A 55,752-nucleotide genomic window follows, 5' to 3' on the forward strand; every position below is an offset into this window, starting at 1 on the left:
TGGCAGCTAAATGCTAAGTTTACTGATAATTTCATCAAAGGCATGGACATGCCACTAAGCATCCTTATAGGTTCGAAGTGTTCCATTAACACGTTCGCCGCATCGGAAAGGACACGTCACATGGACAAGCAGGACGCCACACCGGAAGAGGAAGTAGGAGGCTACGGCACTCCTACCGCAGAGCAGGAATCAGGCGGAGGCCAGGCACAGCCGCGCGTCGAGGAGGACATCGACGAAGCCGCGCTGGGAGAAGGAAGCGGCGCGCCGAACCTCAGCCACCTCGATCCCGAAGATTCGGACAGCTCTGGAGAGCCGGGCGCCGGCCGCTTTGGCGGGATCGACGAACAGTCCCACGCGGAGCAGTCATCGCAGCCGACGGATGCCGAGGAACTGCCGGATGGCAGTGGCAACGACCTCCCACAGGAAGAATCGCCCAACGACGATGACGAAGAGAATTTCGACGCCGGCTAAATAGCTTTGGCTGGCGCGCTTAGACTGGCGCGCCACTGGTTAAGCAGCCAGCCGGCTGGTGCGCCGCCGGGAATCCCGAATCTGGAAACAGAGACTAGATCGAAGGAGCAAAACCCATGGCAACGGTTAACAAGTCAATTGACGTAGATGTGCCCGTATCTGTGGCCTATAACCAATGGACGCAGTTCGAGTCCTTCCCGCAGTTCATGAATGGCGTGGAGGCTGTGGAGCAGATCGATGACACGGCACTGCACTTCTCCACCAACGTGGGAGGGGTCAAGCGGGAGTACAACGCCCAGATCATTGAGCAGGTCCCTGACGCTTTGGTGAGTTGGGCCAGCGTTGACGGCCCACGGAACTCGGGCACGGTCAGCTTTGTGCCACTGGAGGACGGCCGGACCCGCGTTAACGTGGCCATCGACTGGGAGCCGGAAGGCCTTGCCGAGAAGGCGGGCTCGGCTCTTGGCGTGGACGAGCTGCGGGTCGGTGCCGACCTGGACAAGTTCAAGAAATTCATTGAAGCCCAAGGACATGAAACCGGCGCGTGGCGCGGAACGGTGTCCGGTGGCGATGTGGATGACTCAGGCGGAGCTCGTTTGTAAGTTTCAGCCCCACGCGAGGGTCGGCCATTTCAACGGGCCGGCCCTCGCGGCATACTTGGAGCAAGCCGTAAAGAGGGAGCAATGAGGGCCATGGCAACGTCCACCAGCGTGGAAGCAGAGCAGAAATTCGACGCCGTGGAGTCCACTCCACTTCCGACGCTGGAGGCCATCGATGGCGTGGGAAAAGTCGGCGAACCGGTCAGCCATACGCTGGAAGCCACCTACTTCGACACGAGGCAGCTCGCCCTTGCCAAGCACGGGATCACCCTGCGGCGCCGTACTGGAGGGCACGATGCCGGCTGGCACCTCAAACTTCCGCTTGGCCCGGGCAAACGGACGGAAATCCATGCTCCTTTGGGCAGCGAGGATGTTGTGCCTGTGGAGCTCATGGACCGGGTGCTCGCATACACGCGGGCCCGCGCGGTCTCGGCCGTGGCTACCCTGCACACAGAGCGAACGAGCTACGCCTTGTACGGAGGCCACGGAGAACGTGTGGCCGACTTCGTGGATGACCACGTCCGGGCCAACGTCACCATGGGGGAGGCCCACGAGCTGCAATGGCGGGAGTGGGAGGTGGAACTGGCAGCCTCCGATGGCACAGGTGATGCCCTGCTGGCAAGTCTGACCCACCAGCTTTCCGCGGCGGGCGCCACTCCCAGCAAGCGGACGTCCAAGCTGGCCACGGCTTTGGGCGGGCAATGGCCGTCGGCTGGGAAATCGGAAGAGAAGAAGGACAAGAAAACTGCCAAGACCGCCGTATCCGTTCCAGTGCTCAGCTATCTGCGCACGCAGCTGGCTGGTCTGCTCCTCCAGGACGCCCACGTGAGATTGGGCCGCGACGATTCCGTTCACCAGATGCGGGCCTACACGCGCCGTATCCGCTCAGTGCTGCACAGCTACCGCGAGCTGTTTGAGCCCGAACCCGTTGCCGGACTCGAGCAGGGGTTGAAGTCGCTGGCGGAAACGCTGGGCCGGTACCGCGACGCGGAAGTCCTGCACGAACGACTCCGCACGTCCCTGGATGAGCTACCCGGGGAACTTGTCCTGGGTCCACTCCACGACGAGCTCGAACAGCGGATGGAAGTCAGGGCCGACACCGCGAAGGCAGCCATTCAAACGCGCTTGACCAGCCCGCACTACTTCCGGCTTCTTGATGAACTCGAGGCCTTCATTGACACCCCGCCCCTGACGGCAAAAGCGAAGGCGCCAGCCCGCAAAGCCACCGCGAAGCTCGTCAACAAGGCGGTCAAACGGCTCCGCAAACGCCATGACGCGGCGGTGGCGGCCGCCGTCGGACATCCACGCGACGAAGCCTTCCACGATGTGCGGAAGTCCGCCAAAAAGCTGCGTTTCGCGGCTGCTGCAGCCGAAAGCGTCCATGGCAAACGGGCTGCAAAGCTGGGCAAGGCCGCACACAACGTGCAGTCGATCCTTGGTACCCACCAGGACAGCGTGATGGCGCGCCGGGAGCTGGTGGAGCTGGGATCGGCGGCCGGCGTCGGCAGCGCAGCTTTCACCTACGGGGTGTTGTATGCCGTGGAAGGCACAGTTTCGGATGCTGCGCAGCGGAAGTACCTGAAGAAGAGCGCCAAGGTGTTGGAGCTGCGGCTCAAGAAGTAGGCTGCCGGGCCTGGCTCGCGGCGAGCTCCGCATCATGTCGCTGGCGTGAGGAAGCCACGGCGTCCATGTTGTCCTCCGCCCATTCCTTCAGGCCAAAAATGACCGGCAGCAAGGACCGGCCCCGCGCAGTGAGCCAGTAATCGGTCCGGACAGGGACTGACGGCGTAACCTCGCGCTGGATCAGTCCGTCCCGCTCCAAAGAACGCAGTGTAGACGTCAGCATCTTCTGGCTGGCTCCCGGAATCTGCCGACGCAACCCGCTGTGGCGTTGGGGCCCATCTTCCAGTGCCAACATCACCAAGGTCACCCACTTGCTGCTGATGGCTTCCAGCAACTGCCGTGCGGGGCAGTCCGCCAGGGAGGCGTTGTACTCGTGCCGCGTCTTTTGCCGGATCTGGTCAGCCGTGAGGGTCATCCCCCAATCATCGCAGGCACTTTGAGGTGCCCTGGGCACAATAAAGTGCTTTCTTCCGCGGGGCCGCGGGGGCCGGGCAGGATCAATGAGGGGTCAGAAAGCCCCCTGTTTGAAAGGAAGCCACATGCCCTCCATCCTCCACATCAACGCCTCCCCCCGCTACGGCAACAGCGATTCGCTGGGTCTCGCACATCACTTCATTGAGGCGGTCCAGGCTGCGGCTTCGGAGACTTATGAACTGGAGACGCTGAACCTGTTCGACGACGGCGCTCTGCCGACATTCGGGCGAGTCGCCGCCTCCGCGAAAATGGCGATCTTCACCGGGCAGGAGCAAACCCCCGAAGAGATCGCGGCGTGGGATGCCGCCCGTAATGTGTTCGAGCAGTTCGCCGCGGCAGATGCCTACGTGTTCAACATACCCATGTGGAACTCCGGAGTTCCTTACGCCCTGAAGCAATGGATCGACATCGTCACCCAGCCCGGGTGGACTTTCGGGTTCCACCCGGAGCAAGGTTACAGCGGCCTCATGCAAGGTAAGCAGGCTGTCGCTATCCATACCAGCGGCGTCTACGCTCCCGGGGTCCCAGCAGTGTTTGGCTCCGACTTCAGCAGCACCTACTTTGCCGATTGGCTGAACTTCGTGGGGATCCAGGACGCCATGCACGTCCGCTTTGCGCCCACGGTCCTCAATGCTGACATCGATGGCACCCGCCGGCTCGTTGAAGGGGAGCTGAGCGACGCAGCGCTCCTGTTCGCCGGAAAGCTCAACGCCGGCAGGGGCCTCGAATTGGTCAGCGATTGAGCTGACATTAGTGGGTGATGTCGGGCTGCGAGCCTTACGCCCTGATTGCCTCTAGTTGCCCACGGCAACCAGACGTAAACTGGCCTTCGGTTCTCATCGAGGCTCGGAGACAGCATGCTCTGGAAGGTACTGGTTCGCTTCCTGCGGCCGCATCAGCGGCTGCTGGTCGCCGTCGTCGTTTTTCAATTGGCGCAGTCGATCGCGTCCCTGTACCTGCCAACCCTGAACGCCGACATCATCGATAACGGCGTCGCCGTGGGGGACACGGATTACATCCTGCGGATGGGCGGGTTGATGCTGCTGATCACGTTGCTTCAGATCGCCTGCGCCGTGGTTGCCGTGTACTTCGGAGCTAAGGCCGCCATGGGGATGGGCCGCGACGTCCGTGAAGCGATCTTCAGCAGGGTGGGCGAGTTTTCGGAGCAGGAAGTCACCAGATTCGGTGCGCCGTCGCTGATCACACGCTCCACTAACGACGTCCAGCAGGTGCAGCAGCTGGTGCTGATGTCGTGCACGCTCATGGTCACGGCGCCGATGCTCAGTATCGGCGGCGTGATCATGGCTGTGCGGCAGGACGGCCAGTTGTCGTGGCTGATCGCCGTGTGCGTGCCCGTGTTGCTGGTTGCCGTGGGCCTGATCGTCTCGCGTATGGTGCCGCTGTTCCGCAAAATGCAGGTCCGGATCGACGCCGTCAACCGGGTTTTGCGCGAGCAGCTCACCGGCATCCGGGTGGTGCGGGCATTCGTGCGGGAGGACATGGAAGTCTCCCGGTTCGGCAAGGCGAACGACGACGTCACGGACGTTGCGCTGAGGGCTGGCCGGTTGATGGCTCTCATGTTCCCTGTGGTCATGTTGGTGATGAACGTATCCAGTGTGGCGGTGATCTGGTTCGGCTCCTTCCGGATCGAGGACGGATCCATGCAGGTGGGGACCCTGATTGCATTCCTGAGCTACCTCATGCAGATCCTCATGTCGGTCATGATGGCAACCTTCATGGCAGTCATGATCCCGCGTGCTTCCGTCTCCGCCGACCGCATCGGCGAGGTGCTGGAGACCGACTCCAGTGTCCGGCCGCCGTCGAACCCTGTTACCGGCGGCCTTCGCCGCGGTGAGCTTGAAATGCGCGACGTCGGGTTCTCTTACCCGGGTGCCGAGCGGCCCGTGCTGAGCGGGGTTTCATTCACTGCGTTGGCAGGCCAAACGACGGCGATCATCGGCAGCACGGGAGCCGGCAAGACCACATTGGTCAACCTCATGCCACGGCTGTTCGATGCCACCGCCGGCTCGGTCCGGATGGACGGGGTGGATGTCCGTGACCTCCACCCGGACCTGCTGTGGGGGCATATCGGCCTGGTGCCGCAGCGGCCGTATCTGTTCTCCGGCACTGTCCGCAGCAACCTTCAATACGGCAAACCGGACGCTACGGAAGAGGAACTGTGGCAGGCGCTGCGTGTGGCTCAGGCGGATGATTTTGTCCGCGGGATGGAGGGCGGGCTGGATGCCGCCATCTCGCAAGGCGGCACCAACGTCTCGGGCGGGCAGAGGCAGCGGCTCGCGATAGCCCGGGCGCTGGTGAAGCAGCCTGAGCTCTACATCTTCGACGATTCCTTCTCTTCCCTGGACACCGCCACCGATGCCCGGCTGCGGCAAGCGCTCAAACGGCACACGAACGGCGCCACCTTGGTGATCATCGCCCAGCGGGTGTCCAGCATTGCCGACGCGGACCGGATCCTGGTGCTCGACGACGGCAAAATCGTTGGGCAGGGAACGCACGAAGAGTTGCTGGAGACATCCGAAACGTACCGGGAAATCGTGTCTTCCCAGCTGGCAGCGGAGGAGGCAGCATGAGTGCTGTATCAGCCGGCCCGCGTGGTCCTCAGCGGCCGGCGATGGGACCTGGTCGTGGTGGTCCGTTTGCCGGGATGAATATCCCGGCCGAGAAAGCCTCCAACTTTGGTGCATCGGCGCGGCGGTTGCTGGGAACTTTGCGACCCGAACGGCTGTGGTTGACCCTGGTGCTGGTCTTTGCAGTAGCCAGTGTTGCCCTGTCCGTGATTGGTCCGCGGCTCCTGGGGGAGGGGACCAACCTGATCTTCGCTGGCATCGTGTCCAAGCAACTGCCTGCAGGGGTCTCCAAAGAACAGATCATCGCAGGGCTTCGGGCCTCAGGTGAGAACAGCAAAGCGGACATACTGGGCGCCATGACCCTGACGCCCGGCGTCGGAATCGACTTTGGTGCGCTGTCTTCCATACTGCTGTGGGCACTGGCTTTGTATGTCCTGGCCTCAGCGTTCGGCTGGATGCAGGCCTACGTGCTCAACGGCGTCGTGCAGCGGACCGTTTACCGCCTCCGCCAGCGCATCGAAGCGAAAATCCACCGGCTGCCCTTGCGCTATTTCGACTCCATCCAGCGCGGTGAGCTGCTCAGCCGGGTCACGAATGACGTCGACAACATCTCCCAAAGCCTCCAGCAATCCATCAGCCAGGTGGTGTCCTCCCTGCTGACGGTGCTGGGTGTGCTGGTGATGATGTTCATCCTCTCGCCACTGTTGGCACTGATCGCCCTGGTCACCATCCCGCTGACGCTGGGTATCACCATGCTGATTGCCAAGCGTTCGCAGAAGCTCTTCGTGGCGCAATGGAAGAACACCGGAGAGCTCAACGGGCAGATCGAGGAAACCTACACCGGGCACGCCTTGGTGAAGGTGTTCGGGCGGCAGAACGAGGTGCAGGAGAAGTTCCGGGCCAAGAACGCCGAGCTCTACCAGGCGAGTTTCGGCGCGCAGTTCGTTAGCGGTCTGATCATGCCGGCCATGACGTTCATCGGGAACCTCGTCTACGTGGGGATTGCCGTGGTTGGCGGCCTGCAGGTGGCTTCCGGGGCCATGCAGCTGGGCGATGTGCAGGCGTTCATTCAATACTCCCGGCAGTTCACCATGCCCTTGGCGCAGCTCGGATCCATGGCGAACATGCTGCAATCCGGTGTCGCCTCGGCCGAGCGCGTGTTCGATCTGCTCGATGAGGAGGAAGAGTCGGCTGAACCTCCCGCTTCTGCCACCGGTCCTGGCCGCGGCCGGCTCGTGTTCGAGAAGGTCTCCTTCAGCTACTCGCCGGACAAGCCGCTGATTACGGATCTCAGTTTGGTGGCAGAGCATCGCCATTGTTGGGCCCACCGGTGCGGGCAAGACCACGCTGGTGAACCTCATGATGCGGTTCTACGAGCTCGACGGCGGCCGGATCACCTTGGACGGCGTGGACATTGCCACCATGTCCCGGCAGGAACTGCGCTCGCGGATGGGCATGGTCCTCCAGGACACGTGGCTGTTCGGTGGGACCATCCGCGACAACATTGCCTATGGCCGGCCTGATGCTTCGGAGTCTGCCATTGTGGAGGCGGCTCAAGCGACCTACGTCGACCGCTTCGTGCGTTCGCTTCCGGAGGGCTACGACACCGTGCTCGACGACGAGGGCAGCAACGTGTCCGCCGGCGAAAAGCAGCTGCTCACCATTGCCCGGGCTTTCCTGTCCCGGCCGTCGGTGTTGATCCTGGATGAGGCCACGAGTTCCGTCGATACCCGGACCGAGGTGTTGGTGCAGAAGGCCATGAATGCCCTGCGTTCGGACCGGACCAGCTTTGTCATTGCCCACCGGCTCTCCACTATCCGCGACGCCGACCTCATCCTGGTGATGGAGGCCGGGCAGATCGTGGAGCAGGGGACCCACTCCGAGCTGCTTGCTGCCGGTGGGGCGTACTCGCGGCTGTATGAGGCCCAGTTCGCGGCACCGGTGGCGGAGGTCTGAGGGTTCCTCTGCGCGGGGCCGTACCTTCACGACCCACTTTCAACTCCTGGGCTGTCTCAATCAACCGACTTCGGTTGTATTTGCCTTAGCGGGCGCTGAAAGTGGGTCGTGGCGGTACACGCTTGGTGGAGGCAGGATCTACTTTCGACGCCGGGCGGTTGCGTAGGAAGGTTCCCGCAGCCGCCTGGTCCAGCCGTAGGTCCCGGCCGTGGGCAGGGGGTTCAGGACCGGGTCGAAGCGTTCAATGGTGTCTTCGGCGTCATCGGCGACCCTGAGCGTCAAAGTTCCGAACCTGGCCCAGCGCCCCAGCGGGCTTGCGTGCTGGAGTTCCAGCGTCCAAGGCTTTTCTTCGAGGAGAGAGCGGAAGGCGCCCGGGTCCATGGGCAGCTTCTCCGGTCCTCCAATGGTCCTGGCGGCGATGAGGACTGGGCCCTTATTCGACTTGTAGGGCATCATGCTGGAGAAAACAGCGCGCGCCGCATCGCGTCGGAGCCGGAGGATGAAGCGGCCCAGTCCCGTCGGGCCGGTGGTGGCCAGCAACATGTCCGAACGTTTGCCCTGCTCCGTGAAGCGCACTGCGAGGCCAATGATGTCCGGGAAGGCATCCGGCAGCCCGATGGATCGGGAAATTCGGGCTTCAACTTGCGTGCTTCCTGAGGCATCCAGCCAGGGAATTCCCGCTCGTCCCGTGCCACCGTCCCGGTCAAGGGTGCCAACCAGCCGGATGCCCTTGAGATGGATTGGCCTGTGGGGGCGTACCACCTTGATGGCTTGGAAGATTCCAGCAAACGCGCTGCCTGCAAGGGCTTGTAGTCTGCTGCTTATTGTCTTCCTGCTGCTTACTGTCTTCCTGCTGCTCAAGGTCTCCACCCGATCACCCTATGTGGCCCACGCGGAGAAAGACAGGCTCCTGATTAATACTGGGCCGTGCCTTCACGACCTTCTTTAGGACCAAGCCGCTCCAAAACCAACCTTTTCGAGTTGTTTTTGGACTTCCCGGGCCTCAAAGTAGGTCGTGGCGGCACGCGGCACACGCCGCACGGCCCACGGCCTCCAGCTAGGGCAGCCGCGATGGCCGCAGCACGTTGGCCTCGCCGGCCTTGGCGGGATCCAGTGGCACCGGGCTGAGCAGAAGGGCCGGCCCACGGTGCAGCAAGCCGCCGGAAATGACCTGGCAGCGGACACCACCCCGCCCGCGCATCGCCTTGTGCGCACCCGGTGCCAGCATCTGGTCCATCCAGGCGCAGGGGTGGGCGGGGCGGCCGGCTTTCAAGCGCACCACATCTCCACCGGACTCAAGGGTGAACTCGTGGCCAAGCAGGGGAGCGAGCTCCACTCCGCGCAGCACAATGTTCCGGCGGGTCAGCAGGGGGCCCAAAGGTCCGGTTCCGAGCTCGGCGGCGATGGCGTCGAGTGCCTCCGCGGCGAAGACCGTCACTGCGGCGTCCATGTGGGCGGCCTTGCCAAAGAACCTGTCCCCGACGATGCCTTTGCCGGCAACCAACTCAGCCTGATCGGCGTCGGTGGTCGGAACGTCGGCCGCCCCTTCGCGGGCGCGACCAAAGTAGGCGTGTCCCGGTGACACCAAAAGGTGCAGCACGTCGACGTCGTACTTGTACTCAGCTGTCATCCCTCAACGCTAGCCCCAGCTGGCGCGCAGCGCAGGACCCATTGCCCAGCCATGTAAAGCATGCTTTACTTTGATCATGAGTAAAGCTTCCTTTACATCACGTCGCGCCCCGGCCCGGCACTACGTCTTGGCCGTCGTGCTGGGGGCAGTGCTGACGGCCGCTGTTGCCGCGGTGGTCGGAGCCACCAACCCGGCGGACTTCTGGCCCGCTGCGGGAATCGGTGCCCTGTGCTCCGCGTACCCGGCACTCTCGCTTGGGGTGCGGATCTTCGTCTCCAACAACACCATCACCCGGGATGCGCACGGGGAGCAAAGCGTCGAGCTGCAATGGATGCGCGTGGCAGGTGCGGGGACATTCCTGGACGTTCTGGTGGCCACGATCATTGCTGTGCTGGTCTTGGTTATCGGCCGTTTCCAGATCGACGCGCTCCCGGTACTTGCAGGACTTGTTGCCCTGAGCGTCGTGGATGCCGGCCTCCGGTACGTGACCATCCGCCGTCGAGCACTGAAGTGAAGAACAACCTCGCCGAGCGTCGGGCCGGCCGCAACTGGACCCAAGCGGACCTTGCCGCCGCGCTCGGAGTGTCCCGCCAGACCGTCATCTCCATCGAGCGGGAGAAATTCGACCCCTCCCTGCCTTTGGCGTTCCTCATCGCACGGACCTTTGGGTGCGCCATCGAGGACATCTTCACTGCAGAGTGAACCGCACGCCCGGATACAGTGGCACGGTGAACTTTGCTGAAGCGGCCGACGGCGCGCAACTCGCCTGGACGGCCGAGGGCCAGGGCGAGCCGATGCTGCTCATCGCCGGACAGGCGACAACCATGGACGGTTGGGGCCCGACGGCGGAACTTCTGTCCCGCTATTACCGCGTCATCCGCTTTGATCACCGGGGGATTGGCCAGAGTGGGAAGGGTGAAGCTGAGCGTTACGCGACGCGCCTTCTGGCACAGGATGCAGTGGCCGTCCTCAACGCAGCAGATGCGGATTTAGCACACGTGTACGGTCACTCGATGGGTGGACGGATCGGGCAGTGGCTGGCCATCGATGAGCCTCGCAAAGTCCGGACCTTGATCCTCGCAGCCACCAGCGGTGGGAAATGGCCCGACGCCGGGACCATGCCGGACAAGGCAGCCTTGGAAGCCCTGGTGAGCGGCGACATCTCGCGCCTCGAACCGCTCTTCTTTGACGCAGGCTGGGCCCGGAGCAACCGCGAAGCGACCCACACCTTCTTCAATTCACGCGCTTCGGCGTGGGCCAAAGCGCGTCACTTCAAGGCTAGCCGCGAGCACGATGCGTGGAGCGAACTGGGCGCCATCCGGTCTCCTACGCTGATCCTGCACGGCACAGAGGACAGGCTGACTCCTTTGCTTAACGCCCAGCTTCTCCGCGAGCACATCCCCGGCTCCGTGCTGGTCAGGGTTCCCGGCGCGGGGCACGGGCTCCACTTGGATCATCCGGAAACCGTCGAGTGGATCCGTCAGTTCGTAGCGCGGAAGAGCTAGCTCCGAAGAGCTTCTTGCCGATTTTCGCGAAGACGCCGGGTTCTTTGGAGGGGTCGATGATTTCCGGTTCGGCGGAGAAGTCGGTGCCTGTGGCGGTGACGGGGAGTCGTTTGTTGGCCCAGTCGACTGTTCCGAGTTGGGGGTTATAGACCGGTGGGGTTACGCCTTCGGCGCGGAACACCGTCCACATCCACTGCGGGATGTTGTCCACTGTGCGAGGGAAGGCTTTGAGGTCTTGAAACAGTGTCAGTGCGTCCGCGGGGTGATCCGTTAGGTTGCCTTGGTTGTCTCGCTCGATAAGCTCGATATCAAAGGTCTCCAATTTTCCTTCCCTGTCCGGGTAGAGGTAGACCTTGCAGCTCGTCCAGGTTCCGGTTCCCCGCTCGTAGGACTCGCGTTGTACATCTTGAAGCCAGTAGTCCATGGATTGAACGGAAAAATTGAGAAACCCTTCTGCGTAGCCCCAGATGCCATTCCGAAGGATGTCTTCAGACCGGCTTGAGCAGGCTTGATGGACGACAGAAGTGCTTATTACTTCTTGGGCATTGAAGCCCAGGGCACCTTCGGCGAAGGCTTCAGCCCGCAGCCGTTTAAGACCACTAGCAACTTCATCCCCGGAAATCATTGTTCCTGTCACTTTTCAATACCCTCCTTCATGTGATTTTCGTAGTCGCGGGTTTTGGTGTGGGTGGAAGCTATTTCCGAATACGCTCATTTTTCGCGCTGGCGGTGTCGCTGCGGAGGATGCCAGTGTTGACGGCCTTGAACGATTCGCCGTACTTAAGGACGGCTTCCAAGGACCACTCCTTTGCGAAGACTCCCGGCTCTTTGGAGGGGTCGATGATTTCCGGTTCAACAGAGAAATCGGTGCAGCCGTTTGACCAGTTTGAGCTGAAGTCACCCGCAACCATTGCATCATCTTTTTCGGCAGTCATCTATGTCGTCGTCTGAGCGCTGGTTCCGTGTTGTCGTTGTCGTGCGGGCGCTAGGTTAGCGGTTGGAAGGGGGAGTCTTCCTGCAGATTCATGGCCTTCCACAGGTCGTATGGCCGCATATGGGCGTAATAGGAAAATTCAACGAGGGTGATCATCCTACCCGTCCGTTCCGGGGCGCCGGCCGTTGACTGCAGCAGCCATGTGCCGTCCGGTGAATGCGAAACGGTAAAGCCTGGCGCTGCCTTGCGCGGACTAATGGGTACAGGTGTGGCAACGAGGAACGGCTGGTGCTCACGACGGCGGAAGAGATTAGTGAAGCAATGGAGGAGTGCCAGCTCGATATCGACGATGGACTGAGACGCGAAGAATACTTCTTCTTCCCCTGATCGTTCTGCTCGGCTCACGACGAATCGGTCCTCCGCCTGCAGAAGGTACATCTTGACTTCCCCGCCGAGGTTGTACAGGCACCATGAGCCATCTTGTGAGGTAACGATCGAATAGCCGGCCGCGTTGATCGTTTCCAGCAGTCGATCAATCATGGGCTTTAATTCATTGCTCATACGTCAAGACTCCTGACTTAATGAGTTCTTCCACGGTCAGGAGGGAACGACTGACATCGAAGAAAAGTACTTGGAGCGCGCCCCCGCTTCGTCCGAAATGAGGTGCCACGACGGAGGTTTCTACTATCCAACCATCCGCGCCTTCGGGCCAGGCGTCGGCTAGCCGGTATCGGGAGTAGGGCAATTCGAGGTCACTGACCGGGAGTGAACGGGCTTCGAAGCTGTATGGCTCACCGCCGTTGAGTGCATAGAGGTGTGAACCGTCCTCGAATCCAACTCGGTCGAGAACGTGGCCGAATTCGTACCTGAATTGCGATAGGTCTCTTGTCTCGCGACGGCTGGTGCTGACGGCGCCGTCATTAGGGGGATAGCGGTTCCACATGTGGGCAAGGATCCTTTTGTAAATGGGACTCTGAAGATACGAGTTTGCGGCAAATGGGGCCTTCCATCCGGTGGCAGTCTCAACAGTCCATGGATTCGGCAGACGCTTGAGGCCTACCTGGTTGCCTGTAGTTTTGCGGTAGGCATGATCTCCGTTGGTATGAGCTCAACCCCACGCGTGCCTGGTCCCGGTCGATTTCAGCCGCCGAAGAGCTTCTTGCCGATTTTTGCGAAGACGCCGGGTTCTTTGGAGGGGTCGATGATTTCCGGTTCGACGGAGAAGTCGGTGCCGGTGTCGGTGACGGGTAGACGCTTGTTGTCCCAGTCCACAGATTTTAGTTGCTCGTTGTAGACCGGGGGTGACAAGGCTTCCTTACGGAGAGCATCCCACATCCAATCCTGAATATTGCTGAATGTACGGGGGAACGCTAGAAGATCTGCTTTGACGGCCTGTCCAGACGCTGGGCTAGAGGAACTGGCTGGATCGCCGAAAATGCCTCGTGTGAGAATTTCACGATCAAATGCTTCTAGGCGCCCCTCTTGAGACGGGAAGAGGAACACTCTAAATGTCTTCCATGCGCCTACACCGGGGGAATACAGTTCTCGCCTTACTTCCATCAGCCAGTACTCAAGGAGCTCGGCAGGGAAATCAATGTCCCAATCCCGGCCTCCCCATTGGCCTCGGCGGCAAACATCGGTGAACCGCTTCGACGTATCGTAAGACATCAAGGATGTGCTTATAACCTCCTCGGCTCCAGAACCTAGGCCAATATCGGAAAACGTGTGTTCTTGAAGCCGGGCTAGCCCTTTCCGTATTAGCGGGCTTTCAACAACTGAGTCTTGCATTTAGAGGCCTCTTTACTTGGGGAGTTCAAGATTGGGAAAGAAGTCATCTTGGGGCAAGTCTCTGTCAAATGAGTGGGAAACTTTGAGCCCGCTTGGCAGCCCGGGTTTTGGTCCGGCGACGGCTTCTACTTTTAGGTGTAAGTCTAGGGGTTGGCCGGTGTCGATGCGGTGGAGGGCTTTTGTCATGAGTTCTCTTTCGAGTTGGAAAAAGGCCTGGGTGTTGGCGGGCACGTTGGGGGTTCCGTGGCCTCTGTTTTGGAACATGAGTTGGGCGAGGAGGTTGGCTCCTTCGCCGGGGCCGGCGAAGAGGGAGGCGATGAGGTGGCCGCCTTCGTAGCCGGGTCCGCCTACACGTAGGCCGGCGAGTATTTGCTGCCATGTGTTGCGGTTGATGTCGCCTTTGAGGAGCCCGGTGATGTGCGCCTCGACGCTCTTGGGCTTGGCGAAGTCATCGGTGATGATCGTGAAGTGGTTCTTGAGACCACCGTCGGCTGTTGCCACCACGTTGTAGGTGACGTTGGGCATGCGCTTGTTGAGTTCGGTGGACCAGGCACCCTTGATGCCGGCGAAGGTGTCTACGCGTTCGACCCGTCCTGTGGCGTCGGTGTAGAACCTCTCCAGTGTGTCTGCAGTGAGCCCACCGGTGTCGTCCCGCATTTTTGTGCGGTGCTCGACGATGTACTCGGTGTGGGGTTGCAGCCCGGTTTTAGCGGCAAAGTTGTCTGCCCGGCTCACTGGGAAGAGATCGTGACCATGTTGTAGCAGCACGGTGTTCGCGATGTTTGGGTGCGGCGGGAACGGGTCGGGTGTAACCGCACGTAGCGCCGTGGATGTGGTGCTGTCGATGCGTGCGCCGGTGCCGGTCGCCGGGTGCGTGGTATTCTCGCGGATTCCGGCCGTGACGTTGTCCAGCCGGTTCGGCACCCCTGCCGGTTCCGGATGCAAGGCGGTAGGAAGGTGCGCTTCGGCGTTTCGCAGGCCCTGACCGATGTTGGTTAGGGTATCGGCCGTGGTTCGCTTCAGATCTTGGGCCAGTTCGATGGTGCCCGCCTTGGCAAGGCTGAGCCCGGCCCATCCCGCGGCCCGTGTTTGGGTGAGCCGGTCAAGTACTTTCATGGTGGTCTCTGGCATGACGAGGTCTGCTACCTTCAGTGCCAGCGACCCTGGTTTGTCCAAGAACATGCTCGTCCGGTGCAACCCATTGGCAGCGTTACCGAGCGCCGATGAGATCCGGCTGAGCCTGGCGCTGTCCATCGTGGCGATGCTCAGCCGTTCTGCTGCCAGGCCGAACTTTGCGGCGGCTGATCCGGCGACCAGGCCCGCGCCGGTGCCGCCCGCGAGGAGTGAGGCGACGTCGAAGGTCGTGGCGCCCGCGGCGTGCCACGGGTCGGTGCCCCATTCGTCGTAGTGGATGGTTTCTTTGGCCAGTCCGGCGGTGGTTTGCAGGGCTTGGGCGTCCTGGGCGGTCATGTCTTTGCCGCCGCTGGCGATGACGTTTTTGGTGGTCAGGACGGCACCGCCGAGGGCGAACAGGCTGTGCCAGGCGAGGGCTTGTTTGATGTGGTCGTTGGTGCCCAGGAGTGTGTGCAGGCCTTGGCCGGCGCCGATGAGGGCGCTGATGAATCCTTGGCCCGCGGATCCGAGGCCTCCCAGGCGCAGGGACACGTTCGGTGGGCCCCAGGGCAGGTCGGGGAGTTTCTCGTCGGTTCCGAAGAAGTGCTGGACGTGGTTGAACGCGTTCGAGAGCAGGTCGGTGGAGTTGTTGAGGTTGGACCGTGGGATGGTAGCGGCGGTGTAGCTTTGTCCGCAGGTCAGGGCGCTGAGTTCGGTGGCGCAGGTCGCGTCGGAGTCGAGGATGGCTTGGGCCAGGGCGCTGGCTTTGTCCATGGTCTCGCGGTGCCGGTCGACGATGTTCAGGTTTGATTGCCAGTCATCGTTGGCCAGGATGGTGGCGTCCAGCGCCTGGATGTCGGCGCGGAGGGTGTTGATGCGTTGTTTCCGTTCCCTGGCCCGGTCCGCGTACGCGGCCAGGGTGGTCGCGGCTTTCCCGGTCAGGGCGGCCAGGTCGCGGGACTGGGTGAACACCGGCCCGAAACCGGCCAGGACGTGCCCGGCTTCGGGGGCTTCGTAAGCACCGGAAAGCCCGGCCCAGGACCGTGCGGCGTCATTGATCCCGGAATGGACCGCTTCACCGGAGGTGGCCAGGGCGCGGGCTTGGGTGTCCAGGGCCTCGGGGTCCGGCAGGGGAGGCAACCCGTCCATGCTGATCCCCGACGGCCCCGCAGTAGAGGTGCAGACATCGGTGAAATCCACGCTCATGAGGCGGTGCCAGTGGTCGATGTTGCGGGCGCACGGGCAGGCAGGTGTTCAACGGCCATGGATTCTCCCCCAAAACGAAGTGCTCGATTGGGGCACACCGTAAGCACGGAAAACAGGGTCTAGGTGCTCGAAGAGCCCACACCTAGTCCCATTCGCACCAAATTAGGTGGTGGAAACGCCAACACTTAGTCCTGGACCGGCTCGTCTAGGTGGTGAACCAGGTGGCATACGACGGCGGCCGGCTGACTCCGCAGGGCGGCCGCGCCTCAGGTGCGGGCCGTCTCAGACCCGCGGGCCGCCGTCGTCAACTTGCCCGTCGAGGCGCTGGACCAATGCATCCACGATCGGCAGTTGCCCTTTAACGAGCTTGGTCCTGGCCACGGCTTCCCCGAACCATTTGGCGTCGTCAATCTCCGGGAATTCCTTGATGGCACCGGAGCCTTTGGGCCATTCCATGGGGAAGGTGTTGCTGACAATCTCCTCGGGCTCAAAATCATTGGCTTCGGCGGCGAACGCGGTGTTGAGTTTGCCTGAGGGCTGCCGGAATGTGCCGAGCAAAACGTAGTCGGCCGGTGGGGGAGGAGTGCCGATTTCTTCGGTGAACTCGCGTCGTGCGGCAGCCAGCGCGTCTTCGTCGTCGGAAAATTCTCCTTTGGGAATCGACCAGGCGTGCTGGTCCTTCCGGGCCCAAAAAGGCCCTCCCATGTGGGCTATCCAGAGCTCCAATTCTTCGGCACTGTTTAGCCTGTAAAGGATGATGCCTGCGCTGCGGATACTGATGGTGCCTCCCGGGCCAAATGCTGCCTGCACATTTCACAAGAACACCTCAAGGCTACGCCGCTGCACGTCGCCGTTATCCAATCGATGTTAATTCCGGGATTCCCGGTGCCAATTTCACTTCCGACAGGACTGCGGCTCCTTGATAATCGAGGAGTTGTACCTTCTTCGGGGGTGGAAGGGTATTGCGGCCGGCGGGACCAGCCGCCGGCATTTCCGGGCGCATCAGCAGGAGGAAACAGCTATGGCAAGGTCAGTGAGGCTCCTTCCACGTGGGGGAAGAAAAATGATGGGGGTCGCGGTGGTTGCTGCGGTTGCCATGTCGATGTTTGCGGGAATTGGTCCATCCAACGCGGCGGACACAACGCCCATGGCCGATGATCCTGGCCCTGTGGGCAGTTTTGCGTGGAAGGGATTCAATTGGCAGAAGCGTTTCTGGGGCGGAGCGCCCATGTACAACGCAAGCTGGGATGCCAACAATGTCAGCAATCCGGACGCAAATGGCTATGTGAAACTGTCCATCAGCAATCCCACGGGATCGGCTCCGGTGGGCGCGGAATTCCAATCCACGCGTGAAGGTTTCGGCTACGGCACATACAGCACCACTGTGGAAAAGGACGTCAGTGCGCTTCAAAAAGAAGTGGTGTGGGGCTGCCTGTTCACCTACGATCCCAACGCCACGCCCGGATACACCGAGATCGACCTGTGTGAGGCCTCGGCGTGGGGCGGCGGTGCCGCGTACGGCGAAAGCTGGCCAGTTACCCAGGGACACGGGTACTGGTTCGACGCCACCTTGCCTCCCGGGCAGGGCAACAACACCGTCAATTTCGACGTCACCAATGCGCCGATCCTGACCCACCGGATGGTCTGGGAGCCGGGCAGGATCACCTTCGAGACGTTTGCGGGGGAAGGATACAACGGGCCACTTCTGAAGAGGACCGTACTGGAGGGCTCCACCGTTCCCACGCCCGCCAAGGAGCAGATCCACTTCAACCTGTGGGTTACCGGCGGCGGCGGCGGAGATGCGGCACACGTTGCGCCGGAATCCGTCACCATCAGGGACTTTTCCTTCGTACCGGCCAATCAGCTCACCGGGCCGACTCCTACCATCACGGGCACAGCCGCAGTGGGATCAACGCTGACGGCTGTTCCGGGAACTTGGCCTGCCGGAACCACCCTGGCCTATCAATGGTTCAAGAACGGCACGGCGATTTCAGGGGCCACGGGTTCCACCCGGGTTTTGGCCGCTTCCGATCAGGGTGCAAGCCTGACTGTCCGTGTGACGGGAAGCCTGACTGGCTATGCCTCGGCGACGAAGGAATCCGCCCCGACGGCGGCGGTGGCGGCAGGAACCTTGGTGGCCCCCACCCCCACCATCACCGGGACGCTCACGGTGGGTTCGACGTTGACCGCCAACCCGGGAACGTGGACTTCCGGAACTACGTTGGCGTACCAGTGGTACCGCTCCGGCGCAGTCATTGCCGGGGCAACGTCCAAGAACTACAAGCTCGTGAGTGCTGACAAAGCTGACACCATGAGCGTCAGAGTCACGGGATCCAAGGCAGGTTACACCACGGTGTCCAAGTTCTCGGCCAGCACAGCGGTGGTTCCCTAGAACGCGGTTGGCACGTCCTTCTGTGCGCGGACGGGAACGATCCTCTTGATCGCCAGGCCCAGCGCCAGCATGGCAAAAGCAGCCAAAGCGAACCAGAACAGGTCGCCGGCTCCGGTCATTGCGAGGGTGCCGGATCCCATCCCGCCCACGGCTGCTCCAGCGAGGGGGTTTGCGGGGTTGTTGTACATCGGGAAACTACCAAACTTTCTTGCGGTTGAATGCTGCGTCCAGGTACGCCTTGGCGTGGACAGCCTGGAGGAAGACATCGATAACGGTTTCGTACATGGTTGCGGCCAGCAGCATGTACCTCCAGCCCCGGAAGCGCACAGTGATGACGCGTTCGAGGATGAAGATGCCGGTGACGGCAATCCAGAAGGGCTGAAGGTTCAGGCCCATTCCTGAAATAAGCGCGAAGAGGATGGAACCAAAGTAGGCCAGCGTCACTACGACGCCGATCATGGAAAGGAACTGGCGGCCCCAGTAGGGCCTGGTCACTTTGGTCCACCCGTATTGCACGCAGTTCTCCACCGCACCCCGCTTCCACCGGAGCCGTTGCGCCCACAATTCGCGCCACGTGGGCATGACCTCCGTGACCAGGGTGCAGTTGGCCGGAGAAGCGATGCGGTAGCCCAGTGTCAGCAGGGCGAAGGAGAGTTCGTTGTCCTCGGTAAGGACGGACGTGTCGTAGATGCCGCCCTTGCCGTTGCCGGGTGGAAGGGTGCCTTGGAGGCGGGCGGCGGCGACGTCGCGAAGGGTCTTCACCCGGAACAAGGCGGCTGTCCCTGTAACCACCAAGCACTTGCCGTGCAGCCGCTTCACATCGCGGGCGTAGCGGGCGTATTCATTGCGCTGGAGATGGCCGACGAAACCGCCACCGGGACCTCCACGGAAGACCCCGCCCACCGCGCCGAGCAGCTCGTCCCGGAGTAGGTTTGCCGTGGCGTTCTCAATGAAGTCCAGAGCCAGCTGTGAGTCGGCATCCTGGACCAGGATCAGGTCTTCGGGATCGGCATCGGGAAGGAGCCTGCTGAGGGCGAAGTTCAGTGCCCCGGCCTTCTTGTCCTTGTTCCCCACGGTGCGGATGACCTCCGCCCCCTGCGCCAAGGCGAGTTCTTCGGTGTCGTCCGTGCAGTTGTCGGCCACCACGATCACGCGGTCAGGCCGATGGGTTTGGTTGTTCAGGGAGACGAGGGTTTCGGTGATGCCGGCGGACTCGTTGTGGGCCGGGACCAGCACGGTGACTACCCCGCCGGCGGCTCGGTGGGATCCTCGTGGCGCCACGGCGGCGTCCGGTATTTCTGTGTGGACTGTGGTTTCCGTGAGCATGGTATCCCCCTCCGTTCCGGCGTTGATTGCGTTGTCTCATTTAGAGTTCCAACGCCAACGCAAGAAAGGGGCGGGCAAACCGTCAAGGAAAACTCAAGGTTTGGTCAGGGTTTGCTTGAAGGCTCACGCAAACTGCCGCGGGCGCCTTGTGATGATTCGGAGGGCAGATCGTGGCGCCCCGAGGGGAACCATCGGAAGGGAAACGGGCTTCAGGTGCCAAAAAACCCGGGAAACGGAAAACTCCGGGTCCGCAGTTGCGGAATACCGGAGTCTCCAAATTCTTTGCCAAGTAACATGGTCCCAGACCAGCGGTCAATTTGGCTTTCGAATAAACCATACAGGAGATCCCGCAGTGCCTACAAATGTCCCCAATGACGGCTGGGTGGATGACTGGTTGAGCCCGGAACGGTTCGGGACCTACTTGACGGCTTCTGGTGGATCCCGGCGTCGCGCCCTGGATCTCTACGAGTGGAATGCGCATCTCGGCGCGGCATTTCTGCATGATCTGGGCCATCTGGAAGTGGGTTTGCGGAACGCGTACGATCGACAGTTGGCCGCGGCGGTCGTGGTCGGCGATACCCACTGGTCTGACCCAGCCACTCTTCTTACTTTGTTTCCGATCAGTTACCGCAAGCAGAGGGGGCAGCGAGTCGATACGAATGCAACCTCGAGGCGCAAAGTAGAGGAAGCCCGGACCCGTGCGGGGATGGTGCAAGGGCAACGAAGTCCCGCTCCAGGGAAGGTGCTGGCGGAGACAACTTTCGGCTTTTGGACCTATCTCACCTCGGACTTCCACGAGAAGGCGATCTGGGTTCCGTACTTGCACAAGGCCTTTCCCCCAGGGACGGACCGTAAGCATCTCAATAGGACTTTGATCCGTGTTCGCGACTTTCGAAACCGGGTAGCTCACCATGAACCCATCCTGTCCGGCTCTGAAGGTCGGCGCCGGGAGATTTCCTTCGTCGTCAAAGCTCTTTCTCCGGCAGCAAATCGCCATCTGACCGTCCAAAGTGAGGTCGCTGCAATTCTTGCGAAGCGTCCGTAGGAAAGTTCAGCCCCCCGCGAACTCGCGCTTAAACGCAAGAGGACGACGTCGGGAGGTCCCGGCGTCGTCCTCTTGCGTTTGTTTCGAGCTGCTTAGCGGCTCAGGGCAACCGTGAAGGTTTTCGGTCCGCTGAGGGTCACGGCGATTCCGCAGTTTTCAGCGGCAGCGCGGTGGGAGAGGGACTGGATGGCGGCATCGATGGTGTGGTCGATGGCCGACTTGTCCCAGATTTTCAGCGTGATGGAGTCAGTATGTGTCGTCATTGTCAGTACTTTCACTCAGGCCGTTGACAGCCCCAAGCCTCTTCGCCCGGGGCCGCATCCTCGTCGGTGAGGATTGCTGATTCAGCTTGTATGGGAACGAATTCCCTCATTCATGGTTCATGCTGCCCAACCTGAAAAACAAGCCAAACGGCCGAAGTGTGACCGATTACACGTTTCTCATTACTCCGTGTAACCGGTGGCGGCACTGCGCTCACGCCAGCGCTCAACCTCTGCCCGCATGGTTTCCTCCACGGCGTTGTAGGCGTAGACGGCGTCGGCTCCGAGCAGCAGGAATCCCGGTGTTTCGTCAGCCTCGACGGCACTGATGATCACTTGTGCAGCCTTGTCCGGGTCACCCGGTTGGGTGCCGTGGACGGTGTCGTTTTCCTTGCGGCGCTTGCCGGCCGTTTCGGCGTAGTCGTCGATGGCTGCGGCGGACTGTGTCAGGGAACGGCCTGCGAAGTCGGTCCGGAAACCACCGGGTTCCACAGCCGTCACGGTGATCCCCAAGGGTGCCAGTTCCTTCCGGAGGGAGCCCGAAATGCCCTCCAGCGCAGCTTTCGTGGCCGAGTAGTAGCCCGAACCGGGAGGGCAGATCAGGGCCCCGATGGAGGAGATGTTCACGATCGCACCGGAACGGCGGGAACGCATGCCGGGCAGGACGGCCTTGATCATGGCGACGGGACCGAAAACGTTGGTGTCGAACAGGGCCCGGACGTCGGCGTCGTCGCCCTCTTCAACGGCAGCGCGGTAACCGTAGCCGGCGTTGTTGACCAGGACGTCGACGCCGCCGAAACGTTCCTCCGCCTGCTTGACGGCCGCGTCCACCTGCGACTGGTCGGTGACATCGAGCGCCACGGCCAGTGCCGTCGTCGGGAATTCCGTGGCGAGATCCTGCAGGGAATCGGTGTTGCGGGCGGTGACGACGGCGTTATCGCCTTTCGCGAGGACCGCTTGGGCCAGCGCGCGGCCGAGGCCCGTGGAGCAGCCTGTGATGAGCCAGGTAGTCATGATGTTCCTTTCATGGGTGACCTATCCAACTGAACGCTACTCCCCGCGCATGAGGGAGTGCCTCCGTTAACGGGTACCGACAATGCCACTGTCGGGATCAGCCCACGTGGACCCACGGGCGGCGGCTCACGTCCGGTTCAGCCTCCCGCAGGACCTCACGGGTTACGGGCGCGATCTCGCCCTCGCCCAGGAACAGGAAACGCAGCAGGTTGGTGATCGGGTTGCCCTCGGTCCAGCGGAAATAGATGTGGGGCATCAGGCCTGTGACGTCGCGGATATGGAGCAGCACGGAGGCAATGGTGTTCGCCACCACCGGACCATGGACTTCCAGGATCCGGTAGCCGTGCCGCTCGATGCCCTTGACGTAGAGCTCGGTCTCGAAATCGGAGGTGTCATCCAGCACCACTTCCAGGAACATGCCGTGGTAGTTGAGGGGGAGGTGGCTGACCTCAATGGCGGAGACCAGCTTCTCCCGGTAAGCCTCGGCCGTGAGCCTGCGGGGTTCGTGCGCGATGAGGCGGATAGGACCTGCGTCGTCGAGGATGAATTCCAGGGCGTTGCGGTCCATGTGGACATGCGTGGCGTGCAACTCGAACGACCTCCGCACGCGGGACAGCAGGGAAATGCCGATGATCCCGGCGATGAAAACAGCTGCGATCCGGATGCCTTCCGGGCGCTCGACGACGTTCGCCACGGTGGTGTAGACGAAGACCGTGGCTATGGCACCGAAGGCGATAGTCCGCTTGCGTTGATGACGACGGCGGCTGGATAGTGTCACGGCGACGGCGGCTGAGGTCATGAGCACCAAAACGCCGGTGGCGTACGCACCGCCCTGGGCGTCGACGTCGGCTTTGAAGACCACGGTGATGAAGAAACCCACCAGCGTGAAGACGAGAACCAGTGGCCTGACTGCCTTGGCCCAGTCGGGGGCCATGCCGTAGCGGGGGAGGTAGCGAGGGACGAGGTTGAGCAGGCCGGCCATGGCGGAGGCGCCGGCGAACCACAGGATGGCGATGGTGCTGACGTCGTACACGGTTCCGAAGCCGAGGCCCAGGTACTCGTGGGCCAGGTAGGCCAGGGCGCGCCCGTTTGCCTGGCCGCCCGGTTCAAATTCGTGTTCGGGGATCAAGACCACCGTGGTGAAGCTGGAGGTGATGAGGAAGGAGCTCATGATCAGGGCAGCTGTGGTCAGCATGCGGCGCGTACCCCGGATCCGGCCCCTGGGCGCGGCATCGGTGTCATCCGGATCGCCTTGCACCTGCGGCATGACGGCAACGCCCGTTTCGAAGCCGGAGAGGCCCAGGGCGAGCTTCGGGAAAACGATGCACGCGATGGCGATGGCCATGAGCGGGTTCCCATGCGAGGTCCAGAGCAGCTGCCACCAATTCCCAACCGCCGTGGGATGGGTGAGCACTTCCACCACCGTGGTGGCGACGACCACCACGTTCAGCCCTAGGTAGAGGACCACCAGTACAACGGCGACACCGATTGCTTCCTTGAATCCGCGCAGGAACACCGCCGCCAGGAGAGCCAGGAGGAACAAGGTCACCAGCACGTTTTGGCCTTGCAACCAGCCGGGCATGACCGGGTTCTGGATGAGGTGGGCCGTGGCGTCGGCAGCGGACAAGGTCATGGTGATCATGAAGTCCGTGGCCGCGAAGCCCAGAAGAACCAGAACCAGGAGTTTGCCGCCCCAGCGGGGGAGGAGCCGCTCCAGCATGGCAATGGAACCCTCGCCGCGCGGGCTCTCACCCGCGACCCGCCGGTACACAGGCAGCGCACCGAGCAGGGTCACGGCAACCAGGACGATGGTGGCCAACGGCGAGATCACCCCGGCAGCAAGCGCAGCGATGGCCGGTTGGTAACCCAACGTGGAGAAGTAGTCCACACCCGTCAGGCACATGACCTGCCACCAGTGGTGCTTCCGCTCGTGGGCCGCGCTGACGCCGCCGGGGCCCTGATGCCGCCCTTTGTTGTCCTGCAGGCCGAACAGGAGCCAGGTCCGGAACGACGTCCAGCCCTTGGGTCCCTGCGCTGACGGGTCTGCCGGGGGCCTGCTTAACGTGGTCATGGGTTTCCTCCCAGCCCTACGCTCATTCAATCTGAGCTGAACATAGCACCGCTAAGGATGCTTGGTACCGGCTGGGGAGGATTCTTGATGAGTCCTTAACGCGGCAGGGGGCGGGAGGGCTGCCAACCCTCTCTCACATACCACACCCTTCCGGGCCACCCTCTCTCACGTGGTGATAGAGGGTTGCCCGGAAAGGGCCAGAACGTGAGAGAGCGTTGGAGGGCTGACACAGGAAAAGGCCGCCCAGGACATCGTGTCCCGGGCGGCCCTTCTTGTCAGTCGCGGCCTTTCTTGTCAGTGCTGGCCGAGCGAGCCACCCAGCGGTGGTATGGCACCCGGTCCGCGCCGGCCTTCCGGTCCGGTGGCGTCCTCCGACGTATCGCCTTGGAAGACTCCGGCACCTGACTCGTCCTCGTCCGAGCGCTCGGCCTCGCTGCGGGTGTCGCTCTCAGCGGTCCCGTCCGAATCGCCCTCAAGGTCGTCGGCCAAACCATTGGTCTGGTCGAAGGGGTGGGTGATCGGATTCAAGGTCTCCTCGCTTGCGGTGGTGCGTTCCGTATCCTTCTCGGTCACGATGTCCTCCTCGCTGCATCCAATTGATCAGTATCCTTACAATATCGGGATTTGGAGCCGCCCACCAGAGGCCGGGCGTGCCTTCCCCACCCTCTTTCGGGCGACGCTGCGGGAAAATCAACCCATACCGGCTGCTTATCGCTTCGAGGCGCGGCAAAGTGGGTCGGGAAGGCACGGGATTTACGACGCCGGGACGGCCGCGCTGCTGCGGGCGTATCGTTAAAGCCCCGGCCGCCTCTCGAAACGGACCAGTGTCATGGCGCGAATCATCATTATGGGCCCTCCCGGTTCCGGCAAAGGCACCCAGGCAGTCCATATCGCCCGGCATTTCGGCGTCCCGGCCATTTCAACGGGAGACCTTTTCAGAGCCCACGCGCGGGACAAGACCGCACTGGGCCTGGAGGCCGGCGGCTACATGGACCGGGGTGAGTTCGTGCCGGACCATGTGACCACCCACATGCTCAAGCAGCGGCTTGAGGACGTCGACGCCGCCAATGGGTTCCTGCTGGACGGCTATCCGCGGACCGTGATCCAGATCGGAGCGTTGGACGAGCTTCTGGCAGTGAGGGGACAGGCGTTGGAAGCTGTCCTTGCGCTCACAGTGCCGGACGAAGAATTGCTTGCCCGCATGCTGCTGCGTGCCAAGGAACAGGGCCGCCGCGATGACACGGAAGATGTCATCCAACGGCGCTTGGAACTGTATCGGGATGAGACCCAGGCAGTGCTGTCGGCCTACCTGCAGCGGGGGATCCTGCTCACGATTGAGGGATCGGGCGAGCGCGAAAACATCACGACCGCCGCCATTGCCGCCGTCGAAAAAGCGTTGGCGTCCTAGCCCGTCGCTGCGGGAAGTCCACCTCCGAGCACGCGGAGGTAGGCCGCGAAGCCCTCCGGTGCGCGGGCGTGAGTGCGCCCGGATGTCAGGACCCGCAAAGTGTCGGTGGCAACCACCCGGAATCCACGGCCGCGAAGACGCTCCACCAGCACGCGGTCCTCGTGGGTCCGCAGTTTGGGAAAGCCGCCGACGGCCAGGTACGCGGAGCCCCGGACACCCAGGTTCGCGCCGTAAATGTGCTGGTGGTCCTCGCGGAACGGGTGCAGTTCCAACCACCGCCCCAACACTGACGGGTCCAGATCGTCGGGGTCAGGTTCCACGGAACCCAGGACGGCGTCGGCGCCCTCGTTGGCGAGCTCCACCTGGCGGGTCAACCAGTTCGCTGGGACGGTGGAATCGGCGTCGGTGTTGGCGAGCCAAAGTGCCTGCAGCGGACCTGGCTGCTGCGGCGGACCTGGCTGCTGCGGCGAACCTGGCGGCGGCGGTGGGGCCAGCGACTCCAGCGCTGCGCGGATGCCCTGCCGTCGGCTGGCCCCTGTACTGCGCAGCGCAACGTTCATTGAACTGAACCGCGGATCACCGGCAACAAACCCGGCAGTGATGTCTGCCGAGCGGTCAGTGCAGCTGTCCAGAACAACGGTGATGCTGACCTGAATCTCCGGCCGCGAATGCTGCAGAGCATCCGCAGCTGTTCCAAGGGCTGCCAGCGCTTTGCCGATGTGCTGGTCCTCGTTGTGGGCGGGCACGACGACCGCCAGCTGCCGGATGCCCTGCGATTCCGGGCTTGTCATGTGGCGGTGTCCGGGGCGAGGAGGACCTCCAGGATGAAGTCTTTCTCCCGGTAAATCCCATGTGTTGGCCACTGAAGCGTGGTCCGGGCCATCGCATGCACCGCTTCCGCGTCGAGCTGCCAGCCGGAGATCGGGTGCCGCCAATGGCACAGAAGCAGCGTGCCTCCGGGGCGGGTGGAGGCCTGGATCCGTGCAAGGAGTTCGTTGAGCTCTTCCGGCGAGAGGTAGTAGCCGGTCTCGGACAACACCACCAGGTCGAAGGTACCTTCAGGCCATTCGTGGGGCACAGTGAGATGGCGAAACCCGGGCGAGTGTCCGGAGAATCGTTTCCGGGCTTCCTCCAACGCCTTGCTGCTGGCATCCACGCCGAGGAATGACTCGCAGCGCTCCGCGAGCTCCTGGCTCAGCGTGCCGATGGAACAGCCCAGTTCCAAGCCTGATTCATAGGATTCCCGGGGCAGGGCGGCCAGGGTCAGCGCGCGTTTCCGGCGCTCGTACCAGCTGGTGGTGTAGCTCCAGGGGTCCTCTTCCCTCGAATGGACCTCATCGAAGATCCTTTCCGCATCCTTGGCGCTGTTGGTGCCCGCCGTCGATGGCTGCCAGGCGAAGGTCTCCCACGGCCTGCCGAAGTGTTCCAGGAAAGTGCTCGAAAGCAAGGTCTCATCGCCGGGCTCTGCGGACAGGGGGTCCGTTTGGGAGGCGTGGGCGCGCATGGCCTTGGCCTTCGCGTCCCGTTCCGCAGACGAGAGCGGTACCCGGACCCAGTTCCGCCACGTTCCATCGTCCGGTCCCGCCCACAGCCAATACCAGATGGGGTACTCCAGGAGGCCGTGGCCTCCGGCACTGGCAAGCTCCGCAGCGGTCGAGCCAAGGGTGTCGTGGTCGGTGTGCCCGTCGGAACGGTAGGGGGCCACTATCGTCACGTTTTCCGCCGGCCGCCCTGAGTCCTCGATGACTTCCCGCACCGCGGCCGAGATCCGGTCTGCGTTTGCCGCTAGTTGGCCGTCCGGCAGTTCCAAAAACCGCCAGGCCGCGCTGGGGGCCAGCCCCGACACAGCCGCCCCGAACTCAGTGAGCCTGACAGCGGCAAGCTGTTCCGGCGTCGTCGTGGGCGATTCCGGGTGCGACGCCTCTCCGGCAGTGCAAAGCAGGAACCTGATGTCCGCGCCCGCCGCGTGCAGTTTGGCGACGAGGCCGCCGGCGCCGAGGGTTTCGTCGTCCGGATGCGCGGCGAGCACCACGAACGTCATCCCCGCGAGTTCATCCTGGTCCAGGGGAAGTTCGGGCAGGGCGGCAACACCGCTGCGCGCCCAGTCGGCCTCGGACGTGCCGGCATCGGCGTGCGTGAAAGTCACCAACTGCGGTCCCCTTTCAGCGTCAGGGCGCCCAGCTGGGCATCGTCGCGCATGGCGTGATGCTGCCGGATGTACAGGGAAAGGTCCGCCATGCGCTTTCCGTATGCCTCGTCGAACGCCAGGGGGCCGGGGCCGAGGTTCTGCGTCACCAGGGTTTGGACGCGTTCGACGGCGGCGGCTACAGTTCCGCGGACACGCAGGGCGTCGCTCCAGGGGCTTGGGTTGTCCCGGGTGGCGTCGTCGGGATCGGCCTCGGCGTCGAGCTCGCCAGCGTCGATGCGTTCGGCCGTCTGGGCGAGGTAGCCAATGATTCCGCTGATGGTGCGGTCGATGTCTCCCAAAGCGGCCAACGCAATCTGGTCCGGTTCGCGGCCATTGGCTGCGGCTTTTGTGAGTGCCGCGGCGAAGTCCCTGGCCACTGCGACAGCACCGCCCAGCCAGCAGGCAGTCACTCCCATTCCGCCCCATGCGAATCCGGGGCGCTTGAAGTACCAGTCCTCGCCGCCGACGGGGTTGGCCGGGACGTTGTCGAAATGAACTGTGCCGCTGGGGATCTCCTGCAGGCCGCGGCTTGTCCAGGACGGCGTCTCTGCCGTCACGCCGGGGTTTTTCAGGTTCACCGCGAACGCGGCCCGCCCGCCGTTGTCCGGAAGGTGCGCCGTGACGACGGCGCTGTCCAACTGCTGGGCCAGGGAGCACCATGGTTTGGAGCCGCTGAGGACGAAGCTGCCGTTTGCGGTCCGCTTGGCTTCGAGTTTCATCCCCGGACCCTCGGCGGCGAAAACTCCCCATGCACCTGCGGTGTCGGTTTCGACGCCGGACTGGGACAGGATCGCGAGGGCGTCCAAGTGGGGCTCAAAGACCCGCCCCGCGGCCACATCCACCGCGGTCACTGAGGCGAGGAGTTCCCACAGCTTGGCCGTGTTGCCTTCGCCGGGCATGGGAGCTGTTTGCCCAATGTCCTTTGCGATGCGAAGCAACGCCGGAACGTCACCCACGGCGGCGTGCACTTGGTGGAGCAAAGGCTCCAGGGCTTGGAGCTGTACAGGGACCGAGCTGATGCGTACGGGCTGGGGGTCGGGTGCGCTCATGGACCCAGCCTATTCTAAGGACCCTTAGTTTAGCTGCGGGCGAAAAGAAACGACGGCGGGAGGTTCCCGCCGTCGTCCGGCCAACAGCCTCCAACGAGCCCACCCCCTGCAAAAGTTCCCCTTTGTCGCCACATGACGGTCCATCTTCACAAGTTTTGTCATACGTGTCACATCCGCTTGTCACCAGTCATGACAGATTCCGTAGCTTGGAAGGGTCAGCCGATCCCGAGCCAGGAGAACCCAATGCCCCAATCCAACGAATCCGCCACCATCCCCGCCGACTCCCACAGCCCGCCGGGCCAAGGAACCGGCCGGCCCAGCCCCAAGAAGCCCAGCCCCAAGAAGCCCAGCTTCCTCAGCAACCTCGGTGCCGACCTCCCCGCGTCGCTGGTGGTCTTCCTCGTAGCCCTCCCGCTGTCCCTGGGTATCGCCGCCGCCTCCGGGGCGCCCATCATGGCGGGCCTTATCGCCGCGGCCGTGGGCGGAATTGTCGCCGGCAGCCTTGGGGGCTCCCCACTGCAGGTGAGCGGCCCCGCCGCGGGACTGACCGTCGTCGTCGCCGGTCTGGTTGCAGAGTTCGGCTGGCAGGTGACTTGCGCCATCACGGTTGGTGCCGGCGTCGTTCAACTGCTCATGGGTGTCAGCCGTATCGGCCGGGCCGCGCTGGCAGTGTCGCCGGTGGTGGTCAAGGCGATGCTCGCGGGCATCGGAATAACAATCATTTTGCAGCAACTCCATGTGTTGCTCGGTGGGCAAGCCGCTGGATCCGCCGTCGAGAACCTCACAGCGCTCCCCGCCGCTGTCACCAACGTCGAGCTGCACTCGGCGCTGCTTGGGCTGGCCGTCGTCGCGATCCTGCTGTCCTGGAAGTTCCTCCCCGCCGCCGTGCGTAAAGTACCTGGGCCGCTCGCCGCCGTCGTTGCTGTTACGGCGCTTTCCGTTGCGGTGGCGCCGGGCGTGGAGCGGATCAGCTTCAGCGGTTCGATTTTCGACGCCGTCGCCCTCCCCAGCCTGCCCGACGGCAACTGGCGCGCCGCCGTCATGGCCGTCATCACCGTCGCGCTGATTGCCAGCATTGAGTCCCTGCTCTCCGCCGTCGCCGTCGACAAGATGCATGGCGGGATTCGGACAAACCTCAACCGCGAACTCGTCGGCCAGGGTTCGGCGAACATGGTCTCCGGCATGCTCGGTGGCTTGCCCGTGACCGGTGTGATTGTCCGTAGCGCCACGAACGTGGAGGCCGGTGCGAAGAGCCGGACGTCCGCCATCCTGCACGGCGTGTGGGTCCTGGTGTTTTCCGCGTTGTTCGCCGGGCTTATCCAGCTGATTCCGCTGTCCGTGCTGGCTGGTTTGCTGCTGGTAATCGGCGCGAAGCTCATCAAGGTGGCGGATATCCGCACCAGTCTTCGCACCGGTGATCTCCTGGTCTATGCCGTCACCGTGGTCTGCGTTGTGGTCCTCAACTTGCTGGAGGGCGTCATCATTGGGCTGGCCCTGGCCGCGCTGTGCGTGCTGTGGCGGGTGCTCAGGGCACAGATCCAGGCGCACGCCCCGGTCGCGAACGGCCTACCGTGGCGGGTGACCATCGCCGGCTCATGCAGCTTCTTCGCGCTGCCCCGGCTCAACCGGGTTCTTCATTCCGTGCCCGAAGGCCAGGACGCCAGGGTCGAGCTCAACGCGGACTACCTCGACCACGCCTTCCGCGAGTCCCTGGTGGCCTGGGAGAAGCAGCAGCGGAACGGCGGCGCAACGGTGGTGGTGGAGGAACACGGCACAACCGCCTTCACCGACGCCGAAGACAACACGCCGCAACGTCAGGAACCGCGCGAGTTTCCGCTTCCGCCGCGCACGTCGTGGCAGGTCTCCGACGTGGCAGGCCAGAGGAACAACGACGACGGCGACCCGCACCCGCCGCTGCGGTCGATCCTCCTGGGCATCGACAAATACCACCGCCGGCACGCAGACAAAGTCCGGCCGTTGGTCCAGGACCTCACCGAAGGACAAAATCCGGACACGCTGTTCGTGGCCTGCGTCGATTCACGGGTGAACCCCAACCTGATCACCAGCAGCGGCCCCGGCGATCTGCTCACGCTGCGGAACATCGGAAACGTGGTGTGCAGCGATGACCACGATGCCTCAATCGACTCGACGCTGGCCTTCGCGGTGAAGGCCTTGTCCGTGGACTCGATCGTCGTCTGTGGCCACTCCAATTGCGGCGCCATGAAAGCTGTGATCGCCGATGCCGAAGGCTCAGATGCTGGATTGGGACGAGGGTTCGATACCTGGCTCGAGCATGCACGGCCCAGCTACCAGGCTCTCCTGGAGGGACACCCCGTGGCGCGCGCCGCCGAAGCCGAGGGTTTCAGCCGCCTGGATCAGCTCAGCATGGTGAACGTGGCCATCCAGCTGGGCAAGTTGTCCGAGCACCCAGTCAGCGGGCCAGCGCTTGCGTCCGGGCAGGTGCAGGCGACAGGACTGTTCTACGACATCTGCACGGCCCGCGTGGTCCTGGTGACACCGGAAGGGATCGAACAGCTGGACCCGAGCATGGCCGTCCGCTAAGTCCGGCCCGGCCCGGCCGTACCGCCACCACCCACTTTGGGCCACGAAACAGCCCCGGCACCCCGTATCCACGGCGTGCCGGGGCTGTTGCAGCTTCAAAGCCGGTGCTGGCGGCACACGCTACGCCCAGTGGTTTCGATGACGCCGCCCTGGGTACGGGATTAACCATTGAAAGGTGCGGAATACTGGACGGAGAACCACGAATTCCGGCAGGCAAGGGTTGCCGTTCGAGGAGGTGGCCGAGACGATGAATGACGGGAACAATGCTTTCCGGCGGAGGCTCGAGCGCGGGGCGGAACTTCGCGCTGTACGCGGTTGGGGCGGCAACGCCCAAGAGGACGCTGAACTCGAAGCCGCGGAGGCCGAAGAACGCGAGAAGCGGCGGAAGGTGGACGATGCCGCCCGCGTTGAATACCTGATCCGCGACGCCATGGACCAAGGGAAGTTCGACAACCTGAAATACGCCGGCAAACCGATTCCGGGGCTCGGCGAGCACTATGACCCCGACTGGTGGGTCAAGGGCCTGATCCAACGCGAACGCCTGAGCGGGATCGGCCCTCCCGCCATCTTGCTGAGGATCGAAGACGCCGAACTCGACGTAAAACTGGACCAGCAATACACCGAAAAACAGGTCCGGGACATCCTGGAAGACTTCAACAAGAGGGTCATCGAAGCCAGGCGGCAGTTGCAGGGCGGCCCTCCCGTGATCACAAAGCTCCGGGACGTGGACGCCGAGGTCCAGCGGTGGAGGGAACGCAGAGCCGCCTCAGCACCACCCGAACCGGAACCCGTGGCGGAAACCAGACGCACGTGGTGGCAGCGCCTGTGGAACGGCTCCGGCTGACCCAACTGAGTCGCAGATAACGTCGTTATCACCGTTCAAAACGACGTTTACTGTTACCTACTTGGGTGGGGCGCGCACAACAGCAGCCGACGGCGGAACCCGGGGCCCGCCGTCGGCTGCTGTTTGGGTTGTGGTGCCGTCAGGCCAGGCTGTCTTCCTTGGCTGCGACGGGCTCGGAAGCGGCAGGCTTCCGCGTGATCAGCGCCGACAGGTGTGCCTGCTGCTGGCGGAAGTGGCCGTGTGCGGTGAGGCCGAATTCGTAGGCGGACTCGGCGTGCTGGGTGAGGTCCACGCCGGTGATTTCGTGCTCATGGGGAACGCGGAAGCCAATGGTCTTGTTGATGATCCGGCCGATCACCAGGGTGCCCAGGCCGGACAGTGCGATCGTGATCACCACGGCTACGGTTTGCGCGATGAGCTGCTGCAGGCCGCCGCCGTAGAAGAGGCCGCCGCCAACCCCGTCAACAGGGGTAGCGATGAAGCCGAGGGAAAGGGTGCCAATGACGCCTGCGCCGAAGTGCACGCCCACCACGTCCAGGGAGTCATCAAAGCCGAACTTGTACTTCAGGTCAACGAACACTGCGCAAGCGGCACCGGCCACAAGGCCCAGGCCAACCGCGGCCAGCGGGGTGATGTTGGCGCAGGAGGGGGTGATGGCCACGAGGCCGGCAACGACGCCGGATGCGGCACCCAGGGAGGTCGGGTGGCCGTGACGGATCTTCTCGACGACAAGCCAGCTGAGCATCGCCGCGGCAGGGGTTACCAGCGTGTTGACCCAGATCAGGCCGGCCTGTTCGGCGGTGGTCGCGGCGCCGCCGTTGAAACCGAACCAGCCGAACCAGAGGATTGCCGCGCCGATCATGATGAACGGGACGTTGTGCGGGCGGTGGTTGGGGTCCTTGGCGAATCCGTGGCGCTTTCCCACGATCAATGCGAGGACGAAAGCGGCTGTTCCGGAGCTGACCTCAACCACTGCACCACCGGCGAAATCGATCACCTGGCCGAAGACTTCGGTGACGGCGCCGCCGGCGCTCATCAGGCCGCCACCCCACACCATGTAGGCCAAGGGGCAGTAGACAACGGTGATCCAGATCGGAACGAACAACGCCCAGGCGCCGAACTTGGCCCGGTCGGCGATGGCTCCGCTGATGAGTGCCACGGTGATGATGGCAAAGGTCGCAGCGAAGGTGGCCTTGATGAGGTCGGGGGTGCCTACGAGATCCTGCAGGCCGAAGTGCGCGAAGGGATTGCCAAAGAGCCCCAGGAAGCCGTCGCCGGTGGTCATCGAGTAGCCCCAAAGGACCCACACGACGCCCACGATGCCGGCCGAGATGAAGCTCATCATGATCATGTTCAGTGCTGCCTTGGCGCGGGTCATGCCACCGTAGAACAGACCCAGGCCCGGGGTCATGAAGAGCACCATTGCCGCCGACAACATCATCCAGACGTTCTGCGCAGAGATCTCCACCTGCGTTCCCTTCTTATCAAGCCTGTCCGAAACGGGCTGGACGTATCCGGCCCTCGCTAGCCCCCCGATCAATATTCGGTGAGCTATGTTTCCGACTCAGAAGAGCAAAGTTGCAGGTAAGTTACAGAAATCCCCGGTTCGTGAAGATCAGGTCACTGGCATGTTTCAGGGATGTTAACGGCGCTTCTCCCGCGGTCCTGCAGGGTAGCCGCCGCGGCGGCTCGCGATGATGATGCACAGCGCTATCGCCGTCGGAATCGCGGCCGCCAGCGGGACCAGTTGGGCGCCGAAGCTGGTCAAGGCGAACGCGCCATACACGGCGCCGACGGCGATGCCCAGTTGGATTGTCACCACCGTGAGGCCGTTGGCAGCGTCCTTGTGCTCGCCGCCCGCGCGCAGGATCGCCGCCTGGTTGTAGATGCCCACCGCGCCGAACGCGATGCCCCACAACGTCATCAGGCCGAACGCGCCCACCCAGGTGCCGCCGAGCGCCGGAAGCAGGGCGAAGGCCAGCGTCAAGAGTCCGACGGCGGCAATCACCGAGCGCCGCGGGTGCGAGTCTGCCGTCATGCCGGCAATCCAGATGCCCACAAGGCTGGCCACTCCCACCACGGAGAGGGACAGGCTGGTGGCGGATTCGGGAAGACCTGAGGCCAGAAGGAACGGCGCCACATAGGTGAAGAGCGTGAAATGGGCCAGTAACAGCAGGGGCCACGCGATGGCGACGGCGACCACGCCCGGCAGTTTCATTGCAGCCCGCAGCGACGGAGCGTTCCGGCTGCCCTGTTCGTGTGCTCCCGGAAGAAGCCAGAACGCCAGCGCCGCCAAAAGCACGCCTACTCCCGCCAGAACCAGGAAGGATGCCCGCCACGTCATCAGTGATCCCATAAGTGTGCCAATCGGAGCTCCCACCGCGAGCGCAATGCTGTTGCCGCTGAACACGACCGCCATAGCCTTGCCAACGGAGTGGGCCGGAACGATTCGTGCCACATAGGGCGCCATGCTGGACCACAGCATGCCGTGTGCGATGCCGCCAAGGAGCCGTGCCCCGATGGCCCAACCCAGGGCGGGGCTCAACGCCAGCAGGACATTGCTCAGGGCAAAAGCCAGGACGGTGGCTATCAAAAGTGTTTTCCGGGGCACGCGTCCGGCCAGGAAGCGTGAGAGGGGCAATGCCGTGAAGACGATGATGGCCGCATACACGGCTGTCAGGGAACCGACAGCCGATTCCTCCACGCCCAGGTCCCGGCTGATCTGGGGGAGCAGGCCGGAGGGCAGGAGTTCCGTTGTCACCGCTGTGAATCCTGCTGCTGCAAGCACCAACAGGCCACCCCATGGAATCTTGGAGGGGCGGTGGCTTGCTGACTGGTCCTGGGATGTCACCTCATCCGGCCTGGTGGCTTGCTGGGTGTCTGCCGCGGCAGGGTCCTGCGTCAAAGACGTCTCCTTTGGTGTGGGTCGCGTTTGGGGGCGTTAGCGCGAACAATCTCAACGCTACGCAACGAAGGCCCGCGGAGGGAGTGTCTGTCAGACCTACCCACGCACTTGGAATCTGCAGGCGACCTACCGCACACTGGGCCTGTGAAGTCGTTCCTCCTGCTGGCCACCCGCGCCGAAGACGCCGCAGCCGATGACGAGTACCAGGCCTACCTGCGTTATTGCGGACTGGATGCGTCCCAGCTTGTCCGCGTCCGCCTGGAATCCAATCCCATGCCGGCCATCGATCTGGCGGACTACTCCGGGGTGATCGTTGGCGGAAGTCCGTACACATCCAGCGATCCTGTGGAGGAAAAGAGCCCGGCGCAGATTCGTGTCGAGGCTGAGCTCTCGGCCCTGCTGGACCGGGTCGTGGCTGAGGACTTCCCTTTTCTGGGTGCCTGCTACGGCGTCGGGACGTTGGGTGTGCATCAGGGCGCCCTCATAGACAGGCGATTCGGCGAGCCGGTGGGTCCCACGGAGATCAGGCTGACCGTGGAAGGGGAGCAGGATCCCATGTTGCGGGGTGTCCCCTCGACCTTTGAGGCGTTCGTGGGGCACAAAGAGGCCTGCAGCAAGCTCCCGGAACACGCGGTGCTGTTGGCGAGCTCAGCTGCGTGCCCGGTGCATATGTTCCGGATCAAGAGCAACCTCTACGCCACTCAATTCCACCCCGAGCTCGACGCCGATGGCCTCGTTACCCGCATCAACATCTACAAGAACGCAGGGTACTTCCCGCCCCACGAAGCCGATGCGCTCATTGCAGCTGCCCGGGAATCGTCCGTGAAGGAACCCATGCGGGTGCTCCGGAACTTCACGCAGCGGTACGCACGCTAGTTGTGGGGCCTGCTTTGCGTGCTTGGGAGACAACTTGGGGCGCAGAGCAGGCCTCGCAACGCAGGGTCTCCCGGCTTACCGCGTGGCTGGAGGACCAGTGCTGGGCTGTGGCGGGGGTGGCGGAGCCGGTGCCGGGAAAGGCCCGCCCGGGTAGAGCGCCGTGGCTTCCATCATGTAGTTGGCCCATTGCGGTCCGGCGATCATGTAGCCGTCCAAGGACTTATAGAACTTTCCGTTAATTGTGACGTTCTGGCCCGCCCGCTGCTGTCCCGCCGTGGTGTCTCCAAAGAACGACGCCGTGGCGAGCGCCGTAGTGTAGCCGGCCACCCACGTTGCCCCGTTGTTGTTGGACGTGCCGGTTTTGGCGGCTACCGGGCCCCTGCTCTGGACTTTCGGTTCGATATAGACGCCTGACCCCAGCTTGAGTACGTCCTGCAGAACGGCGTTGACACCCCGCGCTACGGTCGGCTTCACGGCGTCGCGACATTCGGGCGTCTGGGCTTCGTACTCCCGTCCTTGGGCGTCGCTGATCCCGGTGACGGCGATCGGCTCACAGTACGTGCCGTCGTTGGCGAAGGTCGCATAGGCGCTCGCCAGGACAACGGGCGCGACGCCGATGGAGCCCAGGAGGTTGCCGATCTGGTGCATGTTGATCGGTGCATTATCCAGTCCGCTGTGGAGGCCAACGGTATCCACCATGCGCTGGATTCCGCAGAAGTCCAGCTGGGCCGCCGTGGCAAACGTTGCCGTATTGATGGAGTTGTAGAGACCGTAATTGATGGGCATGGGGCGGTAGTAGCCGGCGTCGTTGTTCTGGAGGTCGTCATCCGCCCCAAGGTTCTGGGCCTTTTGTGCGGTGCTGTAGCCACCCAGGACCTTGCCGCAACTGGAACGCCAGGGAAAGCCAACGGGGTATACCCTCCGGGAGGCATCCACCACAGCAGTGGGGTTCTTGCCCTCGTTGAGCCACTCCGCATAAATGAACGGCTTCATGGTGGATCCGGGCTGGAAGCCGCCGGCACCGTTGAGGTCGTAGCCGTTCTCATCCTTGGCGTCGACGTTGAAGTTCAATTGGGTATCGAACTTTCCGTCCTGGGGTACGAACACCGTGTTCTGCGCCATCGCGAGGATCTTGCCCGTGCCGGGCTGGACCGTGGTCATGGCAGCGCCCCATTTGTCCGGATTGTCACCGGCGGACGCGTCCACTTGTTGCTGTGCGATCGCTTGGAGCCTGCTGTCCAAGGTGGTGGTGATGGTGAGGCCGCCGCGGTAAAGCAACCGCTCGCGGTCCTGGACCGTATCACCGTAGGCCTCATTGTTAAGGATGAGATGCGATACGTAGTCGCAGAAGTAGGTGGCGATCGAAGCCCCGGCGCAACCCTGCAGGGACGGGGTAATCTGCAGCTCCACCGGAGTGGCTACCGCAACGCCATGGTCGACGGCCGTGATCTTTTTCTGCTCCAGCATCCGGTCAAGGACCAGGTTGCGCCTCGCCAATGCTGCTTTGGGGTCAACGGTGGGGTCGTAGATGCTTGGACCATTCACCAACCCGGCCAGCAGTGCAGCCTGGGGCAGCGTCAGGTCTGCAGCGGAGGTGCTGAAGAAGTACCGCGACGCGGCTTCGATGCCATAGGCATTCCGGTTGAAGAAGACGATGTTCAGGTACCCCTCAAGGATCTGGTCCTTGCTGAAGCGCTTCTCCAGTTCCAAGGCGAGCTTAATCTCGCGCAGCTTGTCGCCCACGGTCTTCTCGCCGCTGAGCACTACGTCCTCGGGGCGGCCCTGCGACAGCCGGGATTCGTTCAGCACATTGGTCACGTACTGCTGAGTCAGTGTGGACGCACCCTGCTTGGTTCCCTTGGTCAGATTGGAGCTCAGGGCCCGCATGATTCCGTGCGCATCAACACCGGCATGCTCGTAGAAGCGGCTGTCCTCGATGGCCACGATCGCTTCGCGGATAAAGGGCGACATGTCCTCAAGGGGAACCTTAACCCTGTTTTCCGCGTAGAAGGTGGCAATGTGTTGGCCGTCAGCAGTGACCACGGTGCTGGAAAGAGAAGGCGACTCGACATCGAGTTGGCTCGGAAGACTCTCGTAGAACCCTATGGATCCACCCACTGTGGTGCTGGTGAAAGCAACCACGGGGACCACGAAGCCGGAGATCAAAACTCCACATAGCAGGCTCACGAAGAAGAAACCGAAGACCCTCAAAAGGACCCTGCCCAGACCCAGAGGCCGCTTGTTTTTCCGCGCCATTTGCGTGCCAATCCGTAGGGATGCCAGGCTGAAAAGTAGCTACAGAATACGTCCGGAACGGCCGTTGTTCCATGGGTCAGGTACCCAATAATGGTCCCAAATCGGACTCAATCCAGCGGCAGCGTCACCCGCACACTGGTGCCCCGCCCAACGCTGGAGTCGATGTCGACTGTCCCACCGGCGTCGTGAACTGCTATGGACATCAACAGCAGCCCGAAGCCGTGCCGGCGCCCACTGGGGGCCGCATGGATCTCGAAGCCGTCGCCGTCGTCCGTGATGGTGAGTTGGATGCCGTGGTACACGGCGTTGAGGCGCACGGTCAGTTCAGCGGCGTTCGCGTAGTTCAGCGTATTGCTGAAGGCTTCCTGCGCCACGTGGTAGAGCAGGGCCGCCGCGGAAGAGGAGATCTCGATGCCGTGATGGGGAGTCTGCCAGTGGACGGTGACACCGGCTCGGCGGAGCGGTGCAGCGAGCCGGTCGATGCATCCTGCGACACCCAAAGCGTAGAAGTCCACGGGGTTCTGATCCTGGATGATGCCCCGGACTGCCCTTACTTCTGTTGGAGCTGCTGCCTGTTCCATTGGTTCCCCCACGTCTTTGTGTTCCATACCGGAAATTCGTTGTCGGAAGGCCTCTGTATTGGTATTCCGCTTGATTCCAGCGTGGCGCGGCTATATCAAGGAACCTTTTCGATTAGCTCAATTTCGGATCAAGTTTGCGGGGCGGGCTTGCGGGCTGGGGACTCTGCGGGTTCGCTAGAGCCGCCCGTCTGCTTCCAGGGCAGCCTGTTCAATGCGCTGACGGTGTGCGGCCAGTTCTTCTGCGGTCCGTTGAGGGATGTTGGGGTCGTTGGGCCTCTGTCCAGCTTGGCCATCAATGAGTTCCCGGATGATGTCCGCATGGCCTGCGTGGCGGGCCGTTTCGACGCACATGTGCACCAAGATCTGGTGCAGGGTGACGTTCCTTTTCTCCTCGGACCACCATGGCACTACGCCAGGCGCGTCCAGGGGCAGTTCCTCGATAGTGGCGTCGCTGTGCTTGGCGGAGTAGTGGTGGAGGTCGATGATGTCTTGGATGCTCTCGTTTGCCGGAACCCACATGTCTGCGTCAGGTTCGGCTTTGTCGTCGTACCAGGGGAGCTCCCGCCCGTTCGGCCGCCCAAACGTCTCCCCAAAGTAGCCCAGCTCCACACCGGCAACGTGTTTCACCAGGCCCAGCAGGTTGGTTCCCGTGGGGGTCATGGGCCTGCGGACATCGTATTCGCTGAGGCCCTGGACTTTGCCCAGGAGGTCAGCCCTGCGGGTCCGGAGATAGTTGAGCAACGTTGTTTTGTCATCCATGGTGAGCACTCTACCGACAGGGTGCTGGGCCGGGTCCGCCGGGTTCGCCGGAAACCTGCGCGGGAGTGGGGAACGTTTCGGCTCGCCCGCAGCTCTCCCACGACCTCGAGATGCCCGACGGCGGTGCTAGCGCGGCCCTTTGTCGATGACGCAGAAGCGGTTGCCCTCAGGGTCTGCCAGAACCACAAAGTCAGGGTCTTCCGGGTAGAGGTCCCAGTCCACGTGCCCCGCGCCCAGTTCGATGAGCCGCTCGATCTCGGCGGCTTGGTCATCCGCATACAGGTCCAGGTGGATCCGGGGGTGTTCCTGGATCGGGGTTTCGCTGAACATCAGGGCGAGTTGTGCGCCGGGTCCAGCGGCTGGCACCAGGATCACCCAAGTGTCATCGCCCGGCTCGCGGGGTACGTAGCCCAAAGCGGCCTGCCAGAATTCCGTTGCGCGGGCAATGTTGTTGACGCCCAGAACCGTGCTGCCGATGGTCAACATGTGCCCAGCGTAGTCCCTTGTTCCGGCGGCAGGTGGGTGCCACAGTGAACCATGGTCACAGAAGAAGACGTCCGTGAGATCTGCCTGGGCCTGCCTGGGGTCACCGAGCGGCCCAGTTGGGGGCAACCCGCGTGGTTCGCTAAGACGCTCATGGCCCGACTCTGGGAAGACGGTGTGCTGACGGTGAAGACGGACGAACGGGAAGCCCTCGCGGGTACTGATCCGGAGACGTACTTCTGGACCCCGCACCACGATCGATCCCCGAACCTGGTCCTGGTCCACTTGGACAGGATCGACGCCGACGAACTCGCCGAGCTGCTCCAGGAGTCGTACCGGATCGCCGGAGCCTCGACGTTGGGGTGAGGCCCGCGACCTCGCTGGAAAACGACGAAATCGCCGGAACCTTCCCGGCGAAGTGGCAGTGTTGCGGCGATTTCGGCGCAGCGCTGCAGGCTAGACTCGGCCGCATGGGGGACAACAACACACGTGGGGAACAAGACCAACCGCGGCCTGCACGGAAACTGCCGGCCGCCGTCGTGCCTTTGCTGGGGCTGATCGCGGTGATCGTCGGGCTGATCGTGGCCTTTTGGGCCGGGCTGGCCGTCGGACGGCGACGCCGCTAGCGAAACCGCCGGAAAACGACGAAATCGCCGGAAGCTTCCCTACGAACAGGCAGCGTTCCGGCGATCTCGGCGGCAAACCAAAGGCTAGGTGAGCTTCACCTGGCGGTTCATGTCCTTGTACAGCAGGTACCGGAACTCGCCCGGGCCGCCCGCGTAGCAAGCCTGCGGGCAGAACGCGCGCAGCCACATGAAGTCGCCGGCCTCCACCTCAACCCAGTCGTTGTTGAGCAAGTACATGGCCTTGCCCTCCAGGACGTACAGGCCGTGCTCCATGACGTGGGTCTCCGGGAAGGGGATCACACCGCCGGGCTGGAAGGTGACGATGTTGACCTGCATGTCGTGCGCGAGGTCGGTGGAATCCGTGAAGCGCGTGGTCTTCCAGACATCGTTGGTGTCCGGCATGGACGTGGGCTCGATGTCTTTCTCGTTGGTGACGAAGGACTTGGCTTCGTAACCCTCGAGTCGCTCGTAGGCCTTGCGGATCCAGTGGTAGGAAACGATGTCGTTGGACACGTTTTCCACGCCCCACTCCGCACCGGCGGCGAGGTAGGCGTAGCCGCCTTCTTCGAGGTGGTGCAGTTCGCCGTCGAGGGTCAGGTTGAGCTGGCCCTTGGTGACGAAAACAACGCCTTCGACGCCGGACTCGAACTCAGCCTTCGGAGCGCCGCCGCCCGGAGCGATCTCCACGATCAGCTGCGAGAACGTGGTGGCGAAGCCCGAGATCGGACGTGCGATGATCCAGGACCGCGTGTTGGTGAAGCCCGGCAGGTTGCTGGTGACGATGTCCGTCATGACGCCCTTGGGGATCACCGTGTACGCCTCGGTGACGATCGCCCGTTCGGTGGTCAGGTGGGTCTGCGGCGGCAGTCCGCCCTGCGGGTAGTAATAGTTGCCCATGCGAAATGCTCCTGTCAGTGGGAAGTCGGTTGTGCCAGCCGCGGGTGCGCCAGCGCGGTCAGTTGTGAAAGTTCGACGCCGGCAAGAGCCTTGACCTCGTCGGTCCCCACTGCGCCGCACTGGACGCCGCGGAGGACGAAGCCAGCAAGGGCACGGGCGGTGGCGGGCTCGTCCATGACGCCGCCTTCGGTCCGCTCGACGTAGTTGCGCAGGCGCAGCGCCGCTGCCGGCAGGCCTTCGCGGTAGAAAGCGTACGACGCCGAGAAACGGCTCGGCAGCTGGGCGGCGTGGAGATCCCAGCCCTGGTAGTAGCCGTTTTCCAGGGAGCGGCGGACCAGTCGGCCGTGCAGCTTCCAGGCGTCTTCCACTGCGTCACCCACGGGGATGATGTTGGTGGAACCGTCGGAGAGGCGGATGCCCGTGCCGGCAACAGCGAGCTGCATGACTTCCTTGGCGAAGTCGGCCACCGGGTGTTCCATGGACTGGTATTCCGCGGAGATGCCCAGGGACGCGCTGTAGTCGTAGGTTCCGTAGTGCAGGGCGCTGATACGGCCGGGTACCACGTGGGGTAGCTGGGCCACGGGCGAGGTCCCGTCGGCGCCGAGGATGAGCTGCGGGGTTTCCACCTGTACCTCGAAGCGGAGTCGTCCGGCGGGGAGTCCGAGGACCTCCTCGAGGCGGGAGACCGCGTAATCCATGGCCTGGACCTGGGCCACCGTGGTGACCTTGGGCAGGGTGAGGATCAGCCCTTCGGGGAGCTCGCCGGCCTCAGCCAGAGTGGACACGAACAAGTCCAACGTGCGCACGCCGCGTGCCCGGGTGGGGGCCTCGAAGCACTTGAAGCGGATGCCGATGAAGGGCGGAGCCGTCCCGGCCGCAACCGCAGCAGCAACGGCCTTGGCGGCAGCAACGACGTCGGCATCTTCTGCCTCATCGCCACGGTCGCCGTAGCCATCCTCGAAGTCCAACCGCAGGTCCTCGATGGGCTCGGAAGCGAGCTTGGCAGCAACCCGGGCCGCGACAGCGGCAGCCAGGTCGGGCTCCTGGCCCAACAACTGACCGAGCTTTTCGAGGCCTCCGTGAGCCTCCGCCGTCGCGAGTGCCTGGGCGCCCCAATCAGCCACGAAAGTGGGCGTGAAGCGGTCGGCGGGGACGTAGACGGTGTGGATGGGCTGGCGGGAACCGTCGTCGCCGGGGTAGTTGCGGTCAAGCAACTGGTCCGTGGCGGCGAGCTGTGCGTCGATGTGGGCCAGATCGGAAGAGGATAGTGAACTCATCAGCCCACCAGCTCATAAGCGGGCGTGGTGAGGAAGTCCGTGTACTCGTCGGAGAGACAGATGTCCTCGATCAACTTGGACGCGGGCTCGTAGTACTTGGTGAAGTTCTCGTCGCCGAATTCGATGCGCAGGCGCTCGGTCTCTTCGCCGAGGATCCGGGTCACGAGTTCGCGGGTTACGGTGTTGCCCGTGTCCGCAAGGATGGACTTGTTGCGTAGCTGCTGCCACACCTGCGAGCGGGAGATTTCCGCCGTCGCAGCGTCTTCCATGAGGTTGTGGATGGCCACGGCGCCGCTGCCGGAGATCCAGACTCCGGTGTAGGCGACGGCGACATAGAGGTTCAGGCGCAGGCCGGCTTCGGTGACGGTACCACCGGCGGAGGCGACGTCGATCAGCTGCTCGGCGGTGACGTTCACCTCGGGACGCTGCTTGTCGAGCTGGTTTGGGCGGTCTCCAAGGACGGAGTCGAACACCTCGCGACAGGTGGAGACCAGGTCCGGGTGCGCAACCCACGAGCCGTCGAAGCCGTCGTTTGCTTCCCGGGTCTTGTCGGCGCGGACCTTCTCGAAGGCCGCGGCGGTGACGTCAGGCTGCTTGCGGTTGGGGATGACGGCGGCCATGCCACCCATGGCGAAGGCTCCGCGCTTGTGGCAGGTCTTGACCAGGAGTTCGGTATAGGCGCGCATGAACGGAGCGGTCATGGCAACGGTGGCGCGGTCCGGGAGGACGAATTCTTCGCCTGCATCACGGAAGTACTTGATGATGCTGAAGAGGTAGTCCCAGCGCCCGGCGTTCAGGCCCGAGGCGTGGTCGCGAAGTTCGTAGAGGATCTCGTCCATCTCGAAGGCGGCAGGAATGGTCTCGATGAGGACCGTGGCGCGGATGCTGCCCTGCGGGACGCCGAGGAAGTCCTGGGCGAAGACGAAGACGTCGTTCCAGAGGCGCGCCTCCAGGTGGCTCTCCATCTTCGGCAGGTAGTAGTACGGGCCGTGGCCGTTCAGGAGCAGCTGCTTGGCGATGTGGAAGAAGTGCAAGCCGAAGTCAACCAGCGCGCCGACGGCGGGTTCGCCGTCGATCAGCAGGTGGCTTTCCTCCATGTGCCAGCCACGCGGTCGGGCCACAACCACTGCCAGGGGAGCGTCCGTGCGGAGGCGGTATTCCTTGCCCTCGGGGGAGGTGTAGCTCAGGGTGCCTTGAGCGGCGTCACGCAGGTTCAGGATCGCGTCGATGACGTTGGGCCACGTGGGGGTGGATGCGTCTTCGAGGTCGGCGAGCCATACCTTGGCGCCGGAGTTGAGGGCGTTGATGGCCATCTTGGCGGGGGTTGCGGGGCCGGTCATTTCAACGCGGCGGTCCTGCAAAGCGGCCGGTGCTTGGGCAACCTTCCAGTCGCCGTCGCGGATTTCCTGAGTCTCCGGGAGGAAGTCCAGGCGGGACGTCTCGGCAACCTGCTGCCGCTTGGCCTTGCGGGCCTGGAGGAGCTCGTTGCGGGTTCCCGCGAAACGGGTGTGAAGTTCCTCGATGAAGGCCAAAGCCTTGGGGGTGAGGATTTCCTCGGCGCGATCGATCGGCCGGGGATCGGTGACTGTGATAGCCATGTGAGCGGATTCCTTTTTCTCGTGTGCGCCGGTACTAGAGAGCGCTGGCGGCGTTGGCGTGCGCAGCGTTGGCTACGGCGGTCGCTACATCGGCGGCAACATGCGGATCGAAGACGCTGGGGATAATGTAACTCGCGTTCAGCTCCTCGTCAGCTACCCGGTTGGCGATGGCTTCGGCGGCAGCGACCAACATGTTCGGGGTGATGTCCGAAGCTCCTGCGTCCAGCAGGCCGCGGAAGAAGCCGGGGAAGGCCAACACGTTGTTGATCTGGTTCGGGAAGTCGCTGCGACCCGTAGCAACCACGGCTGCGTGCTTGGAAGCGATCACGGGATCGATTTCCGGCGTCGGGTTGGCCATGGCGAAGACGATCGCGTCCTCGGCCATCGAAGCGACCTGCTCTTCGCCGATAACGTGCGGGGCGCTGACGCCGATGAACACGTCGGCTCCCTTGAGGGCATCGTGGAGGGTTCCGGAGAAGCCTTCTTCGTTGGTGTTCGCGGCGATCCAGCTGCGGTGCTCGTCGTCGTACTTTTCGCCCGAGTGGATGGCACCGGAGCGGCCGGCTGCCACGATGTGCTGCGCGCCCTGGGCCTTGAGGAGCTGGATGATGGCCGAGCCGGCGGCGCCGACGCCCGAAACCACGATCTTGACCTCGGAGAGCTTCTTGTCCACGACGCGCAGGGCGTTGACCAGGGCTGCGAGGGTGACGATCGCGGTGCCGTGCTGGTCGTCGTGGAAGACCGGGATGTCCAGTTCTTCGCGGAGGCGGTTCTCGATCTCGAAGCAACGCGGCGCTGCGATGTCTTCGAGGTTGATGCCGCCGTAGACCGGTGCCATGGCCTTGGCGATCTTGATGATCTCTTCGGTGTCCTGGGTGTCAAGGCAGACGGGCCATGCATCGACGTTCGCGAACTGCTTGAACAGCGCGGCCTTGCCTTCCATGACCGGAAGCGCGGCGGCGGGGCCGATGTTGCCAAGGCCCAGCACAGCCGATCCGTCGGTGAGGACGGCGATGGTGTTGCGCTTGACCGTCAGGTTGCGGGCGGCGGCCGGGTCTTCAGCGATCGCCATGCAGACACGGGCGACGCCGGGAGTGTAGGCACGCGAAAGATCGTCGCGGTTGCGGAGGGCTACTTTGGGGACGACCTCGAGCTTGCCGCCAAGGTGCATGAGGAAGGTGCGGTCCGAGACGTGCTGGACGGTGACGCCGTCGAGGGCGTTCAGGGCGTCCTTGACGCGGGCTGCGTGGTCGTCGTCGGTGGTGTTGCAGGTGACGTCGACAACGATCGTCTCGTGGTGGGATTCCGTGACGTCCAGCGCGGTGATCGCGGCACCGGCTGCGCCGACGGCTGCTGCCAGTTCGCTGGTAGCGGTGAAGCTCGACGGTGCGGCGACGCGCAGGGTGATCGAGTTTCCGGGGCTCGGATTCGCCATTGAAATTCCTCCTGTAAGGCCCGTTCCCGGGCCGCCGTTCCAAACTGAATGTTTTCGTATTATGGATATTATTATCTACAAAGTGGAAACACAACCCCTTGCTTGGTCATGTTCGGTGTCGTCGCGCACCGTTGCCGTGTGCTGTATCTTGGGTGTTCTAAGCAATTCTTTTCACGATGCGGATAAGAGTTGTCGGAATCTGAGTCATTGGAGACAAGGGAATGGCTGAAAAAGCCTCCGGAGGCGTGCAGTCCGTTGAGCGCGTCTTTGAACTGTTGGAACTGATTACGGACGCGGGCGGCGATGTCACCCTGAGCGAACTTTCGTCGTCCACTGACCTGCCCCTGCCCACCATCCACCGGCTGCTGCGCACGCTGGTGTCGCTGGGCTACATCCGCCAGCTGCCCAACCGCCGCTATGCCCTGGGCCCGCGGCTCATCCGCCTGGGCGAAGGTGCCAGCAAGCAGCTCGGCGCCGTGGCCCGTCCGCAGCTGAAGACGCTGGTGGAGCGGCTCGGCGAGACGTCCAACATGGCCGTCCTGGATTCCGACATGGTGATCTACGTGGCCCAGGTTCCTTCCATGCACTCCATGCGCATGTTCACCGAGGTCGGCCGCCGCGCCCACACGCACGACACCGGCGTGGGCAAAGCCATCCTGGCGCAGCTGGACGACGAGGTTGTGCGCGGCATTGTGGCCCGCACCGGCATGCCCACCCCCACAGCCAAGAGCATCGGGGACATCGACTCCCTGCTGGCGGACCTGAAGCTCATCCGCGAACGTGGCTACTCCATCGACGAGGAAGAGCAGGAGCTCGGCGTACGCTGCTTCGCCATGGCCGTGCCGAACGCTCCGACTCCAACGGCCATCTCCGTCTCCGGCCCGATCACCCGTGTGGACCAGAGCTTCGCCGACCGGGCCGTGCCCATGCTGCGCGAGGCTGCCAAGGCGATCTCCGCGGAGCTGAACCAAAACTAAACACCCCCTCCCGGCCCTGCGCCGAGTTGGCATTTGATGGCAATGTTCCCCGCGAACATTGCCATCTTTTGTCTTCTCGGCGACCCTTGCACGACAAAAGGCGGCAGTGTCCCCCAAGGAAACACTGCCGCCTCTTCTCACCCGCGGACCGAGCTAGTGCTCTGAGGCGCTGGATGTCTTGAGCGGGACTTCGTTGCCATCGGCGTCAATGAGCTTGCCGTTCTCGAAGCGGTCGCCTTCGCTCAGGCACTTGATGTCCTCTTCGCTGACAATGCGGTCCGTACCGGCGACGAACACCGACTGGTTGTCCGAGTTGCCTGCCTTGAAGTGGTTGAACAGGATGTTCAGCAGGATCGCCATGACAGCTGCCGAGCTGATGCCCGAGTGGAAGATCGTGGAGAACCAGGACGGGAACTGGTCGTAGAACTTCGGGGCTGCGATGGGGATCATGCCGAAGCCGATCGAGGCAGCCACGATGATCAGGTTCATGTTGTTCTTGTATTCGACCTTGGCCAGGGTGCGGATACCGCTTGCGGCCACCGTACCGAAAAGCACGACGCCGGCACCGCCCAGGACGGGCGTCGGAACGGCTGCGACAACCCGGCCAAGAATCGGCAGGAGGCCCAGGACAACCAGGATCAGGCCGCCGGCGCTGACCACGAAGCGGCTCTTGATGCCCGTGATGGCAACGAGGCCAACGTTCTGGGCGAAGGCGCTCTGGGTGAAGGAGTTGAACAGCGGGGAGATGGCGCTGGAGAGCATGTCTGCGCGGAGGCCGTCACCGATGCGGCGGGAGTCCACCTTGGTGTCAACGATTTCGCCCACCGCAATGATGTCCGCGGAGGTTTCCGTCAGCGTCACCAGGATGACGATCAGCATGGAGATGATCGCGGCAATTTCAAAGGTCGGAGCACCGAAGGCGAACGGAGTGGGGAAAGCGACGATGTCGCCCTGGCCAACCTTGGAGAAGTCGGCCATGCCGGCGATGAAAGCGATGATGGTGCCGATGACCATGGCCAGCAGGATCGAGAGCCGTGAGATGGCGGCGTTGCCAACCTTGCTCAGGAGAAGAACCACGCCCATGGTGGCCGCTGCGAGTCCGATGTTGGCCATGCTGCCGTAGTTGTCGGCCTTGGCGTTGCCGCCCATGGCCCAGTTTGCCGCCACCGGCATCAGTGTGAGGCCGATGGTGGTGATCACCGTGCCGGTAACCACCGGCGGGAAGAACTTGATGATCTTGGAGAACAGGGGAGTGATGGCCAGGCCGATCAGTGATGCCACGATCACCGAGCCGAACACCGCCTGGATCCCGCCGCCGCCTTGGACGATCGCCACCATGGTGGAAACGCCGGCGAAGGAAACACCCTGGACCAGCGGGAGCTGGGAGCCGAACCAAGGAATGCCGACTGTCTGGAGGATGGTGGCCAAGCCGCCGACAAACAAGCAGGCGGCGATCAACAGGCCGATATCCTGCGAGGACATGCCTGCAGCTGCGCCGATGATCAGCGGTGGGGCAATGATTCCGCCGTACATGGTGAGCACGTGCTGGAAGCCGTAGGCGAAGGTGCTTCCGATGGAGAGGCGCTTGTCCTCGGGCCGCTGTGGCTCGTTGGACGAGGTGGTATTCGCGGGGCGGGATTTCTTCTTGATGTTCATGGCAGACTTTCTGGGTTCATGGCAGACGTCTTCGTCTGGCTAACTGTGTCTGGCTAACAAAATCTTTGAATTGTGGGGCTTTTGGGTTCGAGTTTTTGTACAGGTAATGCCTCTAAAGGGGGCGCTTAAGGGCATTACCTGTACAAAAACTCCGAAGGGGGTGCGGTTTAGCAGAAGCCGGCGATGCCGCTCCAGGCAACGGGTGCGGCGTCGATGTTTTCGCGCTGGACCGTTGCTTCGATGAGGCCGTACGGGCGATCCGCGGCGAAGAAGACCTCGTTGGGGTTGTCCAGGCCGAACGGGCTCAGGTCAACCAGGAAGTGGTGCTTGTTGGGCATGGAGAACTTGATCTCGGCAACTTCGCTGTGTGCCTCAAGGACCTTCTTGCCCATGTCGAACAGCGTCTGCTGCAGGGCGTGGGAGTAGTTCTCGGTGAAGCCTTCGAGCAGGAGTGCCTTGATGTCGTCGTAGCTCTTGTTGAAGTCCGTGCCGGCTGCATCGAGGTTGGTGTTGTAGCGCCAGCGGGCGGATACGTCGGTGGCCAGGATGCGGTCGGTGGTCTCCGGCAGTGTGGTGTACTTGTCGCGCGGGTAGCCGACAAAGCCGGACTGCGTGGTCTTGAGGACGGTCAGGTCCTTGAGGCCGGAAATCACGTGGGTAGTTGCGCCATCACGGACGACGACGGCGGTACGCACCTCTTGTCCGTTGCGGACGAAGCTGTGGTCGTGTCCCTCGCCGTGGGCCTGGATACGGTCCCAGCTGTAAGCTTCGGCTTCCCAGCGGCCGCCGGTGACCCAGTCGAAACCGCCAGTGAAGTGATCGGCGAGGCGCAGCAGGAAGGATTCCGGCGAGCCTACGCCCTCACGTGCGAATGCGTAAACAGTGTTCTTCTGGGTGTCCGTGGCGACGACGTGGCCGTTGTCCCCTTCGAGGTGTGCGGCCTGGAAATCGCCGCGCAGCTGCGAGGTGACGTTCAGGTCTTCGATGTGGTGGCGATCTGTATCCCGAGTGACCTTGACGACGCGTACTTCTGCTTTGCCGTACTGGTTTTCGCCAAGGACGATGTTGTTGCTCATGGTCATATCCCAACTTCTGTGAGGTGGAACCTACGTTCCATCAATGAAATTAAGCGCGTGTTTCCACTGCGTTTCTGGTGGAGCCGACCCAACAAAAAAGAGCCGGCATCCATGGATGCCAGCTCATTACGACCCTGCCTGCTGCTCTCAGGTTACGTGACCTACGCCACGAACTGATTCGAGAGTAGCGCATGGTTTCGGCTTGTGTATACGGGTTCCGGGAGATCGTTATGAAGCAGCCAAATGTGACCGGGGCAACTTCTTGAGGGCGGTTGCAAGGTCTTGACGGCTCGATTCCCGACTGCTTAGACTTTCCACATAACAATAAAAGATTTCCGAAGAGCGGAAACTGTGCACGAGAAAGAGGAGGAACAGATGGACTCGAAGGATACGAACAGCGTCGTGGAATTCCCGGCACCGGGTCAGGAACTGTACCTGCCCTTCGGTGCGACAGATCCGGACTTCTACATTCCGGCCGACTGCGACCGCAAAGCCGGCGGGTTCTCCCGTTGGCTCCGCGCGCTCCCGGTGTTCGGCCGGCAGCGCCCCTGATTTCCTGCATCACGGGCGCGGACTCTGCGCAACAGAGCCAACGAGGCGGGCGGTACCTGGGGAGGTGCCGCCCGCTTTGTTGTGCCCGGCCGTCTCCGCTCTCGAGACCGCGGGAAGCCTGCCAATACGCCGGAAGGTTCCCTGCGAAATGGACGTGTTCCGGCGTTTTCGCCCGCCCGCGGGATATCGGGCTGGCCCGAAAGCGGCCGCGTCACATTCCGACGGCGTGTGGCGTGAATCACGTAAGCTGGGCTGACGGCCGCCCTCCGGGTTCTTAAATGGGCCGTTGCGACCCCACTGCGGGCCGCACTTGCTGGCTCGATGGCGCCGGATATCCGTCCGCACGTGTCGTATTGCAGCAGGTCGGGCAAAGACTGACGCTCGTCATCGAGCTGTGCCGGGACATGGATCCCGGCTGATAAACCCTGCCCTGCAGGAGACAAAGAGAGCCGGGAGTGGGGATCCGGCAACGCAGCAGCTTCGTTCGCAGCTGCTACCCAAAGGAAATCAAAGTCATGAAACCCACTATTTTCACGCTCGGGGCGGTGCTCGCGTTGGCGCTCGCCGGGTGCACGGACCCGGGAACGCCCCCGCCCACCGAAAGCCCCACTGCAACGTCGACGGCGACCGGTTCGCCAACCGAGGAACCGACGGCGGAGCCAACCGTTACGCCTACGGTGACCTCGACGGCGGAGCCCACCGTTACGCCTACGGTGACCTCGACGGCGGAGCCCACGTCGACGGCGGAGCCAACCGCGGAGCCGACGTCAACCCCCTCAGTGACACCGGAGCCAACAGTCACGCCAACTCCAACCTCGGAACCAACATCAACGGCGACCCCCACCCCAACTCCTACCCCCAGCAGCGGAAATCTGGGTGCATTGGCCCGGGTTCCCTGGGATGGCGGACCGACGTATTGGTCGAAATTCCCTGGAGCCGCCAAACTGAACAACCCGAACCTGTTCCCGGTATCGGTCTGGTATGGGAAACCTGATCACGCGGCGGCCCTGAAAGATCTAGGCGTGAACGTGTTCTTCAATACTGAGCACGACGGATCGGCAGTCTCAAAGGTCACGAGCACCGGAATGTTGGCCATCCTCAACTCGGAGTGGAGTCGCTCAGATGCCGGCAATGATCCTGGGGTTATCGGCTGGTCCGGAGGGGACGAATGCGACATGGGTCTGGGATGCTCAGGTAGCAACACGAATGAGAACTATGCCGACATGAAGCGGCAGATCGACGCCTTCCGGGCTTATGGGGATGGCCGGGCCATGTTCGCGAATTACTCCAAGGGTATCCTCGGCTCCTTCTGGGCGTTGGGGACCATGGATGACTTCCTGGCGGTGGTGGACGCCGCGAGCGTGGACAACTATTCGTACACCTCCCCGCATGTTGCCTATGAGTTTGGGAGGTCCCCATCCTGGCCATCCGGCGCAAACGTTGCCACTGCCGCCTCCTATGGGTGGCAGGTAGACCGCATGCGGACCTACCAGGCTTCACCGGGTGTCCATCCGAACTGGATCTTTGTCGAATCGGCCCGTCCGTATCTTTCAGAGGCCGGGGCACGCACCATTACGCCCGAGCAGATGGAAGGCGCCATGTGGTCCGGCATCATCCATGAGGCGCATGGGATCAGCATCTTCCAGCACAACAACGATTCGCAGTTCGGCAACTATTCGCTGGTGGATATCCCAGCTGACCGTAGGGCAAAGATCAAGGCTGCCCTGGGTCGTGTCCAGGCGCTCGCTCCAGTCCTCAACACACAGAGCTATGTGTGGGACGCCGGCGTTCCAGGTGTGGACACCATGCTCAAAGCCAAAGACGGCAGTGCCTACCTCTTTGCAGGCATCGGGTTGAAAGGTACCACTGGGTCCAAGACCTTCACCCTGCCTGCAGGAATCACCGGCACGCAGGTGGAGGTTGTGGGCGAAAATCGGACGATCCCGGTCCAGGGCGGCAAGTTCACGGATTCGTTCGCGAACGAGTACACCCACCACATCTACAAGATCACCATCTAGCCGGCCGCGTCGACGCTGGAGATCGACGCGACCCAACAGCGAGATCGCTGGAAAGCTGCGAAACCGCCGGAACGTTCCCTGCGAGATGGGCGCGTTCCGGCGCTTTCGCGTGAAGACTACCCGGCCACCAGCTTCCGCGCCGCCGCAGAGTGCTCCGCGATGAGCCCAGCGACGTCCAGATCAGGAATCGCCCCGTCGACAACGCGCCACGAACCTCCGACCATCACCCGGTCGGCCCGGTCGGCGCCGCAGAGCAACAGGGCGGCAACGGGATCGTGGCTTCCGGAGAAGCGCAGGGAATCGAGCTTGAACAGGGCCAAGTCAGCCTGCAGGCCGGGAGCCAGCTGCCCGATGTCCGAGCGCCCAAGCACTGCGGCAGAACCACGAGTTGCCCAGCCAAGTGCGCGCGAGACAGGAACCGATGCGCCGTAGCGAAGCCTTTGCAGGTACAGGGCCTGCCGCGCCTCGAGGATCATGTTCGAAGCATCGTTCGACGCCGATCCATCAACACCCAGCCCCACTGGGACACCCGCTGCCTCAAGTTCCAGGACGCGCGCTGTTCCGCTTGCCAACCTCATGTTGGAGGTTGGGCAATGCGCGACGGCGGTGCCCGCGGCTCCCAGCCTGGCGATCTCCTCGTCGTTGAAATGGATTCCGTGGCCCAGCCAGGTCCGGGACCCGAGCCAGCCAACCGATTCCAGGTAATCCACGGTCCGCAGGCCAAACATGGACCGGCAGAAGTCTTCCTCGTCAATGGTTTCGGCCAAGTGGGTGTGCAGCCGGACGTCGTACCGTTCGGCCATGACCGCGGATTCGGCCATGATTTCCTTGGTCACGGAAAACGGCGAGCAAGGAGCCAGTGCGATCTGGACGGAAGCGCCGGGACCCGTTTCGTGGTAGGTACGAATCAGCCGCTCGCTGTCCGTAAGGATCGCCTCAGGTGACTGGACCGTGGTCCGGGGCGGCAGCCCGCCGTCGTCCTCTCCCAAGGTCATGGAGCCGCGCGTCAGGGTGGCCCGCATCCCCATGGAGCGGACGGCGGCGACCTCGATGTCGATCGCGTCCTCCATGCCATCCGGGAAGAGGTAGTGGTGGTCGGCGGCGGTGGTGCACCCGGACAACAGGAGTTCCGCCAGGGCAACCTGCACTGCGAGCTCCAGGCTGCGGGGGGTCAGCCGCGCCCACACCGGGTAGAGGTTCTGCAGCCAAGGGAAGAGCGGTGCGTCGGCCACCGGTCCCCAAGCGCGGGTGAGCGTTTGGTAGAAGTGGTGATGGGTGTTGATGAGCCCCGGCAACACCACGTGCGCAGAGGCATCGAACTCGGTGCAGGGAACCGTTGGGCGAGCGCCCGATGGTACGAGTTCCAGAATGGTGCCGGACTCGGAAACCACCAACCCGTTGCCGGCATCGAGGTCGTTTGCGGTGAAGATTCCCAGTGGGTTCTTGATCCAAAGCATGCGCAGGTTCCTTGTCTGGTCGGCATGTATGCGTTCCAGCTCAGTTAGGCCCTGTCTGCTGATCCAGGCGCCGGTCGCCAGAAAGGCGCCGGTCCAGAAAGAGTAGGATGCTCGACGGCGGCAGTCAACGCCCGCAGCCGGTCACATTTGGCCACCACACAGTTGGGTTAGCTAATTTCGTATGACGAAATAAAGTTTTCAAAAAACTATGGCGCGGCTCACAAACGTGGTGCTACGCTCTAACTGCCAAAGGCGGGCACCCGGACTTCGGGAAGCTATCTACCAGGCGCAACTTAACCTTCAACGCACATGCTGAAGCCTGGTAACCAAGCTAACTGGAGCTCTATTTGCAGCGCCCCCCAACGGTCACCCGGCTTCCACAGCACTAAGGAAGTCGCAACATGAGTACAACCGTCACGGCCGAGCAATTCCTGGCCACCTCCATTGAGCTGGCAACAGCCAATGTCCTGAACAGTGGAGGCCCGTTCGGCGCCGTCATTGTCACCGCGGACGGACGAGCCTTCGAAGGCGTCAACCGCGTCACCGCCACGAACGATCCCACAGCCCACGCAGAAGTCACGGCCATCCGTAACGCCTGCCGCGAACTGGGAACCTTCGACCTCAGCGGAGCAACCCTCTACACCAGCTGCGAGCCATGCCCCATGTGCCTGGCTTCCGCGCTGTGGGCACGCGTCGACCGCGTGTTCTTTGCCGCAGACCGTCACGACGCCGCATCCGTTGGCTTCGATGACGCCGTCTTCTACGAGTACTTCGAGAACAACAACCGGGACGCGCTGATGCCGGTAGCCAAGCTGGAACTGGGCGACCCCCAGGCTCCGGAGGCCCTCCAGCCGTTCAACACATGGAACACGCTTGATTCCAGGATTGACTACTAGGGCCCGGTGGCTGACATGGAAATCCTGGATACCGCAGATAGGCGGAACCCTGCTGAAAAGCAGACAGCAGCTGAAAAGCAGGCTGCGCTCTTCCCCAACGGGGACAACGGCGCAGAGCCCACGGCAGCAAAGCACACGGCAAACGCCCTCGCCAACGGCAACGGCCAGAAGCCTCCTCACTTCCTGGACAAGTTCTTCCAGATCACCAAGCGCGGCTCAACGCTGGCCCGGGAATTCCGAGGCGGCCTGGTCACCTTCTTCACCATGGCATACATCGTGATCCTGAACCCGCTGATCCTGGGCGGGTTCTCCGCAGAGAACGCACCCACGGATGTGGCAGGTGGTTGGCTCTCGGCAGCACAGGTTGGCGCCGTCACGGGCCTGACCGCCGGCGTCATGACCATCGTCTTCGGCCTGGTCGCCAACCTTCCCTTCGGCCTGGCAGCAGGCTTGGGCATCAACTCCTTCCTGGCTGTCGCCGTGATCCAGGAGGTCACATGGCCCGAAGCCATGGGCCTGGTGGTCATCAACGGCATCCTGATCGTCCTCTTCGGAGCCACGGGCGCCCGGACGGCGATCTTCAAGGCAGTACCGAAGGAACTCAAGGCCGCCATCACAGTCGGCATCGGCCTGTTCATCGCCTTCATCGGCTTCGTGGACTCCGGCTTCGTCCGTCCCACCAAGGGCGGCCCGCCGGTCCAGCTGGGCAACGATGGATCCATCACCTCCATCCCCACCCTTGTCTTCATTGTCGGCTTGCTGGTCATGGGTATCCTCGTGGCACGCAAGATCCAGGGCGGCCTGCTGATCGGCATCGTCGCTACGACCGTCCTCGCCGCTGTTGCCGAGGCCGTGTTCCGGATCGGTCCGGGCACCGCCGACAACCCCGGCGGCTGGCACCTCAACACGCCGGTGCTCTCCGGCCAGTTGGTGTCCGTTCCGGACCTGAGCCTGGTGGGCCAGTTCGACCTCTTTGGCTCATTCGCCCGGATCGGTGGACTCGCTGCCACAATGTTGGTCTTCACCTTGGTGTTCACCAACTTCTTCGACGCCATGGGCACCATGACCGGCCTGGCCAAGAGCGCAGGCGTGGCCCACAAGGACGGCACGTTCCCCAAGCTGAAGTCCGCGTTCATCGTCGAGGGCATGGGTGCAGTGGTGGGTGGCGCAACCTCGGGCTCGTCCAATACCGTCTACATCGACTCGGCTGCGGGCATTGGTGAAGGCGCCCGCACGGGCCTGGCCTCCGTCGTCACGGGTGTGCTGTTCCTGGGGTCGATGTTCTTCACCCCGCTGACCTCCGTGGTTCCGCTCGAAGTTGCAGCCGCAGCGCTGGTGGTGGTGGGCGCAATGATGATGGCACAGATCCGCGAGATCAAAT

General features: G+C 63.0%; 54 protein-coding genes and 1 pseudogene (1 of these 55 only partly in view). 23 read left to right on the forward strand and 32 right to left on the reverse strand.

Annotation, left to right across the window (positions count from 1 at the left end; translation table 11 throughout):
- The first annotated feature begins 120 nt into the window (after positions 1-120).
- The 3 genes from ACFUOZ_RS15205 to ACFUOZ_RS15215 all read left to right on the forward strand — a co-directional run bounded on the left by ACFUOZ_RS15205 (position 121) and on the right by ACFUOZ_RS15215 (position 2,693).
- A complete protein-coding gene (locus ACFUOZ_RS15205; protein WP_377549579.1) occupies positions 121-471 on the forward strand; it encodes a hypothetical protein in 351 nt (116 codons plus the stop codon).
- A gap of 116 nt (positions 472-587) precedes the next feature.
- Entirely contained in the window at positions 588-1,073 is a 486-nt protein-coding gene (locus ACFUOZ_RS15210; RefSeq protein ID WP_377549581.1) for an SRPBCC family protein, read from the forward strand.
- A 90-nt stretch (positions 1,074-1,163) separates the two neighbouring features.
- Positions 1,164-2,693, forward strand: a complete 1,530-nt coding sequence (locus ACFUOZ_RS15215) for a CHAD domain-containing protein (RefSeq protein WP_377549583.1) — start codon at positions 1,164-1,166, stop codon at positions 2,691-2,693.
- Here the strand turns inward: ACFUOZ_RS15215 and ACFUOZ_RS15220 are convergent.
- Positions 2,683-3,108, reverse strand: a complete 426-nt coding sequence (locus tag ACFUOZ_RS15220) for a winged helix-turn-helix transcriptional regulator (protein WP_377549585.1) — start codon at positions 3,106-3,108, stop codon at positions 2,683-2,685. The genes ACFUOZ_RS15215 and ACFUOZ_RS15220 overlap by 11 nt on opposite strands.
- Positions 3,109-3,232: 124 nt before the next feature.
- Between ACFUOZ_RS15220 and ACFUOZ_RS15225 the strand changes: the two genes are divergently transcribed.
- From ACFUOZ_RS15225 to ACFUOZ_RS15235, 3 genes and pseudogenes are all read left to right on the forward strand, one after another.
- Entirely contained in the window at positions 3,233-3,910 is a 678-nt protein-coding gene (locus tag ACFUOZ_RS15225) for an FMN-dependent NADH-azoreductase (RefSeq protein ID WP_377549587.1), read from the forward strand.
- A 114-nt stretch (positions 3,911-4,024) separates the two neighbouring features.
- Positions 4,025-5,758 carry an ABC transporter ATP-binding protein gene (locus tag ACFUOZ_RS15230; RefSeq protein ID WP_377549589.1) on the forward strand — a complete coding sequence of 578 codons (1,734 nt, stop codon included), beginning with the start codon at positions 4,025-4,027 and terminating at the stop codon, positions 5,756-5,758.
- Positions 5,755-7,711, forward strand: a pseudogene (locus ACFUOZ_RS15235) (ABC transporter ATP-binding protein). The gene ACFUOZ_RS15230 and the pseudogene ACFUOZ_RS15235 overlap by 4 nt, the downstream one beginning before the upstream one ends.
- A gap of 138 nt (positions 7,712-7,849) precedes the next feature.
- Here ACFUOZ_RS15235 and ACFUOZ_RS15240 read toward each other — a convergent pair.
- Both ACFUOZ_RS15240 and ACFUOZ_RS15245 read right to left on the reverse strand, forming a co-directional pair.
- Positions 7,850-8,581: a hypothetical protein gene (locus tag ACFUOZ_RS15240; protein WP_377549591.1), complete on the reverse strand. Its 732-nt coding sequence runs from the start codon at positions 8,579-8,581 to the stop codon at positions 7,850-7,852.
- Between the two features lie 187 nt (positions 8,582-8,768).
- The gene (locus ACFUOZ_RS15245) at positions 8,769-9,341 is read right to left on the reverse strand and encodes an MOSC domain-containing protein (RefSeq protein ID WP_377549593.1); all 573 of its coding nucleotides are present in this window, start codon (positions 9,339-9,341) and stop codon (positions 8,769-8,771) included.
- Positions 9,342-9,417: 76 nt separating this feature from the next.
- Between ACFUOZ_RS15245 and ACFUOZ_RS15250 the strand changes: the two genes are divergently transcribed.
- From ACFUOZ_RS15250 to ACFUOZ_RS15260, 3 genes are read left to right on the forward strand one after another with little or no spacing between them, the layout of a single operon-like run.
- A complete protein-coding gene (locus ACFUOZ_RS15250) occupies positions 9,418-9,855 on the forward strand; it encodes a hypothetical protein (RefSeq protein ID WP_377549595.1) in 438 nt (145 codons plus the stop codon).
- Complete coding sequence (locus ACFUOZ_RS15255; protein WP_262276074.1) at positions 9,852-10,043, forward strand: helix-turn-helix transcriptional regulator; 192 nt, start codon at positions 9,852-9,854, stop codon at positions 10,041-10,043. Before ACFUOZ_RS15250 ends, ACFUOZ_RS15255 begins: the two co-directional genes overlap by 4 nt.
- 26 nt (positions 10,044-10,069) lie before the next feature.
- Complete coding sequence (locus ACFUOZ_RS15260; RefSeq protein ID WP_377549597.1) at positions 10,070-10,846, forward strand: alpha/beta fold hydrolase; 777 nt, start codon at positions 10,070-10,072, stop codon at positions 10,844-10,846.
- Here the strand turns inward: ACFUOZ_RS15260 and ACFUOZ_RS15265 are convergent.
- The 7 genes from ACFUOZ_RS15265 to ACFUOZ_RS15295 all read right to left on the reverse strand — a co-directional run bounded on the left by ACFUOZ_RS15265 (position 10,758) and on the right by ACFUOZ_RS15295 (position 16,667).
- The gene (locus ACFUOZ_RS15265) at positions 10,758-11,483 is read right to left on the reverse strand and encodes a hypothetical protein (RefSeq protein WP_377549599.1); all 726 of its coding nucleotides are present in this window, start codon (positions 11,481-11,483) and stop codon (positions 10,758-10,760) included. The genes ACFUOZ_RS15260 and ACFUOZ_RS15265 overlap by 89 nt on opposite strands.
- 58 nt (positions 11,484-11,541) lie before the next feature.
- Positions 11,542-11,781, reverse strand: coding sequence for a hypothetical protein (locus tag ACFUOZ_RS15270; protein WP_377549601.1), 240 nt, complete (start codon positions 11,779-11,781; stop codon positions 11,542-11,544).
- A gap of 50 nt (positions 11,782-11,831) precedes the next feature.
- The gene (locus ACFUOZ_RS15275; RefSeq protein ID WP_377549603.1) at positions 11,832-12,341 is read right to left on the reverse strand and encodes an Imm61 family immunity protein; all 510 of its coding nucleotides are present in this window, start codon (positions 12,339-12,341) and stop codon (positions 11,832-11,834) included.
- A complete protein-coding gene (locus ACFUOZ_RS15280) occupies positions 12,331-12,723 on the reverse strand; it encodes a TNT domain-containing protein (RefSeq protein ID WP_377549605.1) in 393 nt (130 codons plus the stop codon). The genes ACFUOZ_RS15275 and ACFUOZ_RS15280 overlap by 11 nt, the downstream gene beginning before the upstream one ends.
- 197 nt (positions 12,724-12,920) lie before the next feature.
- Positions 12,921-13,448: a hypothetical protein gene (locus ACFUOZ_RS15285; protein ID WP_377549607.1), complete on the reverse strand. Its 528-nt coding sequence runs from the start codon at positions 13,446-13,448 to the stop codon at positions 12,921-12,923.
- A 132-nt stretch (positions 13,449-13,580) separates the two neighbouring features.
- Positions 13,581-15,887 (reverse strand): DNA/RNA non-specific endonuclease, encoded by a 2,307-nt coding sequence (locus ACFUOZ_RS15290; RefSeq protein ID WP_377549609.1) that lies wholly within the window; start codon positions 15,885-15,887, stop codon positions 13,581-13,583.
- A gap of 282 nt (positions 15,888-16,169) precedes the next feature.
- Positions 16,170-16,667 carry an NUDIX domain-containing protein gene (locus ACFUOZ_RS15295; protein WP_377549683.1) on the reverse strand — a complete coding sequence of 166 codons (498 nt, stop codon included), beginning with the start codon at positions 16,665-16,667 and terminating at the stop codon, positions 16,170-16,172.
- 283 nt (positions 16,668-16,950) lie between these two features.
- Between ACFUOZ_RS15295 and ACFUOZ_RS15300 the strand changes: the two genes are divergently transcribed.
- Entirely contained in the window at positions 16,951-18,279 is a 1,329-nt protein-coding gene (locus ACFUOZ_RS15300; RefSeq protein WP_377549611.1) for a hypothetical protein, read from the forward strand.
- On the opposite strand, the gene ACFUOZ_RS15305 is transcribed toward ACFUOZ_RS15300, so the two are convergent.
- Both ACFUOZ_RS15305 and ACFUOZ_RS15310 read right to left on the reverse strand, forming a co-directional pair.
- A complete protein-coding gene (locus ACFUOZ_RS15305) occupies positions 18,276-18,467 on the reverse strand; it encodes a hypothetical protein (RefSeq protein ID WP_377549612.1) in 192 nt (63 codons plus the stop codon). The two genes, ACFUOZ_RS15300 and ACFUOZ_RS15305, sit on opposite strands and share 4 nt — an antisense overlap.
- Before the next feature lie 7 nt (positions 18,468-18,474).
- Positions 18,475-19,605 carry a glycosyltransferase gene (locus ACFUOZ_RS15310; protein ID WP_377549614.1) on the reverse strand — a complete coding sequence of 377 codons (1,131 nt, stop codon included), beginning with the start codon at positions 19,603-19,605 and terminating at the stop codon, positions 18,475-18,477.
- A 352-nt stretch (positions 19,606-19,957) separates the two neighbouring features.
- On the opposite strand from ACFUOZ_RS15310, the gene ACFUOZ_RS15315 reads away from it, so the two are divergent.
- Positions 19,958-20,650, forward strand: a complete 693-nt coding sequence (locus ACFUOZ_RS15315) for a hypothetical protein (RefSeq protein WP_377549616.1) — start codon at positions 19,958-19,960, stop codon at positions 20,648-20,650.
- Positions 20,651-20,742: 92 nt separating this feature from the next.
- Here ACFUOZ_RS15315 and ACFUOZ_RS15320 read toward each other — a convergent pair whose 3' ends face one another.
- The 4 genes from ACFUOZ_RS15320 to ACFUOZ_RS15335 form a co-directional block, all read right to left on the reverse strand.
- Entirely contained in the window at positions 20,743-20,913 is a 171-nt protein-coding gene (locus ACFUOZ_RS15320) for a hypothetical protein (protein ID WP_186313584.1), read from the reverse strand.
- 180 nt (positions 20,914-21,093) lie between these two features.
- Positions 21,094-21,924, reverse strand: a complete 831-nt coding sequence (locus tag ACFUOZ_RS15325; RefSeq protein WP_377549619.1) for an oxidoreductase — start codon at positions 21,922-21,924, stop codon at positions 21,094-21,096.
- Positions 21,925-22,021: 97 nt separating this feature from the next.
- Positions 22,022-23,995: an amino acid transporter gene (locus tag ACFUOZ_RS15330; protein WP_377549621.1), complete on the reverse strand. Its 1,974-nt coding sequence runs from the start codon at positions 23,993-23,995 to the stop codon at positions 22,022-22,024.
- A gap of 294 nt (positions 23,996-24,289) precedes the next feature.
- Entirely contained in the window at positions 24,290-24,568 is a 279-nt protein-coding gene (locus ACFUOZ_RS15335) for a hypothetical protein (RefSeq protein ID WP_377549623.1), read from the reverse strand.
- Between the two features lie 256 nt (positions 24,569-24,824).
- Between ACFUOZ_RS15335 and ACFUOZ_RS15340 the strand changes: the two genes are divergently transcribed.
- Positions 24,825-25,403, forward strand: coding sequence for an adenylate kinase (locus tag ACFUOZ_RS15340; RefSeq protein ID WP_377549625.1), 579 nt, complete (start codon positions 24,825-24,827; stop codon positions 25,401-25,403).
- Here ACFUOZ_RS15340 and ACFUOZ_RS15345 read toward each other — a convergent pair.
- From ACFUOZ_RS15345 to ACFUOZ_RS15355, 3 genes are read right to left on the reverse strand one after another with little or no spacing between them, the layout of a single operon-like run.
- Complete coding sequence (locus ACFUOZ_RS15345; protein WP_377549627.1) at positions 25,400-26,194, reverse strand: glycosyltransferase; 795 nt, start codon at positions 26,192-26,194, stop codon at positions 25,400-25,402. The genes ACFUOZ_RS15340 and ACFUOZ_RS15345 overlap by 4 nt on opposite strands.
- A complete protein-coding gene (locus ACFUOZ_RS15350; RefSeq protein ID WP_377549629.1) occupies positions 26,191-27,552 on the reverse strand; it encodes a PIG-L family deacetylase in 1,362 nt (453 codons plus the stop codon). Before ACFUOZ_RS15350 ends, ACFUOZ_RS15345 begins: the two co-directional genes overlap by 4 nt.
- Complete coding sequence (locus ACFUOZ_RS15355; protein ID WP_377549631.1) at positions 27,546-28,640, reverse strand: acyl-CoA dehydrogenase family protein; 1,095 nt, start codon at positions 28,638-28,640, stop codon at positions 27,546-27,548. Before ACFUOZ_RS15355 ends, ACFUOZ_RS15350 begins: the two co-directional genes overlap by 7 nt.
- Positions 28,641-28,883: 243 nt before the next feature.
- On the opposite strand from ACFUOZ_RS15355, the gene ACFUOZ_RS15360 reads away from it, so the two are divergent.
- Positions 28,884-31,202 (forward strand): SulP family inorganic anion transporter, encoded by a 2,319-nt coding sequence (locus ACFUOZ_RS15360; protein ID WP_377549633.1) that lies wholly within the window; start codon positions 28,884-28,886, stop codon positions 31,200-31,202.
- A 247-nt stretch (positions 31,203-31,449) separates the two neighbouring features.
- Entirely contained in the window at positions 31,450-32,046 is a 597-nt protein-coding gene (locus ACFUOZ_RS15365) for a DnaJ family domain-containing protein (protein WP_377549635.1), read from the forward strand.
- 139 nt (positions 32,047-32,185) lie between these two features.
- On the opposite strand, the gene ACFUOZ_RS15370 is transcribed toward ACFUOZ_RS15365, so the two are convergent.
- Positions 32,186-33,514: an ammonium transporter gene (locus tag ACFUOZ_RS15370; protein WP_262276060.1), complete on the reverse strand. Its 1,329-nt coding sequence runs from the start codon at positions 33,512-33,514 to the stop codon at positions 32,186-32,188.
- A 174-nt stretch (positions 33,515-33,688) separates the two neighbouring features.
- Positions 33,689-34,897 carry an MFS transporter gene (locus ACFUOZ_RS15375; protein WP_377549685.1) on the reverse strand — a complete coding sequence of 403 codons (1,209 nt, stop codon included), beginning with the start codon at positions 34,895-34,897 and terminating at the stop codon, positions 33,689-33,691.
- Positions 34,898-35,095: 198 nt separating this feature from the next.
- Between ACFUOZ_RS15375 and ACFUOZ_RS15380 the strand changes: the two genes are divergently transcribed.
- Entirely contained in the window at positions 35,096-35,827 is a 732-nt protein-coding gene (locus tag ACFUOZ_RS15380; protein WP_377549637.1) for a glutamine amidotransferase, read from the forward strand.
- A 75-nt stretch (positions 35,828-35,902) separates the two neighbouring features.
- On the opposite strand, the gene ACFUOZ_RS15385 is transcribed toward ACFUOZ_RS15380, so the two are convergent.
- The 4 genes from ACFUOZ_RS15385 to ACFUOZ_RS15400 all read right to left on the reverse strand — a co-directional run bounded on the left by ACFUOZ_RS15385 (position 35,903) and on the right by ACFUOZ_RS15400 (position 39,909).
- Entirely contained in the window at positions 35,903-38,083 is a 2,181-nt protein-coding gene (locus ACFUOZ_RS15385) for a transglycosylase domain-containing protein (RefSeq protein ID WP_377549639.1), read from the reverse strand.
- A gap of 107 nt (positions 38,084-38,190) precedes the next feature.
- Positions 38,191-38,691, reverse strand: coding sequence for a sensor histidine kinase (locus ACFUOZ_RS15390; protein WP_377549641.1), 501 nt, complete (start codon positions 38,689-38,691; stop codon positions 38,191-38,193).
- Positions 38,692-38,838: 147 nt separating this feature from the next.
- Positions 38,839-39,423 (reverse strand): DinB family protein, encoded by a 585-nt coding sequence (locus tag ACFUOZ_RS15395; RefSeq protein WP_377549643.1) that lies wholly within the window; start codon positions 39,421-39,423, stop codon positions 38,839-38,841.
- Between the two features lie 126 nt (positions 39,424-39,549).
- Complete coding sequence (locus ACFUOZ_RS15400) at positions 39,550-39,909, reverse strand: VOC family protein (protein ID WP_377549645.1); 360 nt, start codon at positions 39,907-39,909, stop codon at positions 39,550-39,552.
- A 51-nt stretch (positions 39,910-39,960) separates the two neighbouring features.
- Between ACFUOZ_RS15400 and ACFUOZ_RS15405 the strand changes: the two genes are divergently transcribed.
- Together ACFUOZ_RS15405 and ACFUOZ_RS15410 are read left to right on the forward strand one after the other, a co-directional pair.
- On the forward strand, positions 39,961-40,272 hold the full coding sequence (locus ACFUOZ_RS15405) for an MmcQ/YjbR family DNA-binding protein (RefSeq protein ID WP_377549647.1): 312 nt from the start codon (positions 39,961-39,963) through the stop codon (positions 40,270-40,272).
- A gap of 104 nt (positions 40,273-40,376) precedes the next feature.
- On the forward strand, positions 40,377-40,532 hold the full coding sequence (locus tag ACFUOZ_RS15410) for a hypothetical protein (RefSeq protein ID WP_377549649.1): 156 nt from the start codon (positions 40,377-40,379) through the stop codon (positions 40,530-40,532).
- Between the two features lie 84 nt (positions 40,533-40,616).
- Here ACFUOZ_RS15410 and ACFUOZ_RS15415 read toward each other — a convergent pair whose 3' ends face one another.
- From ACFUOZ_RS15415 to ACFUOZ_RS15430, 4 genes are read right to left on the reverse strand one after another with little or no spacing between them, the layout of a single operon-like run.
- Positions 40,617-41,429, reverse strand: coding sequence for a bifunctional allantoicase/(S)-ureidoglycine aminohydrolase (locus ACFUOZ_RS15415; RefSeq protein WP_377549651.1), 813 nt, complete (start codon positions 41,427-41,429; stop codon positions 40,617-40,619).
- Positions 41,430-41,443: 14 nt separating this feature from the next.
- Positions 41,444-42,706: a DUF6986 family protein gene (locus ACFUOZ_RS15420; RefSeq protein ID WP_377549652.1), complete on the reverse strand. Its 1,263-nt coding sequence runs from the start codon at positions 42,704-42,706 to the stop codon at positions 41,444-41,446.
- Complete coding sequence (gene aceB / locus ACFUOZ_RS15425) at positions 42,706-44,304, reverse strand: malate synthase A (RefSeq protein WP_377549654.1); 1,599 nt, start codon at positions 44,302-44,304, stop codon at positions 42,706-42,708. Before aceB ends, ACFUOZ_RS15420 begins: the two co-directional genes overlap by 1 nt.
- Positions 44,305-44,338: 34 nt before the next feature.
- Positions 44,339-45,739 carry an NAD-dependent malic enzyme gene (locus tag ACFUOZ_RS15430; RefSeq protein ID WP_377549656.1) on the reverse strand — a complete coding sequence of 467 codons (1,401 nt, stop codon included), beginning with the start codon at positions 45,737-45,739 and terminating at the stop codon, positions 44,339-44,341.
- Positions 45,740-45,960: 221 nt separating this feature from the next.
- Between ACFUOZ_RS15430 and ACFUOZ_RS15435 the strand changes: the two genes are divergently transcribed.
- On the forward strand, positions 45,961-46,716 hold the full coding sequence (locus ACFUOZ_RS15435; protein ID WP_377549658.1) for an IclR family transcriptional regulator: 756 nt from the start codon (positions 45,961-45,963) through the stop codon (positions 46,714-46,716).
- Positions 46,717-46,869: 153 nt separating this feature from the next.
- On the opposite strand, the gene ACFUOZ_RS15440 is transcribed toward ACFUOZ_RS15435, so the two are convergent.
- Positions 46,870-48,372: a nucleobase:cation symporter-2 family protein gene (locus ACFUOZ_RS15440; protein ID WP_377549660.1), complete on the reverse strand. Its 1,503-nt coding sequence runs from the start codon at positions 48,370-48,372 to the stop codon at positions 46,870-46,872.
- A 167-nt stretch (positions 48,373-48,539) separates the two neighbouring features.
- Positions 48,540-49,454, reverse strand: coding sequence for a factor-independent urate hydroxylase (pucL, locus tag ACFUOZ_RS15445; protein WP_377549662.1), 915 nt, complete (start codon positions 49,452-49,454; stop codon positions 48,540-48,542).
- Between the two features lie 369 nt (positions 49,455-49,823).
- Between pucL and ACFUOZ_RS15450 the strand changes: the two genes are divergently transcribed.
- The 3 genes from ACFUOZ_RS15450 (at position 49,824) to ACFUOZ_RS15460 (ending at position 52,018) form a co-directional block, all read left to right on the forward strand.
- Complete coding sequence (locus ACFUOZ_RS15450) at positions 49,824-50,000, forward strand: hypothetical protein (protein WP_018778855.1); 177 nt, start codon at positions 49,824-49,826, stop codon at positions 49,998-50,000.
- A gap of 568 nt (positions 50,001-50,568) precedes the next feature.
- Entirely contained in the window at positions 50,569-50,994 is a 426-nt protein-coding gene (locus ACFUOZ_RS15455) for a hypothetical protein (RefSeq protein WP_377549664.1), read from the forward strand.
- 34 nt (positions 50,995-51,028) lie between these two features.
- Positions 51,029-52,018: a hypothetical protein gene (locus ACFUOZ_RS15460; protein ID WP_377549666.1), complete on the forward strand. Its 990-nt coding sequence runs from the start codon at positions 51,029-51,031 to the stop codon at positions 52,016-52,018.
- A gap of 116 nt (positions 52,019-52,134) precedes the next feature.
- Here the strand turns inward: ACFUOZ_RS15460 and ACFUOZ_RS15465 are convergent, their stop codons facing one another.
- Entirely contained in the window at positions 52,135-53,475 is a 1,341-nt protein-coding gene (locus ACFUOZ_RS15465; RefSeq protein WP_377549668.1) for an 8-oxoguanine deaminase, read from the reverse strand.
- A gap of 401 nt (positions 53,476-53,876) precedes the next feature.
- Here ACFUOZ_RS15465 and ACFUOZ_RS15470 point away from each other — a divergent pair, with 401 nt between their 5' ends.
- Positions 53,877-54,371 (forward strand): nucleoside deaminase, encoded by a 495-nt coding sequence (locus tag ACFUOZ_RS15470; protein ID WP_377549670.1) that lies wholly within the window; start codon positions 53,877-53,879, stop codon positions 54,369-54,371.
- A 6-nt stretch (positions 54,372-54,377) separates the two neighbouring features.
- Positions 54,378-55,752 carry the 5' portion of an NCS2 family permease gene (locus ACFUOZ_RS15475; RefSeq protein WP_377549672.1) on the forward strand. The gene runs 221 nt beyond the window's last position, so only the first 1,375 of its 1,596 coding nucleotides appear in the window; the start codon lies at positions 54,378-54,380; its stop codon lies beyond the right edge, outside the window.

It is taken from the genome of Paenarthrobacter sp. NPDC057355 (assembly GCF_042667405.1).
Classification (GTDB): domain Bacteria; phylum Actinomycetota; class Actinomycetes; order Actinomycetales; family Micrococcaceae; genus Arthrobacter.

Coding starts and splice junctions, on each gene's coding strand:
- ACFUOZ_RS15225 (WP_377549587.1), top strand. CDS start 3,233: ATGCCCTCCATCCTCCACATCAACGCCTCCCCCCGCTACGGCAACAGC.
- ACFUOZ_RS15220 (WP_377549585.1), bottom strand. CDS start 3,108: ATGACCCTCACGGCTGACCAGATCCGGCAAAAGACGCGGCACGAGTAC.
- ACFUOZ_RS15245 (WP_377549593.1), bottom strand. CDS start 9,341: ATGACAGCTGAGTACAAGTACGACGTCGACGTGCTGCACCTTTTGGTG.
- ACFUOZ_RS15450 (WP_018778855.1), top strand. CDS start 49,824: ATGGACTCGAAGGATACGAACAGCGTCGTGGAATTCCCGGCACCGGGT.
- ACFUOZ_RS15405 (WP_377549647.1), top strand. CDS start 39,961: ATGGTCACAGAAGAAGACGTCCGTGAGATCTGCCTGGGCCTGCCTGGG.
- ACFUOZ_RS15340 (WP_377549625.1), top strand. CDS start 24,825: ATGGCGCGAATCATCATTATGGGCCCTCCCGGTTCCGGCAAAGGCACC.
- ACFUOZ_RS15430 (WP_377549656.1), bottom strand. CDS start 45,739: ATGGCGAATCCGAGCCCCGGAAACTCGATCACCCTGCGCGTCGCCGCA.
- ACFUOZ_RS15345 (WP_377549627.1), bottom strand. CDS start 26,194: ATGACAAGCCCGGAATCGCAGGGCATCCGGCAGCTGGCGGTCGTCGTG.
- ACFUOZ_RS15355 (WP_377549631.1), bottom strand. CDS start 28,640: ATGAGCGCACCCGACCCCCAGCCCGTACGCATCAGCTCGGTCCCTGTA.
- pucL (WP_377549662.1), bottom strand. CDS start 49,454: ATGACCATGAGCAACAACATCGTCCTTGGCGAAAACCAGTACGGCAAA.
- ACFUOZ_RS15410 (WP_377549649.1), top strand. CDS start 40,377: ATGGGGGACAACAACACACGTGGGGAACAAGACCAACCGCGGCCTGCA.
- ACFUOZ_RS15465 (WP_377549668.1), bottom strand. CDS start 53,475: ATGCTTTGGATCAAGAACCCACTGGGAATCTTCACCGCAAACGACCTC.
- ACFUOZ_RS15420 (WP_377549652.1), bottom strand. CDS start 42,706: ATGAGTTCACTATCCTCTTCCGATCTGGCCCACATCGACGCACAGCTC.
- ACFUOZ_RS15395 (WP_377549643.1), bottom strand. CDS start 39,423: ATGGATGACAAAACAACGTTGCTCAACTATCTCCGGACCCGCAGGGCT.
- ACFUOZ_RS15325 (WP_377549619.1), bottom strand. CDS start 21,924: ATGACTACCTGGCTCATCACAGGCTGCTCCACGGGCCTCGGCCGCGCG.
- ACFUOZ_RS15320 (WP_186313584.1), bottom strand. CDS start 20,913: ATGACGACACATACTGACTCCATCACGCTGAAAATCTGGGACAAGTCG.
- ACFUOZ_RS15290 (WP_377549609.1), bottom strand. CDS start 15,887: ATGAGCGTGGATTTCACCGATGTCTGCACCTCTACTGCGGGGCCGTCG.
- ACFUOZ_RS15360 (WP_377549633.1), top strand. CDS start 28,884: ATGCCCCAATCCAACGAATCCGCCACCATCCCCGCCGACTCCCACAGC.
- ACFUOZ_RS15275 (WP_377549603.1), bottom strand. CDS start 12,341: ATGAGCAATGAATTAAAGCCCATGATTGATCGACTGCTGGAAACGATC.
- ACFUOZ_RS15305 (WP_377549612.1), bottom strand. CDS start 18,467: ATGTACAACAACCCCGCAAACCCCCTCGCTGGAGCAGCCGTGGGCGGG.
- ACFUOZ_RS15230 (WP_377549589.1), top strand. CDS start 4,025: ATGCTCTGGAAGGTACTGGTTCGCTTCCTGCGGCCGCATCAGCGGCTG.
- ACFUOZ_RS15400 (WP_377549645.1), bottom strand. CDS start 39,909: ATGTTGACCATCGGCAGCACGGTTCTGGGCGTCAACAACATTGCCCGC.
- ACFUOZ_RS15330 (WP_377549621.1), bottom strand. CDS start 23,995: ATGACCACGTTAAGCAGGCCCCCGGCAGACCCGTCAGCGCAGGGACCC.
- ACFUOZ_RS15390 (WP_377549641.1), bottom strand. CDS start 38,691: ATGGAACACAAAGACGTGGGGGAACCAATGGAACAGGCAGCAGCTCCA.
- ACFUOZ_RS15285 (WP_377549607.1), bottom strand. CDS start 13,448: ATGTCTTACGATACGTCGAAGCGGTTCACCGATGTTTGCCGCCGAGGC.
- ACFUOZ_RS15205 (WP_377549579.1), top strand. CDS start 121: ATGGACAAGCAGGACGCCACACCGGAAGAGGAAGTAGGAGGCTACGGC.
- ACFUOZ_RS15310 (WP_377549614.1), bottom strand. CDS start 19,605: ATGCTCACGGAAACCACAGTCCACACAGAAATACCGGACGCCGCCGTG.
- ACFUOZ_RS15440 (WP_377549660.1), bottom strand. CDS start 48,372: ATGAACATCAAGAAGAAATCCCGCCCCGCGAATACCACCTCGTCCAAC.
- ACFUOZ_RS15215 (WP_377549583.1), top strand. CDS start 1,164: ATGGCAACGTCCACCAGCGTGGAAGCAGAGCAGAAATTCGACGCCGTG.
- ACFUOZ_RS15365 (WP_377549635.1), top strand. CDS start 31,450: ATGAATGACGGGAACAATGCTTTCCGGCGGAGGCTCGAGCGCGGGGCG.
- ACFUOZ_RS15270 (WP_377549601.1), bottom strand. CDS start 11,781: ATGACTGCCGAAAAAGATGATGCAATGGTTGCGGGTGACTTCAGCTCA.
- ACFUOZ_RS15250 (WP_377549595.1), top strand. CDS start 9,418: ATGAGTAAAGCTTCCTTTACATCACGTCGCGCCCCGGCCCGGCACTAC.
- ACFUOZ_RS15415 (WP_377549651.1), bottom strand. CDS start 41,429: ATGGGCAACTATTACTACCCGCAGGGCGGACTGCCGCCGCAGACCCAC.
- aceB (WP_377549654.1), bottom strand. CDS start 44,304: ATGGCTATCACAGTCACCGATCCCCGGCCGATCGATCGCGCCGAGGAA.
- ACFUOZ_RS15280 (WP_377549605.1), bottom strand. CDS start 12,723: ATGTGGAACCGCTATCCCCCTAATGACGGCGCCGTCAGCACCAGCCGT.
- ACFUOZ_RS15210 (WP_377549581.1), top strand. CDS start 588: ATGGCAACGGTTAACAAGTCAATTGACGTAGATGTGCCCGTATCTGTG.
- ACFUOZ_RS15470 (WP_377549670.1), top strand. CDS start 53,877: ATGAGTACAACCGTCACGGCCGAGCAATTCCTGGCCACCTCCATTGAG.
- ACFUOZ_RS15385 (WP_377549639.1), bottom strand. CDS start 38,083: ATGGCGCGGAAAAACAAGCGGCCTCTGGGTCTGGGCAGGGTCCTTTTG.
- ACFUOZ_RS15300 (WP_377549611.1), top strand. CDS start 16,951: ATGATGGGGGTCGCGGTGGTTGCTGCGGTTGCCATGTCGATGTTTGCG.
- ACFUOZ_RS15435 (WP_377549658.1), top strand. CDS start 45,961: ATGGCTGAAAAAGCCTCCGGAGGCGTGCAGTCCGTTGAGCGCGTCTTT.